The following is a 57,671-nucleotide window of genomic DNA, read 5'->3' on the forward strand; positions in this document are numbered from 1 at the left end:
CTGATTCTGCACAATCCCTGAGACTATACTATTGCCTAAGGCGTTTCCAAAGCTATCGGTCGATAGCTTCTCTCGTACAGCATTACCGGATATCAATCCGAAAACTTAGCGGCGAACCTTAAAAATAAAGCACAAATGGCAATATCTTGACTCATCTCATTTTCATTGAAATTAATCAATAACCACTGTTCAAATTTAACTAATCTAAGGTTCACTAGCACTTCTTTTAACCATTCAAAAATGCCGAATGACGCCAAGTTAGCTTTAGCTGTTCCATTGATCAAAACTTGGTTATCTGTCGTTAATTTCAGGTCTCCTATAGGCAGACCTTCCCATCCATAAGAGTCGGATTTTTTGATCATATGATCTCTGTGCCAAAAATATCCGGCCACACCTACAACAGCCAACAACTCACCTTTTTCATAGATTTCATACATGGAAGTATTTTCATTGCTGCAAAGGACTTTAAACTCAAGATTCAAGTCACTTTCAAGTAAATACTCAATCTTAAAATTCTTATAACTTTGAGAGTTTAATTTTACTTTTATGAATGCCATTTACTTACTCCTGAATTCCAAAGACACAGTTGGAGTCCATCCAAAAGTAAATCTTTCAACTGCATCAGGCAACTCAAACTTGATATTAAGAGAGGCTCTATTCTCAAGAGTCGTAAGGTTTCGCCTTAAGCCGAAGGTTGCTTCTGAATCGATAAAACCTACCCGTCTAGAAAGACCGGAAGTATCTAATTTAAAGCTGTCAAACTCCTGAACAAAATCAAGTCTAGGATTAAAACCATCAGTACCAAAAGTATCTACAACAAATCGAGTAGCGACATTAGTTTTAAGAGGTTGCAACAAGTTTGAATTACTAGCAATCTTGTTTTCGAACAACCGTCCTTTATGCGATACGCCTGCGATATCTGTTCCAGCAAACGCTTTCACCTCAAAATTTTCGCTGTTTTTAAACCCGACTGCCAACCTCACGTCTGCTCCATTAGCAACCATTTTACCGGCTTCAATACCTACTTCTACTCCATTTCCAACAGCTTCGTAGGTTTCAAGGACAAATTCGGAAAAATCAACGCCGTTGTCAAAAGCAAAACGTTCAAAAGAATTCAAATCGCCATAAAACTGGTCAAACTTAGCTTGTCGATTTTGTCTGAACTCTGTATACCCTGCTGTTTTTGCCGTAAAGCTTGCATTGACATCCACGCCAGAGGCACCTATCGCCGCAAAAGTATTGTCTGCTGCTATCGCACCACGTTCATACCGAGCCGCACGTGCTGCATTGAGTTGACTTCTGCTTATGGCCGCTGTTTGACGGTTTTCATACGCTGTACTTACTAAGTTACTGACGCCTTGATACACCGTATTGGCATGGGCGAGCGAACTCGAAATACGTGCCGTATCACGGTTGATACTGGCCAGAGCTGATGCTTCATAACTGGCATCTTGCTGGGCTCGTCTTGTGGCCACAAGGCCTGTCAGATTTTCTGCCGCTTGATCAGCCGCTATATCTGTCGCTTTCTGTACAGCGTCATTAACTACCTTATTCGTGCTGCTGTTTAAATTTTTATTCAGCTTGGCCGTATTATCAGCCAGTAATGCAGCACCGAACGTTTCTAGATTTGCTTGCTCTTCAACTGATACCGTTGGACGCTGACTTAAATGCCCAACAATACTATTCCCTAAAGCGTTCCCAAACGCATCAGCGGATGTGTTAGTCCCGACATGCATCCTACACGTAGGTGGCATAATCCCCTTTAGTGGCGCTGGATGTAGAGCAATACGTTGATGCATTCCCCTACTCTACGCGTAAATTCCCCTAGATGCATCTTTTTACGCACACACTCAATGATGATTTTATTTCTTAGCCGCTATTCTCGGTGGTGGGTGCTGAACAACTGTCCGCGTGTTCGTATTGATGTTCAACGTCGGATGCCACTGAGTGCAATACGACCAGTACAAGCACGGCCTCCCTACGAAGCTGTTTGAGAGCTCGCAGTCGTTTTTTAAGTCGCTTGCTCGTTTTCTTTGCCATGATGATATGTCCTCTTTGTTTGTTCGAGGGGAGTGTAGTAATTCTATTGTGACGAAGCGGAACGAGCGCGTGTTTTTTTCGGTCATTTTTTTAGCCGCCTTTCTCGATGGTGGACGCTGCAACTGAGTTAGGCTCACAGATGCAGCGCCCGCGGCTAAGCAGCAGGGGCGAGCCCTACTCCTCGACCTCGCCATAGTGCGCGCGGTAGACATGGTGCGCATCGCAATCAGCGACTAAGCCCATCATGTCCAGTAGTTGACGCTCCCACGAACCCGGCCTTCTTGAGCCATCGGCGATGCTGGCGAGTATGTACCCGACCAAGTCTTCCATTGATGTCATAGGATTAGGAGCACCATGGCGTTTGTGTAACGCAACGATATACTCGAACTCCGCAACTAATGCAGGGGTAAGAATGATGCTATGTGGTTGTTCCATAATATAAAACCTCGTTGTATACAGCCTCGACGTGAGTGCTGTTTGCGCTCACTTGGTAGCACGGCGCGCAGCACGCGCAAGGGTCACCGCTTTTGTGATGCACTTGCCCTTGCGCGTGTGAGCACCGTGCTATCATGGGAGAGCAGACAGTACTTCCGTTTCCTCTGAAGCGGATACATCCTTGCACCCTGTGCTGATGCCGGACGCTGAGCCGCTGTTATGTACCTCCTTACAGCAAGCACGCGCCCCCGTATTGGGGCGCCCGGGCAGGATAGCCCGGCGGGGCAGTGGCCGTGACGTTGGGGGGCTGAAGTGGCATGCAGGGCGGCGTGTCAACGCCGACCGTAATAAAACGTAAGCCCACCATAAGGCTCGCCACTGGGCAAGGTGCGCGCAGGGCGCTGGGCAATAAATGCGGAGGGGGCATGGACGCCCCCGACAACCTTATTGCACTACTACGGAGAGATGACGTTTGATAAACAGATGAGGGCTAGCCTGGCGCCTTGGCGTGCGGCGAGGCACGAGCATGCACGACATGTGACAGGCGGGTGTAAACCTTGTAATACCGTGGTTGATGTTGGTAATGGTGTTAGATTATAGCTGGATATCTACAAGGTAACCGCTCAGCACCTACCAGATGATATCTACATTATAGTGCGTAAATTGACTATCCCGACTTATCAGGGGCATACCCTCAATCACACTTTGGCTCAATAAAAGCCTATCAAAGGGGTCGCCATGATGACGAGGTAAGGTATGCGTAAGGTGTTCGACGGTAATATCCATGATACGCAGACCATTTTCTTGCTGTTGTCGCTTGAGCATAACATCCCAAGGTATAGGTAAAGTCAGCTTTCCTAATGATGCTTTGATACTCATCTCCCAAGCACTTGCCATGCTCAGATAGAGCTCATTATCGAGCGATTCACAGATAGCTAACGCTCGAGAAGAGAGCTGCTCAGGTGTCGTATTGAGCCAGATAAAAACGTGGGTATCTAAGAGGATATTCACGTTTTATCTTCACCTAACCAGTAACTTTCAGGAAGCGGCTCATTAAAGTCTTCGCTCATATAAAATGCCTCTCCTGCATACTGCCCGAAGCGGCGTTTTCGTGATGTTTGGTTGGGCGCATCAACCACTAATCGCATACTGGGTTTACCCGGGCGAAGTAGCTCTATTTCTTCACCTTTATCAATCAGCTCCGCAAGCTCTTGGAGATGACCCTCTGCTTCGTGTAATGGAATGCTGCGCATCGCCTCTACCTCTGTGGTTACATTCATTCGTATTATGCTACATCTTGTGTATGTTTTCATACACACTTGAGATACCGTTGTATCAGTGAAGTTCATTCTTGTCAGCATGGTCATCCTCTTCATCCACCTCATCATTGCCAAGCAATGCTTGCAAGCGGCGACCTTGCTGCTCATTCATCTGCGCTGGGTGCGCCTGTGCATGGACTTTTTTGAGCGTTTTTATCGCCACTTTGGTGTAAATTTGCGTCGTCTCAAGCTTCTCATGCCCGAGCATGGCTTGGATATAGCGCACATCCGCGCCGTTCTCTAACATCAAGGTGGCCATGGTGTGGCGAAACAAGTGGCAGCTGCCGCTTTTTTTGATGCCGGCTTTTATAATATATCTTCGTACGGTACTGGAGAGCCACGCCGGATTAATCGGCTCACCGTACTGACTTAAGAACAAGTGATGGCTATCGGCACGCCGAGCATATTCAGGGCGAATGTCGTTGGTGTAGCGTAATATCCAGTAAAGCGCCCGCTCACCAATCGGGATAATGCGGTCTTTTCTGCCCTTGCCTTGACGTACTTGCACCACCCTACGCGCCCTATCAATATCATACAGCTGCAGATACACCACTTCCATACGACGGATACCCGTTGAATAGAGCAATTCTAAGATTGCTCTGTCTCGTATACCAAGCGGCTTACTGGTATTGGGCTGTTGTAATATCTGCTCAGCTTCTTTTTCGCTTAACACCGCTTTCGGTAAGGTATGGATTTGTTTCGGTAAATCGATGTCTGCCGCAGGATTGTAGAGGATATAGTTTTCTTTACTCAGCCATTTAAACCATTGGATGAGGGGCGCCACTTTAAACCGCAAGCTATACACACTTAAAGGCATGCCATCGGGTTTGCGGTAGAGATACAATGAGCGCTGGTAGCGCTCGATAATCGCTTTCGTAATTTCCGTGGGTCGGCGTAACATCCGCGTATCACACCACGCAATAAAGTCGCGTATCGCTCGCTCATTGTTCAAGATAGTGCTGTCGGTATAGTGCTTAATTTCCAGCACCTCGATAAAGCGCTGCATGAACACGAACAAGCCTTGGGGGTCAGTGGGGTCGCCCACACTTTTTAAGCAGCGCTGGCGTTTGAGTTTGGCCATGGCTTAGTTTCCTAGCGAAGGCGCAGCAGCAGCTAAGGAAGCAGCACTACTGTTATGGTGTGATGCATGAGTGGCGATGTCGGTATCGGTGATAGGCGTTTTTTCGTTTTCTGCATTATATACTGTAGAATCGACTGCTCTCCCCTGTGGCGCTTGGGATGGCGCTATTTGAGCACTACCCAACTTAGCCCCCACTTGGGGGCAACCTGCGGCCAACTTACTTGAGGACTGCCCCAACGTTTGTGCATCGTAGTGTTGACTTGATGAGAGCACAGCGTCATCAATCAGTCCCATCAGGTGCTTACCTTCCTCTTCTGGCTGACCGTCATACAAGAGCTCATAGTGGATAATCGCCCCACGACCACCGCTATGCGCCAACAGATATTCCATCTCAACCAAGCGCACACAATGCACTTTCAGCTGATTATCACTCCACCCCGTGTACTGACGGATGTCTTTGCGCGTAAAGCGGTAGGCTGGCTGTGTGACCGATGGCGCAGTGCAGGCATCGGTGACCATGGCATGGATGTGCGCCAGCAGCTTGCGCGTTTGTGGTGGCAATTCGTCAAGACTACGGCCAAGTACTTCATGGGCCAAACGATTCGCCATCGCAATATCCTCAGGCACGACCTCGATGTATTCGAGTAAGTCCGTACCACTGGCCGTGCTGTGCTCCACGCGTTTAATGGTGCGCTGATGCTGATGCACCAAGGCAATGGTGCGAATAAGGGTTAAGTACTTCATGTGGTCACGCCGGGTGCGGGTTTTATCCGACAGGAAGGTCAACTGCTCGGCATAAGGGTTGGCCACTAAGAGCGGCCGGATAAGGCGCTGGGCGTTTTGATGCAGCTGTATCACATCTGTTTTGCTTTTCTGCTGCAACAAGCCTTCGAGCGTTTGACTTTGACGCTGCTTGGCATGGATAGACTCGGTTTGCGCTCTGGATTCATTCACCGATAAGACTAAACAACGATTGAGTAATTCTTCATCAATATCAATGGCCGTGGTGGTCATCATCAGCATCACCGGGCCTTCCACTTTGTATTCCTGGGTCTCTAAGTTCCCCGTCGTCGGGTTCTTCCCCGTGGAAGCAATGGAGACTTCCCCTTCCGACTGCAAGAGCTTTAAGGCATAACTGGCATGCTCCGCCCCTTCCTCTTCCGCAATCGCTAAGATTTTGTGTTTAAGGTTGGTTTCCCCCATGTAGAACAAGGACTGGCCGGTCATGGCGGAGTATTTGACCTGCTGCTCGTCTGGGAAGAGCTGTAAGATGGCGTCCATCAGGGAGGATTTACCCGCCGCGCTAGCACTTTGTATCATCACCGCCAAGGGTTTATCCAGCTTACGCGAGCTGGCCGCCAAGTAGCCCACCAATTTATTGGTGCGCTCCCCCACCACACCGCAGCTGTCTAAATCCGTCAGAATGCGATTGAGTAAGTCAGGGGCTTTAAGTAATGCCAAGGCTGCCTCACGCTCAGCTTCACTCATCGGCGCTTGCTCGGTGCTCAACTGCTTTTCTTTAAGTAAAGCATCTTGCTTGATTTCAAGCGCCAATAACAAGGCGCCAAGGTGCTGCTTGATTAATCCTTCACTCACGCGTAATTCACTACACGCCTGTTTGGCAAAGGCCTGACGGGCACGGCTGGCATATAAATCGAGGTTATCCACATGGAAGCCCGTGTCGTTTTTCACCAAGAGATTGATTTTTAACTGCTCAGGGTGCGTGTTATTGGCAAGCCCCCGAATACGCCAGGTCAAGTTATCCAAGGCAAGCAGCAAGTCATGCCCTTGCTCAATAAACTGCAACCCTTCCGCATGGGGCGGTACTACTTTGGCTGTTGTAGTATCAGCTTGCTCTACTTGAGAAGCAACTAAGGAAGACGCCTCAGCGCCTTCTGCCAGCACTTCACCTGAGTCCATATCAACAAGGCTATCACCAACCGCTTCAATGCTAGCAAGCTCACGCGGTGTATTGGGCGCATGCGTAGTAATATCAGGCCGTACGCCGTTTTTTCCTTGACCATTGCCCAACCATGCCGCTTGGCGTATCACCAAGCCCAGACTCTTTTGCGCAGGCTGCACGGCCAAGGCATATTCATTGGCATCCATCCCTTTGGGGAATTCAATGCGGAAGCAATCAAGCCCTAACGCGGTGAGTTGTTTAGTGAGCTTCTCAGCCGCACCATTGCCTGCACTGTCATTATCATAGGCGATTAAGATGCGTTTAACCTGACCACTTGCAAACAACGCTTTATGCTCATCCGTACACCCATTCGTCCCATAACTGGCCGTCACATTTCTAAAGCCATTTACCCAGAAGGTCATGGCATCTATCAAGCTTTCACACAAGATAATTTCTTCGCAGGCGACTAAGGCAGCAGCATTCCACACACCTTTGTGTGGTCCGGGCAAGTAAGTATGTTGTGGCGTGCCTTTGCGCAAGCGATTGCCTAAGAGCTTACGCCCATAGATTTCTTGTGCGTTACCGTGCCCATCCATCACCGGCACCACAAGCGAGCCCGTAAAGTGCTCATGGCCAGATGAGCGGATAAGCCCAATCGATTGTAAACGCGCGCGTATCGCTTTGCCTTCAGCGCGGTTTTTATTCGGTAAACGATAGCCCAGCGTGCGATTGGCATAGCCCAATTTAAAGGTTTTGATAAGCTCGGGGTTATCCAACCCTCGCTGTTTTAGGTAATCCAGTGCCTCCGGACTCTCCAGCAAACACCGATGGTAGTAATCCACCACGCGATTAATCAGCACGACATCATCATGCGTTTCAACGTCATCAGCGGCTAAGAAGGAAGCGACTTTCGGGGTAGTACTGCGTTTCACCGGCTTTGCAGGCGTATTATGCTGACCGTCAGAAACAGCAGCTAAGGAAGGATTATCTTGCTGTAAAATCTCCACCGCGTGCCTAAACGAGACACCTTGGGTTTTCATCACCCAATCAATCACACTCCCGGCTTCACCGCAGCCAAAGCAGTGGAACAGGTTTTCTGTTGGGGTGATGACGCAACTGGCGGTATCGTCATCGTGGAAGGGGCATTGAATAACGTAGTCTTTTGCGCCGTGTTTTTTAACCGTACACCCTTGGCTTTCGATTAAGCGCAGTAAATCCACCTCGCGTTTTATTTTTTCAATCAATGCATCACTTATGCGTGCCATACTAAAAATCCGTCAAGTAGCTTGAACTGTTTATTTTAGAACATTATACTGTACCAATGTCAACAGTTAAAGTTACCTAGGGGGTACACTATGAGCAACACAGTGATTTGGTTGCTTCCCATGGAATTTGTAAAACGACTGACCGCCCTGCGTAAACAGCGGGGCTTAACACAACAAGCATTAGCAGATGATATTGAATTACATGTGAATCAGATAAAACGCTATGAAGCCGGTACAGCACAGCCTACCCTAGAGACACTGGTGAGGTTATCTAAGGCCTTGCATACCACCTTGGATGATTTGGTCTTTGGTGAAGATAGTCGTACTCCATCAGATGAGCTCAAGCTACAATTTGAAGCCCTAAGCCAATTCAATGAGGATGAGCGTAAAGTGGCTAAGGAAGTGCTGGAGAGTTTAATACTTAAGCACAATGCTAAACGGGCATTTGCCGATCAAATTAGGACTGGCTAAGCAATGAAGCCAGTAATTAGCCACCCTTGGGATTTATCTCAGAATGAGGCGTTACTCTTACAACAGAAGCTTGCAACTAAAGTCGTTAGAGAAGACAAATTTGGTGATATCCAACTCATTGCAGGCGTTGATGTTGCGTATGAGAAGGAAGGCGATAAGCTAGTCGCAGCAGTTGTTATACTTGATGCTGATACACTCAATATCGTTGAAACAGCTACAGCAACTGATGTGGCTCAATTCCCTTATATCCCCGGCTTATTTTCATTTAGAGAGCTACCGCCATTAATATTAGCGATGAGTAAACTCGAGCATCAACCTGATTTGATTGTGTGTGATGGCCAAGGGATTGCGCATCCTAGGCGTCTTGGCTTAGCCAGTCACTTAGGCGTCATTTTTGATATGCCAACCATCGGTTGTGGTAAAACCAAATTAATTGGACAACATGATACGCCAGACATAAAAAGAGGCGCCGTGACGCCTCTTATAGATAAAGATGAAGTAATTGGTAGTGTATTACGTACCCAACAGGGCATAAACCCCATCTATGTCTCTATTGGTAACCAAATATCCTTATCCACTGCTAATGAATGGGTTTTAAAATTAAGCCCCAAGTATCGCCTACCTGAAACAACTAGGAGTGCAGATCAAGCCGTGAGAGTAAAGCTAAGCAAGATAACAAGCTAACTCTTTTTAACCTTCGCCATCCGTTCCATATATGTTTTTAAAGCAGGACTAACTTCTGTCACTTCATCAACCACAAGTTCACTATCTGTATCATCACTCCATTCTTTATACTCTAACCTAACACCAGATTCATAAATGGATATTGATCGTAAGTTTCCGCTCTCGTACCAACTAGTAACCTTAGTAGCTCCCAGCCCCCTTGAAACATCGCTTTCTTTACGAAGCCGACCATTAGAGTACCATTCACGCTGAAGCCCTTCAGGCAGACCATCCTTATAAATTGTTTCTTGTTCAAGCTGCCCATCCGGATAAACTTCATAAGAGATCCCTGTAAAAGGGACTTCCCCCAATAAGCGAACATCTCCACTGTATTCAAGTTCCCTCTCGGGGATTCTCATAGGCTTTTCAGAGGTTGCTTCCGTCATTCTTTTTACTCCTTTCTATCTCACGTATTGCACACCATTCAACAAGAAATCACACTGAACACATGCAGGCTTAAACTCCCCTCTCAATGAAGCTTTTTTCACTTCTTGTGTGAATACAGCTATGTCATTAAAACTAGCACCAGGCCTAGCATTTAATATTTCATTCACTGCAAAAACCTCAGAATGGGATGCTATACCCTTAGTTCTTTCAAACGCTAACACGTCATCTGGAGCATTGGCTAAACGCTGAGCAAGTGCATCATTTAAATCAAGAGGAATATTTCCATTAGGATCATTAGTAAAAACTTTACTGATTTTTCCAGTTCTAAGATCTTGAGCAACAGACAAAGCTGGCCCTATATTTGAGATACTTTGTCCCTCGGATCTAAGCAAGTCAAATTCTGCTCGAGTAAGAGATTTCAAATTTTCAGCTTGCGCTGCTGTAACAACGACAGGCTGAGATGCTACCCGACTAGCAACTATAGCTTTAACACCTCTGGAACCGGCCAAAATTGCCGTTTCACCACCTACGAAGTAAGAGAAGATCTCACCTTGCTGCCTACCAGCGGCTCGTTGGACAGTTGTCGCTTCACCTAGGAATGAGTGATATTCTTGGGTGAACGGATTCACTAGGCCATTACCCGAGAAGTAACTAATACCTTGCACTACCGGGTTCAGCGAGCCAAGCCCTACACCTAAAAATTGTCCGCCCTGATACAAGCTATCACCGAACCCTTCTAGTGTCCCTAAAAGGTTATCACCTAGTGTACCAAACTCTGCATCGCTGCTTAAACCAAACCTTGAACGCAATGCATCACGTTGACCTTGTCTAAACTCAGCAAACCCCGCTGTTTTCGCCGTAAAGCTTGCATTGACGTCTACGCCAGAGGTACCAATCGCCGCAAATGCATTATCTGCTGCTATCGCACCGCGTTCATATCGAGCCGCACGTGCTGCATTGAGTTGACTTCTGCTTATGGCCGCTGCTTGACGGTTTTCATATGCTGTATTTACCAAATTACTGACGCTTTGATAAACCGTATTAGCATGGGCAAGTGAACTCGAAATACGTGCCGTATCACGATTGATGCTCGCAAGCACTGAAGCATCATAGTCAGCATCTTGCTGGGCTTGTCTTGTTGCCACTACAGCAGACAAGTTTGCTGCGCCTTCAGTCGCTACTGTTTGTGCAACTTTATCTTGAATGTCATTAATGCCGCCATTCAAGTTACTGTTCAGCTTAGCGTTGGCGTCTTTTAATAGTGCCGCCCCAAAGGCATCTAATTGCGCTTGTTGTTGCTGGCGGTTGTTTGACGAAGTGATGGCCGCCCCAACAATGCTGTTGCCCAAGGCATTCCCGAAGCTATCGGTCGCCACGTCCACAAAATTCCATGAGCCTTCGTTGAAGACCCCTTTCTTAACTGCGTAGTTTATGCCAGAACGAGCAATGCCGCCAACTAATTCTCCCGTGAAGCCGCTTGGATCGAGATTTTCAAAGAACTCACCACCGCCTAGATTAGCTTTGCTGCCAATAAAGCTGGTCACGCCTGCCGCAGCAACATTTGCCCATCTAAAGCCACTCGGACGCCCAATCAGTTTGTTCGCTGCCGCGGTTGTCACCACGCCTGCAGCTGCAGTCAAGGCTTTACCGCCAGCAGTTAACGCAACTGCTGAAGATTTCGTTGCAGCGGTGGTTATCCCATTTACGACTTTTCCACCGTCTGCTACCGTTTTCCCGACACCCAAATGCTGACCAATGCCTGCCGTCACAAATGCAGTAGCACCGCTGACCAATGCACTACCAAAGTCAATGCCATCTTGTACACCTAAGGCAACGCCTGTCACTTGCCCCGCTAAGTTGCCCGCAACACTGCCTGCAAACGCGGCACCGGGGGAATTTGCGAGTGCAAGCCAGCCGTTAGAAAAACTGCCAGCCCCAGCCGTATACACAGTCACAAGCACGGTCACCGCTACAATTAATATCGTCTCCAATGCATTACACCCAGCCTCTGGCGGGGGCGGGAGATACGGTACCGTCGGATTGGTATCGCCAATCACCTCTGCCACATTGTAAGGGGTAAACGTGTCGAAGCGGTTGCTGGTATTGGCCTGCTCGGGAATTTCAATCGATTGCCCAGCCGTTAAAGCCTCGCTTGAGCTTTGAGCCAAACCATTGGCGTCAGCTATCACATACCACAAGTCCGCGTTACCATAGTATTGATTGGCTAAGGTACGTAGTGTTTCTCCTTGCCTCACCGTATGACGCAAGGTACTGGCTGATTTAGTCGGGTTTACACTTTGTACATGTGCTGATTTTACGTTGATTTTTCCATCTTCTTTAAGTTCCCCCAAATACTGACTACCATTGAATAAATAATGGCTTACACTTTCTTCATCGGGTGCAAACTCAATTTTGTCTGCAATGGTCTCACGTGTTTTATCAGATAATAAATTGTCAAGTACCGAGGTAATTCCGACTTTAATACTTTCATCCGTTCCTAGAGGGAAACTAAGCGGGTTTCCGATTAAATAATCATCAATATATCGTGTCGCCTGTGCTTCAGGTAGGTTAAAGAGATCCTCTGCCGTCAACACCCTTTTTGCTTCTTCGATCAGCTCTGCCAGAGGCCGTGGTGCATGCACCCCTCTGTGAGTGTTACTTTGCGAAGCGTACTGTCGGCGCACTAGTTTACCGTCTGCTGTGTAATCAAAATAACGAGCTTGCACTTTCGCGCCTGCTATCTCTTCACCGTTTTCGTCTAGTGGCGTTTCTTCGACCGCTATGCGGTTGCCATTTGCATCATAAAATGATTCTGTTTTAGCTTGCGCAAAATGATTATTCCCACTAGCTGATACCAGCTTTTCGAGGTAACTTTCGCGCCCTTCATATTTATATGCAAAACTTTGAGTGAAACTTTCTGGTAATTCTTCTCCTGATTCAGCAGGACGTTTGAATTGATTGAAATACATATTTTCGACCCTTCCCGTTGGGTCATAACTATATGTTGTCCTACTTGCATGATTATCCAGCGTATCTACATCAGCAATCGTGATCGTATCGTACTGACTGCCGTTGATCCTGCTTCCAGCCTCTTGCGCCGATACACTAAATTCATTGATCGAATCAATCTTACCGTCATCAGTATATTCAAACTTTTGGATAGATCTTACCGAGTTAGCTAATGACAACTCGCCTTCAACTCGCCGTTTTCTGGTTTTGGGATGTGGATTACCCAGTATTTCGTAGCTGTCGTCTGCGGCAAAATAATTGACGGTCTCTTCAACTTGTTGAAGTAAGTTGTATTTATGCTCAACAGATTTGTACCATTGGTAATTGAAGGGTATTGGTCCTTGTGCTTGTCCCGTGATTAGGCTGTTGTGCTGAAACAAGTTCGCATCTGGCTCTGACAGCGAATACGCTTGTTCACTATAAGCGAGACTACCCTGTGCATTGTAGGTCATTTTATGCAGTGTTTTCCCTTCATTTGAGAAAACATATTGTGCTCTTCCAATTGCATCATATTGCACATACTGACTGTCCGCACCCAACTTAATGACGCCATTATCAAGAATACCGGCATCCATTTGTACGCGATTGGCAGCGTCGTAGGTAAAGTAATAGGTTTCTTCTGTTGCGCCATTCGATACCGTCAACTCACCTGTGGTGTCAATATTGATATCACCATCTTGTGCGAAGAAATCAATTTTTAATCGCTCAATATACCCTGCCAGTGCAGTGGCGCCTTCCTTGGTACTACTAAGTAAGCCTGTTTGAGGGTCAAAACTTAACCAAGTCAATAGCTCATCGGGAATAATGACATCAGGCTCATCGTTATCTAATGACACACTCTCAAGATCCGTTGTTTGCAGCACGTTATTGGTTGCGCTAATGCCCGTTGACGGAGCAGGCAAGGCTGCGCTGGTGCCATTGTCAACCAACGCATTCGCAATAGACGCTTGTGCTGTAGCAAGCGCGCTATCAATAGAAATACGCACACCAAATTTTGCGTTGCTACTTAAGCCCTTAAAGTATTTAGATGCTTCGACCCTGATTGCCTGATCAGAAACCAATTCAATCGTTCCCACCGAGAGAGCTTGCGGCCCATCGACCACCAAGGTAAATTCACCCTGTGTTTTGTTGCCCTGAACATCCGCCACAATGCGCACCTTTGTGCCTGTGGTGATGTTGTCTTGGCTTAAGGCTCCAAGCAACACCCCGTCTTGTATACTCAACCACGGTAACGCCTCAATACCCAAATAAGTGCCGTCTTCTTGCTCGACCGTGACGGTATAATCAGCGTCGGTTGTAATGCCGAAGGCATGGGCGATGTCCACCGATAAGGTGTCTTGATAATGTAAGTGTTGTGAGGCCAGCGGCACAACACGCTCTTGCACTGGTGTCACATCGCGAACCGATACTTGAATACGTTGTGTCATACCTGCATGCACGCCATCATGGGCAAGCAAGGTGATGACCGTATCTGGGGTAAAGTCTGTCGGCACAAACCCATACACCGTTTGGGTCTCGGCGTCGTATTGTAGCCAATCAGGTAAGGCCGCAGCATTGACGGTCAACTGCGCCTCATTGGCCTCAGTAAAGGCTACCGATTCACGGATGTATGTCCCCGCCTTGGCCGTGATACTACTCACACCGGTATACGAGAGAGCAGCACTTTGTGGGCGTAATTCGCCTATACGGATGTTTCTGAATTGGCTATGGTTGGTGTTGCCCGTGCCCCCATTCGTGTCATCATCATTTATGAACGTCAGGTAGTTCATATTGCCCGTAATGTAGTCACCCACTTTTATTGTGTAGGTTTGCCATTCATCCACACTTGTATACTCATCAACATACGCAACAGTGTTGAGGGCGTTATTTTCATTACCCCAAACTTGAAAGAATTTGCCAGGTAAACCATCTAATTTGTTGTCTGTATCAAAGCCAATCGCATGACGCTCGCCTTTTTTGTTGGCTTTAAACTCAAAGGTTAGATACGTGTTGTCGGTGATAGTGTAATCAAACGCCGTTTTCTGCCAGGTATTACCGATAATTTCAATGCCTTGATTATTGTCGGTCAAGGTATACATACCGTCGCTGTGCTGCCCCGTGTATTCCGAGAAACTATTGGCGGATAAATCAACCGCAGGGAGTGGCGCTGCGAAATCTGTCAATTCTGTCGGCGTAAAAGCGCCATCCGCAAAAACAACGCGCATACGATGGTTTACACTATGGTACCAGTTATTCAATTTGACAGACTCACCGTTGATACGGTTCGTAATGAGCAAATGCGTGCTAATGCGAGTGATATACACATCATGCTTAGATATGTCCTCCATTACCAAGGTGTTATTCCCGCGGCTATCGATGATTTCATCATTGCCATCACCCAAGCGATACAGGAAGGTGTCATTGTACTCACCCCCAATTATCTTATCATTGCCTTTACCCGCCAAATGAGTAGCACTTAAACGCAGCTCACCCGCCCCCCATTTATTGTCACCGTCATCGCCATGTTGAATAAGGTGTTGGGTAAAGTCAGCAATAGACCATTGGGTGCCGTCATGAAAGTGTATCTCGCCAATTTTAATATCATTTCGCCAATATTTGGTTCGGATACTGCCTTCTGCGTGATTGAAACTGAACGTTAGGTACCCACCCGACATGGTCACTTGTAGATTTTCAGGCGCAATCCCTTCGCCAAAACGAATAATATTGCTCCCATGCGCTCCTTTGTCGTTGATAGTGTCATTGCCGTCACCTAAATTATATATATAGGTGTCACGACCGCGACCGACATGGAAACTATCGTTCCCTTTTCCTCCCTCAAACGTTAAATCAAGCTCGGAGTAGTCATAGTAAAAGCCGTTACCATTGTCATTACCGGCAAAAGCAACCCGATCCACGATGTCTTGGGCATCCCACATTACACCACTGGCAAAACGGAAGGTGTCGACCACAATGCGGCCTTTTAAGAAACCATCTTTAATCGTGATGATATCTTCGCCGTCCAAACTGACCACAACATCACGCCCCCAACGCATCCTTACACTGATATCATCAGGGTGAATGCCTTCGCCAAACTGCAGAGCATTGGCCTGTTGATAGCTGTCAATAATGGTGTCTTTACCGTCTCCTAGATTATAAATATAGGTGTCATGACCGTCTCCGCCTTTTAGCGTGTCATTGCCTTGACGACCGATTAAGGTATCGTTGCCGTCTACGCCATTGAGAACGTTGTTTGTCTCAGTGCCAATCAAGAAATCATTATCAGCTGTGCCGTCTGTTTGTACGTCATATAGTTGGATATTGCGGAAATGGGAATTAACGGCGTCACTCTCGTCCAGATTACCGAAGACCAAATAATTACCATCACCGGTGAAGTAATCCCCCACCTTAATGGTAAAGGTCTGCCAATCGCCATTGCCTGTGTACACATGGTCGTGAATATAATATTGGTCATCTGATGGGTCTCCAGCTTCCCCCATTAACGAGAACAAAGCGCCCGCACCATTCGACACTAACGCATTTGAATCCAAACCAATGACATGGCGTTTACCTAACTCACTGACTTTAAACTCAAAGCTCAAGTACGTATCTTCAGTGACGGTGTAACCCACCCCCGTCCTGCGCCAAATATCCCCTGTTAAGTCGAGCTGCTTACCATCATCACTGACACTTACATTGCCTGGCATATTGCCGCGGCTGTACCAGTCAAATGTCTGTAAGCTCAAGTCGATAGGTCTACCTGTGCGCAAGAATTTATGAAACTCATCCCCCGTAAACTCGCCATCACTAAAATGCAGGTTATGCCTATATGCGCGACCTTCATCATTGTTCACCCAGTCAAACCAATTTTTCAGTGTCACTGTTTCACCCGTTCGACGCAGGGTAAGGATGAAGTGCTGGCCATCTTTGTGCGCCGTCACATCATGCTTAGATATCCCCTCAAACACCAACGTGTCATTACCATAACGGTCAATGATGACATCATTGCCGTCGCCTAAGGCGTAGTAGTAAGTATCATCCCTTTTACCGCCTCTCAGGGTATCATCGCCGCCATTACCGCGATGGCTAAAGCCGGCACCTATCCAGCCAAGGTTATAATCGTCTGTGTCATCACTGCCTATAATTTCCGTGCGCTGGCCGACTTCTTCGTACTCCCATACCTGACCGTCGGCAAATTCCACACGACGAATCTTCATGTTGCTCGAATTTGCCCAGCTGCCTAAGGTGAGGCTACCATCAAGCCCATCAAAACTGACAACGAAATCCCCGTCTATGACTTGCATGCGCACTTGCTCAGGGGTAATCCCTTCACCAAAGCGCAAGGTATTGCCGACACTGCCGCCCGCATCAGTGATAGTGTCATGACCATCGCCGATGTTATACACATAAGTATCGGCGCCATCGCCCCCTATGAGGGCATCATCGCCACCACGACCAATCAGGGTATTGTTGCCATCTCCCCCAGTAAGGGTGTCATCCCCCGCAGTCCCAATTAGCAAGTCACTCTCGGCGGTGCCGTCTGTTTTAAGATCGAATAACTGGATATTCCTAAAGTGCGAGTTCGTCGTTTCATCGCCGACATTCCCCAAGACTAGGTTATGCGCATGACCGGTAAAATAATCCCCCACTCTTATCGTAAACGTCTGCCAGTCACCGTTGCCCGTGTAGCGGTCAGCATACTTAAACCCTTCGTCAGCAGAACGACTCATATTTGAGCCAGCAATATGAAATAACGCCCCTTTCTGTGAGCCAAAAAAATTGTTCGGGTCGAGCCCTATCACATGGTCTTCGCCCAGAGCATCCGTTTTAAATTCAAAGCTTAAATATGTATTGGCCATGACTGTATGCGCCACGGCTGTTTTCAACCACTTATCATTTTGAATGCCCAGCGTTAAACCATCATCACTGACTGTATAACTGCCCGGCAAATCTGCTGTACTGAATTTACTTAATGGTGACGCATTAAAATCGATAGGCTTGTCTTGACGGTAGAAAGCCTCTAAATCATAGGCATCAAGCGTCACATCATCAAACACCACTGACATTTTGAACGCATCTGAATGGTACCAGTTATACACATTAACCAGCTCTTGAGTATCTAGCACGGTGATAATTAAGTTATTGTAACTGCGCCTAATTTTCACCTCACTGGCTTTAATACCTTCCATCCGCAAGGTGTTATTACCATAGCGGTCACGGACAATGTCATAGCCCCCGCCGACACGGTACACATAGGTGTCATCACCGAGATACCCTCTAAGGAAGTTGTTGTCAGCATTGCTGACCAACAAGTCATGCCCCCGTGAGCCAAAACTGTCGTTTTCGTATAAGCGGATATCGCTGAATTCGATATTGCCAATCACCCCTGCATCATCGTCATTGAATAGCGTGAGGTAATTCATCGACCCACTGGCAAACTTGCCGACTTCAATGTGCATTTCTTGCCATTCACCTGCACCGGTGTAACGGTAGTCTTGTTTAAAGCTTCCATTCGGTTGTTCGCCATACAATTGGAAGTTTGCTTTTTGGCCATTGTAGAAAGAATTATCTGTATCCAAACCAATGCCTTGGATTTCACCTTCGCCATCGCTTTTTACCCTAAACGACAAGACGGTTTTATCAGTGACCTGATACGCCTCCGGTAAGGCCAAGCGCTTCCATGTATTGCCTGTGAAGGCAATCCCCTTACCGTCTTCGGTAATACTATAACCATCCAGGTCATGGTCTTGGTCAACCCCGTAAGACGACAACCGTGCATCCTCTATCTTAACGTGAATACCATCTACCACACGCTCATCAACTTGCTCTGGCGTTAAGGTAATATCCGTAAACGCGATAGTAATCAGGCGTCGAGCCGCGTTATTAAACCAATCATGCACACGCACTAAGGTTTGCCCTGTTGAGGTATCCTGCACTAACAGGCTATTGCCTGATACCACAAACTCGATTTCGTCGCTGGCGATATCTTCAAACTTCAACAGGCTGGTACTATTCGAGTCTCGGATTTCATCTATGCCATCACCTCGACGATAAATATACGTATCCTCGCCTTTACCACCATAGAGCTTGTGGTTACCTTCGCCACTGATGAAGATATCGTCACCGTCTGTGCCCGTTAAGGTGCCACCTTCACTATCGCCGCGGATGGCAATCGCTTCTTGAACTATCTGGTTAATTTCACCGTCATCTAACACCCGACTCCACAGCATCACCTCATCGACGGTGCCTGCAAAGAAGGCATCACCTGAGGTGGTACCGTCGTGCATCTTGGTTGCACTATTAATCCCCCCTATGGCAATACCGTCATTGTGGGTGTAAAGCTGCATGCCTTGGCTATTGGCTGTATCAAATTCATTGCCATTTAGATACGCGCGAAACGCCCCTTGCGTGAGTGCCTCAGGGGTATCATTGGCATCCAACACCACGGCGACGTGATACCATTTGTTGGCTTCAAGTCCCTCTATCGATTTAAAGGTACCCAACCATTTATTCGTATCACTGCCATCAATGGTATCATCCCAACCGCCTGCGTAGAGTGTATTGTTGTCTAGGTAAACATTTAAGCCTCGGCTACCACCGCCCTGCTCATATATGACCTGACGACCACCATCGGTACCGTCCATCTTAAACCACAAGGAAATCGTCTTAGACGTGTACATGCCTTGGGAATTAATCCCATCTCGGTTACCCAAGACCACATGGTCATCTACACCATCTAAGCGCAGTGCGCCATCATAAATGCCGCCTGTAGCGTTAATACTTGCCCCGCCTTCAGCTCGGCTAGTAGTTGCGCCTGTGCTATCGCTGATATCAGTGTCAAAGTTGAAGTGTGCGATACGGTTGGTAGTGTTGAGGTTAGTAGTTGCACTATTTACCGCAGATTCTGAAGTGCTCAACAAGGCAGTTGGTGCAGGTTCCACTAACGACTGTGTCGGCGCAACAAGTGCAGAAGAGTCTGCATTTACATCGTCGATGGTTGTTGTATTTGGTATTACAGCATTGTCACTTGCCTGTGGCAGCTGACCGATTGTTGTTGATAATGGCGAAGTGAGCAGTGATGCAGCAGATGTCTGTGTGCTTCTGGGTTGGTTAGTAATATCATCGTGCGTATCTAATACTTTAATATAGAAGTTCTGTGAGGCACTTTCGCCTGTTGTCTTGTTTCTTACAAGTACTGTCGCAGGATATGTATCTCCTCCTTTTTTTGAACCTGCCTCATTAGTAATCAAGCCACTACTTGATATATGAAACCGTCCCAATTCAGGGGGTTTAGATGAAAGTTCATATTCAATTTCGTGATTAGATGGAACGTTATTTAAACGCACCTGATAAGAAAGTCTGTTATCCGTGGTTTCACCGTGGGTTAGCGTTCCAATCGTTCGTATACTCATTGGTCCTCGATTACTTACAACGAAATCAACGGCTACGTCTACTCCGTTTCGTTCACCAACAATAGTAAAACCAAAGTCACCGCTAAAAAATGCGCCGCCGTGAGCACTGGGTAAACTCAACTCAGCTTTGGCAAACACACCATTTTCATCTTTAACATACTCTACTGATAGTGGTGAGCCAACTTGAGTATACCCGTCAATACTTTGGTTAATTGTCCTAAACGTTGCGTTACCAATGTTGTCAAAATAATCTGACAACAATAAAGTGCCTTGGTCTGTTCCAGGTGACCAATCAATACTCACCGATGATACCTTGCGGCTAATATCAGAGGAGTGTACACCCGGAAAGACAAAGGTAAACGCCACAGGCTCTGATGTTAAGCCATTTCCATTTGCGTCTGTGGCTGTCACGTAGGCGGTGACTGTGTGCGGAAAAGTGTCAGTAGGTCGATAACGTAGCCTGTTTCGGTTTGGTTCAACAAACGAAATTGTACCTTTATTCCCTGCATTATCACTGGTAATGGTATATTTCAACTGTGAGACGTTAGCGTCGTCTTCAAAGTAATCGAATAGGGGGAAATTTCGCTGAGCCTCCCCAGGTTGCATAGTCAGAATGCGGTCTTTACCTGGTTTCGCTTTTGGCGCAGTGTTGGTGTCTTCTATATGTAGCTTAAAACTACCCGTGCCAATTTTGTTATTGGCTTTCACACTAACAGTAATATCGTATTCTCTATTCGAGGTATACGGCACAACATCGCCTGTTAACTGCAAGTGCCCCCCAACGACTTTAAAGCCCGGTGGCAATGCTCCTACACTATCAAATGTTATGTCATGTCCTTGTGCATCCGAAAATAATGTAAGCAAATTGACTGGGGGGTAATCTTGACCTTCCTTTGCATCTGGCAGTTTTGTTACGCTTGGTGTTGGCGGAGTATCGACCGCCGAGACGCTTTTATTCAACCCAAGGACAAATATTGTGTCTTCATTCACATTGTCGTTGATGGTAAGTACAAGTTGTATTGGCAAGTTACTACCAAGCGCATTGTGCGAGCGCACAATTATTCGAGTTTGAGAGCCATTGCCATCATCAAATGATTCGGTATCAATTGCAAAAAGTGATGTAGTGTCAGCTATCAGATTTCCGTTTTTATCTACATACTCGGCTGTCACTGTTATCTGCTCACTTGGTAAAGCGACACCCGCATAGATATCAAAGTCTTTCACTATGACCTGTGTATTGAGCTTATCCGAAGGCGACAGGTAAATATCCCGTCTCCGCTCATCCGCTTCTTGCACAATGGGACGATGGTTTTCGTTGTACACTTCAAACTCAATGTCTCTGTGCGTTGTGCCATAACTGTTAGTCGCTGAGACACGAATGCTTTTTGTCCCTTGAGACTCGTAGTCTAACTTTCCCCCAGTGCTTTCTAAAATGTATTGCCCCGATTGTTCCGTATTTAAATTGAAATCAGCGAGGGGGCTTATTTGTATGTCATCCACATGACGCGTGAATAACGAGCGTAAATCGAAACTGAATTCTTCTCCTTCTCTTGTATTGGGAATGGTAATAGTTGATGCCTTTGGCGGTGCCTCAATAACAAGCTTGATGTCTTTCTGTGCCGATGCGCCAGAGGGATCTTCTACTATTGCTGTCAACTCATACGTACCGGCAATCAAGTCCTCACCCGGTCTTTTCTTGATCCTATTTTTATTTGTGTCACTCGCATTGGAACCGAACCAATACAAAAATGCAGGAAGCCCTTGAACATCAACCAAAGATAAGGGATCACTGTCAGGATCAGTAAAGTACTGTACTGCCGAAATTGAAATATCATCATCGATGTCGAATGTTCTAGTCACTGGTCGCGGATCATTAGGTACTGGTGCAGAGTTTGCACCAGACACAGCTATCTCGATGATAATATCTTTTTCAGCAAGTAAACCTGACGTGTCTCGCACCACTGCGGTAAGGTGATAACTGCCAGCAACTAAGTCTTCGTTTGGTCGCTGCTTTATTCTATTCTTATTCGTGTCATTTGCACTCGAATCGAACCAATATAAAAAGTCAGGAATATTTCTAACGCTGACTAACGAGAGTGCGTCTCCGTCTGGATCTGTAAAGTATTGCTCAACCCAAATCGAAATAGAATCATCGATATTGTAGCTTCTGATTACAGGATCTGGGTCAATTGGCCTAGGCGCTGAGTTGTCCTGCTCAGCAGAGACAACAACAATTATTTCTATTTCTTCTTCTAAGCCAAACGTGTCTTGTACAATGGCGGTTAAATGGTATTCGCCAGCAACAAGCTCTTCATTTGGCCGTTTCTTGATACGATTTCTATTTGTACTGTTGGCCTCAGGACCAAACCAATATAAAAAGTCAGGAATGTTTTCGACTCCCACCAAAGAAAGTGGATCTCCGTCTGGATCTATAAAGTATTGCTCAACCCAAATCGAAATAGAATCATCGATATTGTAGCTTCTGGTTACAGGGCCAGCTTCAATCAATTCCGGTGGACGATTCTCCGTAGTATTGCCCGGAGTACGCACGACCAAATCAAATTGATTACTTCGATCACCGTCGCTTGCGTCGATAATAAAAGAGATATCATCCAAAAAGTCACTTGGAACAACTTCACCCAATTTAGTTTTAATCACAATTGTGCCGATATCAATTTTTGACTTATCGAATATTAACCAATCCGGTAATGCACTTCCGTCCTTCAACTTGATATCAAATGTAAGCGGTTCGCTCTCGGGATCTTCTATGTAATCATTTAAATTAATCGCCAGCATGTAACCTTGACCAGGTATTAGCGTAGTTATCTCTTCAAACCCTTCTGGCTCAATAAACCGTGGTTTTAAATCTTGCTTCACCGGCAAGAAGAACGGCAGTAAGGTAAAGAGCTCTGGCTTATCTTTCTGCTTTGCCCTTATGGCGTAGTGGTGCTCACCGCTTTGCGCACTATTCGTTGTCAACCCTAAAGTGCCGTTGGCTTGTGTCAATTGTAGCCAATGGCCTCCTAGGCTTGTCAGATCACTATCGACGACGACATACTCTTCATTGTCTTTATCACCTTGACGTAGTAGCAGTTCAAACTCAAGCTCGCCAATTGCTTCATCAATAAAGATATCCGCAATATTGCCAATGTTATAGTCATACTCGGCACCAATCGTCGCTGGCGGATAAGATAAACCTTGGAATTCAGGGTTAACACTGGGCGCACGATCAACACCAATATTTCCAGAATAACCGTTAGCCACGTTGATACTGCGGCGATTGCCCATAGCATCATAGGTATACGATAAAACAGAGCGGATTTTTTCTTCGTCTGGATTGTCGGGGTTAATGTCGGTCACCATGACTTGTGTGACTCGTCCATGGGCGTCATAGCCGGTATCGGTGCGCTCTACCACGGTTTGTTTTAAACTGTTGACGGTGGTGCGAGTTTCACTGACCAACTGCCCCCCAATATCATACACAAACTCGCTGTGGCTGCCGGTAGACGAATCAGCTATTGATTTGAGCAGACCGTTCTCGTAATAGGTATAACTCAGGATTTGGTCAACGGCGCCTAGTACACGGAAGTTGATGACACGATTATCGAGGCGATTGTTACCATCGTAGTGATAAATATATTCGTTATCACTTAAATCACTCTTGCTTATCTGTTGCCCAAAGTAATTAAATCGTTGACTGTTCTTATCTAATTGGCTGTCTTCACTGTAACCCACTCTCAATCTATCGTAACTTTCTGTGGTTTGACGCCCTAAGCGGTCATACTCATAGCTCATAGACACCTTGTCTGGGCTGTATGTTCGCAGGACATTCCCCCGAATGTCATTTTCATAACGGTAGGTGTGGCCAAGCGCATTAGTAAACGATGTTTTATGCCCTAACTCATTATAGATAAACGTGTTTAAGACTTGATAATCGAGGGGGGAAGTGTCATCAGGACGGCGGATATCGCCGGTTTCTAGTACGCGCCCTAACTTATCCACCTTCGAGGTGGTGATATACCCAAGCGCGTCCATGGTGGCGACTTGCTCACCAAACACGTTATACCCCAAATGAGTAGAATGCCCTAACTCATCTTGGGCTTGAATAAGTTGACCACGGGCGTCGTAGCGATTCACCCGTGTATGACCACGGGTATCTTGACGGGCTATCAGTTGCCCGTGGCTATCGTAGTAGTTATTGAAGACGGGCGATTTCACCTTGACTTGGTTGGCTTCGTCATACACCGCAACCGCATGACGCGTTTCCGTCGCGATTTGATTGTGTTGATTGTAGGTATATGTTGTCGTATACCCATTCGCATTGGTCACCTGGGTAATGTTACCCCAACGGTCATATTGCTGCCTCACGACTGGGGTGTCGCGATACACCAAGCCATCACCCGCACGTTTGACCTGATAGGCCTGACCAAACTGCTGATACACGCGCCCCAAACTATCTAGACGATTGACGGTCTCGCCGCTGCTTTGATGCTTTACACGCACCACTTGACCGCGCAAGTCATAGGCGTAATCTTTTCTGGCGCCATCCCCTTGATTGGTGTTGAGCAAGCGCCCTGCGTCATCGTACTCAAAGTACACTTGTAAGGCGGCATTGCTTGCGCCGTTGAATTGCGGGTCGCCCTGCTTTTCTATCTCGCCATAACTGTTGTACTCGGCCTTGACTTTACGTTGGACGTCATCCCCTGTTGGTGTACGGTGAAGTAATGTGGTTTCAGTGACCTGCCCCAGATTATCGTAGTGGTACTTAGTGATGGCGTAATCTGTGCGTTCATCAATGGTTGCGTAGTGCCAATTGGCAAATTGGAAATCAACGTCGGTATCAGTATTTGAATGCTTTGGATCCGTGCGGAAGATACCATCAAAAACCACTTCCCCTAATACATCTGTCGCCACTACATTAATATTGACTGACTCGCTTTTGCCAACTAGTGAGGCCGGTATAACACCTTTCAGCTCACCTGTATCTGAGTCAAACGTGATATAAGCCCCTAAATATAACGTTTTCCCGTTTACGCCATCTGAAGGACCAAAGCGCGTGTAGCTGATGGTATAGTTGTAATGCTCTCCTGGTCGAGTATAGCCTTTGACTTCCTGCAGCACATTGCCGCGATAGTCATAACTGAAGGTGGTGTCATTGCCCTCGGCATCGCGCTGGCTCACCACTTGGTTTCTGGCGTTGTATGTCTGCGTGCTGACCCTGACACCTTCCGCACTTTCAGATAGCAAGGCCGATGAGGTGTCAAGCGATGTCGTGGTGTCTATTGCCCCTTGAGCCGTGACAAGGGTATTTCCATGAATGTCGTAGTGGTATTCGGTCAACAGTGCCTTGGTGCTTTGTGAAACGCTTGTGCGCAGTCCCTCGACGTCAGTCACCACCGCACTTGGTGGCGCTTTGCTGCGATGCAAACGCCCCAAGGCATCATACACATTCACACTCACCCGCCCAGCATCATCGATGCGCACCACATTACCCACATGGTCGTAGTCGGTGGTGGTCGTGCGCGTGGTGTCGAACGTCGTAGTATCCACATTTAAGTCGCCACCCGTGTTGTCAACGGTGTGCAGCCTTAGGTTTTTCTGCACGTCACGGATTTTACGCCCTAGGGTATCGTATTCATACGTCCACACGCGGTCATGCGTTTTCCACGCCTCCATGCTGGGGAAGGCATCGCTGTCGATGACATACCCGGTGAGCGCAGGGTCGGCGACACGCCCGGCAAATTCCATTTTTGCACTGACCTGCCCAAAGGCATTATAGGCATATTGAGTCAGGTAGTTTTCCGCGTCCACCCTATAAATTTGGTTGCCAAGCTGGTCATAGAAGTAGCGTGTTTCGGCGTAATCGGTGCGATTGATTTTTTCCCGCTCTAACACAAGCTCGCCAAAGCGGTTGTATTCGTAGGTGGTTTCAGGGCGCGCTTGATAGTTCGACACACTGCCCGCCTCGCTCACTTCACTAAAGTGCACAGATGGCTGCTCAACACGAATGACTTGCCCAAGGGTATTGTAGTGAGTATCGACGGTTCGCGAACCCCCTAACGTTGCAATGACGCCATCGGTGAAACTGTCGATGGTAATTTCGGTGAAGCTATTGCGCATCGTCATGCTCAGGGCTTTTTCATAGCGGGTTAAGGCCACTTGATTACCCTGCGCGTCATATTGATACGCGGTCACATAGCCTTGTGCATCCACATCATAGGCCACACGCCCAGCCGCGTCATACACCTTGTAGGTGTTGATGGTTTCAATCCGTGTCTGCGCTGTCCCCTCGACGGTATACCTCGCCTTGATTTGATTCACATAGCCTTGCCCGAGGGCATTGTATTGGGTAGTGGAGGTCACCTCAGGGGCGCTGCTGTCGCCCACTGTTGGCTCAGTCACCGTGGTTTGGCGCCCAAGCGCATCGTAAGTAAACCTTGTGATCTGCTGATGGGCAATATTGGCAGCGTCTAATGCGGCTACATTCTCTTCAGTCAAGCTCGCGGCGTTCGCGCTGATAAGCGAAGCAGGAGATGCCCCTGCGCCCACCCGTATCACACCGACAGTGCGGGTCTTTACATTGCCCAAATCATCGTAGGTTATCGCCGTGACTTGGCGCGCCTCAGGATAATTTGTCGCTGTGCCATTACCGGCAGGCACTTGCACATCATCAAGCACCGGTGAATACTCCCGCGCCAAACGCCCAGCCGCATCATAAGTGTAATGCCAAACATCACCGTTCGCATTGGTGTAGCTTGTTTTTTGCCCCGCGCGATTATACGTCCAGTGCTCCTCAATACGGCTGGTCACCCCTTGGCTATCGATGACCTGACGTATTTGCGTCTTGACTCGCCCAGCGGCATCATACAAAGTCTCTGCTACGCGATCAGCCGAGGATACCGCTATTTCCCCTATCAACCATGCCATGCTCTTTGAGGGTAAATAAGCGCGTAAGCTATCGTCACTTAGCGTCTTCGCATACGCAATGCTCTGCTCCACCCGACCGGCCAAGTTATAGCGGGTTTCGCTTATCGCCCCTTCCGCGTCCATCACAAAGCGGATCCGCCCCGCACTGTCATAGAAGAAGCGTGTGATGCGGTCATCTGTATTGAGGCGCGTCGACAGCGGCGCACCATCTGCGCGCAAGGCGTAGTGTGTATGAATATCAGTAATATCATACGCGTCATTGTAGGCCATGGTGCTGGCCATCGCGCGGGTTTCGATGAGTTGCCCAGCAGCATCATAGCGACTCTGTTTGACCTGCGCCTGACCATCATCTAGTCGCTGCAGGCTAAACACCACACGGCCGTTTTTGTCATATACCGAGGCGGTGCGGATGTCTTTGTTCGGGTTCGCCGCCGGCAATAAGGCCACCACGTCCGCCGCCGCAATTTCACCCTTAGCAATGCGCGCCGAATCGTCTTCGCTCAGCGACACCGCATTAGCAAATTTTGTTTGCTCCACCACAAAGCCGCGCGCATCATAGGTGTTTTGTGTGACGGCGCCCACTGCATCAATACGCAGCAATAAACGCCCCGCATTGTCATACACGTACTGTTGACGCGCCGCAATTTCGGCGCCTTCAGCCTCAAGGCGCGAGGCAATGGCCGCTGGGCGAATAACATCATCATGGTCAAAGCCATTCAACGCAATGGCCTTGTTATACACCGTTTCACTGGTGGTATTGCCATTGATGTCATAAGTAAAGGCGGTCACCACGTTTTCATTGTTGACACGGTATCGCAACTGCCCTGCCGCGTCATAGATGAAACGAGTCTCATGTGCTTCAGGGTTAATACTGGTAATGACTCTGCCAATATTGTCATAAAAATACTGGGTGACGCCGTCAATGCCGCTAACACTTTCACTCGCTAAGCGATTATTTACCCCATAAGTGTAGGTCGTTGTCACCGCCGCATCGCTGCCATAACCCTCGGTGCGCGTGAGCGTATTGCCCTCTTCATCATAGGCCAAATGCACATGACTGCTAATATCAGTGAGGGTGTCACCGACCAACCGCCCAGTTTGTGTGTCGGTCAACTCCCCAAAGGCGTTATACGTCAACAAGGTACCGGTACCATCGCCAGCATCCACCCACTGGGTGCGCGCCGCGCCATCGTATTGATAGGTTTGGCTATGCGCGGCAGTACTGCCCGCCCCGCCCGTCACGCCTTGCTGCACTTCAATGGTTCGCCCCAGCACATCGTAGGTGGTGATGGTAGACACCAAGCCATTTTGCGATGGATAACTCACGGTGACTTCACTGCCAGCAGCGTGCTTGTCGTTATAGTGGTAGCGCGTAACGTTACCCAGCGCATCTTCTTGGCTTAAGATCCGCCCAAAGGCATCATATGTACTATGTACCTCCGCGTTGCTTGTGGGGGCTTGTCCGCGAGTGGCGTCAAGGTCGTGTATGGTCGATACACGCAAGCCCCGTTTGTCATGCACCTGTTGGTCAGTGCGCATCACGCCTTCTGATAAGCGAGTGTGGGAGTAGGTCAACTGGCCAAAATTATCATACACATGCGTGATGTGCTGACCATGGCTCGTCGCGTTTGCGCCTTTACTGCGCTGCGATAGCTGCAGATTGCCGCGCTGGGTATAAGCATACTCAGCCTGAACGTCATCCTCACTGCCCAGGGTATCCAAGGTTGCCTGAAGCGCCGCGGGAGTATCCCCACCCCGTAGCGTCGACATGGCATTTAAAGCCAGACGCGTCGTGTAGGTGACGGCCAAGCGCAGCTCACCAAAGTTCGTGTAATGATGGCGCACCACCTCACCGTCACCGCTAATGGTCGCTATCAATTGGTCTCTGTCATCGTAATAGTAGTAAGTGCTAAGGCCCTCGGCGTCCGTGCTTGATACCAAGCGCCCCTTGGCGTCGATAACCTGCTTACTCCCCGTGTTGGCGGTAGCTAATGCAGAGGAGATGGCCGCCTCCAATGCAGCGCTTTCCATATCCGCGTGTATCGCATCGGCGCTCTCTGCCGCCACGCGCCCACCAATCATCCCAGTCTGTCGGTCAAGTAAATCCTTCTTATACCAGGTGGCGCGCTGCTCATCTGCCACGCCATTATCTTCTATAGTGCCAATCAGGTAGCCTTGGGCATTGTATATATAGCGCGTGGTGAGTCCCTGCGGCAACTCGCTTTGTGTCTCAAGCTGCCCACGGGCATTGTACGTGTAGCGGGTGATGCGGTCTTCCGCATCTGGGGTCAAGGTAATCGGCTCGCCGCGGTAATGCTTTAGTGGCGCTGCATACACATGCTGGGTGTCCAGCTGCCCATCGTCATCGTAGGCAAAGCGCGTGACTTGCCCCTCAGGCGACACGGTGGTGACCACTTGACCCAAGCCATTGTAGGCGGTGTATTGCACCCGGTCAGCCCCTTGAATCAGCTGCGCATTATCATTGCTTGCTGGCCTCAGCGCAGACCACGCCCCAGTCAGTTGCAAGGCGATATCAATGTCAGTCTCAAGATAGGCGGCCGATTGCGTGGCATAGGCAATCACTTGGGTCGCTTGCCCCCGCTTGTCATACACATATTCGGTGGCATAGCCCTCGGCATCAAGGGTCGCCAACACTAGCCCATCGTCGCTATAAAACGTGCGCTGTACGCGCGTCGCCTCATTCGCCACCAGGGCTGGCACAGTATCGCTATTTACATCAAGGGCGACATCATAAGCAATTACATGCGTTTGACGCCCAGCACTGTCATAGCGGTACTCAGTCACACCGCCTTCGCCATCGATGCGCAAGCTCTGACGCCCCGCGTTGTCATAGACATAGCGTACCTGCCTGTCGTCGGCAGTGTCTCTCCCCTCAGCACCTATCATATCCGTAATGGCTACCAACGCGCTGATGTCTCCATCCACCGTCAGCGCATACACGTCACCATCAAGCCACTCGCCGGTGACGACCGTGTCGTTGGCGTAGGTCGTCGTTAACACCAACTGACTGGCATCGGAATAGGCATAGGCCGTCACAACCCCAGCGCGGTCAACGGTGTAGGCTTGTCGCCCAGCCGCATCATATAAAGTATAGCTGATGGCGCCATTGCTGTGCTGGCGTGCAATCTGACGCCCTTGCGCGTCATAATAGAAGCGTTGCACGCCAAATTTTGTGTCGTTGCCGACCTCGCCACTGCTGGTCGCGGTCAAGCGCCCCGCCGCATCAAAGCTATTGACGGTCACTAAACCGTTGTGCTGAGTGCTAGTTACGCGAGACTGACTGTCTTGATAGTCGTGCGTGACAAGTGCTGTACGCCCTGCCAGCGCCGGTGTCTCATCGGCCTCTGTGGATGTCACTAGCACCGTGTCATATTCCGCCAATACGCGGTTTAAACCGTCATACGCATAGGCCTTCTGACGCAGTGCAGGAGAGGTTTCCCCCAACAAGCGCCCCATCATGTCATATTGAAAATACGTGGTCTGGGCAGTCGTTGCCTCACCTTGCCCTGCCGCGGTCACTGCGCGATAGGCCACTTGACTGGCCAATTGCCCGCGAAAATCATAGTGATAATCCACCGCACTGACATCAAAGGCCGCCAAACTCGCCAGCCCGCTTTTCCACATCGTCATGTCATTTAAGGAAGGCTCACTGCCACTTACCAAAGCACCCGTGTACGCATCGCGCATATAGCGATACTCATGCACTAGCTGATTGAGTGAATTGTATACATACTCCGTGACGCGCCCTTCTGGCGACAGGGTAAAGCGCAGGTTATCCTCTGCGTCATACACGTAGAAGGTCGATAGCGCCTTATCTGCGCTCCCCGTGCCTGACAAGAGCACGGTCTCTTCAAGCACTTGATTATTGTCATTGAATCGCCGCGTCAGCGTATCACCGGCGGCATTAACTTGTGAGCTCTGATTGCCATCAGCGTCATACCCAAAAGTGACGAGCTGTTCACTGCCCCGGCTCACCGTATGCACATAGCCTTCGTTCGTGTAGGTATACGCCGTCGTCACCTCTTGCGCATCAACCACCGCCGTCATGCTGCGCAAACGTTTTAACCCGTCGGTGACAAAGGTCGTCTCACGCCCCGCGACTGTCACGGTCGTATCCAACCCGCCCATGCCATTAGTGCGGTAGGTGTACGCAGTGGTCGCGCCTTCACCATCGGTAATATGCTTCACTTTACCAGCGTGCTCGTGTCCACTCTCGTAATAGACAAACGTCAGTGCACTGCCATCGCTTTGGCTAATACTTCCAATCAGTTGTGAATGGGTATCCACATAGGTGTAGGTTGTGGTAAATACCGCATCATCGGAAATATCGTTATCTTCTGGGCTAAGGTCGACCGTGACATGCGATAAACGCCCTTGCCCGTCATACCCATAGTATTGACGACGCAGGGTGTGTACGGTGTCTTCGCTATCTTTGGCGGCATAGGAAATAGCGGTAATACGCGGATTGCCACTATCGTTGTCGTCGTATTCAAGGGTCGCGACTTCTTCGCTGAGCATGCCATCACTGTCCTCGACGTCCGATACAATGCGCGCTAATAAACCCCCTTCGTATTCGTAGCGGTGACCATGTCCATGACGGTCAAGGGCCGCCATTTGACGCCCGTTATTGTCGTAATGCACACGGACTAGGCTGCTGCCTTCTTCATATACCCAGGCATTGTTTTCATACACCAAGGTATCATCAGCCCCTGCACCCTCTCGGCTGGTGTAGATCACCTTACCGCCAGTATTACTTTGGCGGGTAAAGGTTTGGCTCGCCCCGTCGGCCGTAATACGTGTCACCGAAGCACTGCCACCACTGCCATTCACTCGGCTTAAAAAACCCAAGTGCCATTGGTCGTCACCGTTTGCATCATCAATCGCGCCAAGGCTGTTATATGTGCGCAGCCCCGCGACATCCACACCCACATTGGCAATGCCGTCATCTTGCCCTTGAATAAGTAAACTCCCTGTCGCCGAATTCACATATACTCGTTCTTTTCCCTGACCCAGCGACGCTTGACCATACGCACCATCACGACCAATTAATGACAGAGACGAATTAAATAAACCTGTGGTATCACTAGCAACAACGGCAACCATTACACATTCCTTTTTATAACTATAATCGTACACCTCTTACCGAGGTATTTACCTAGCTATTCCACGAAATGAGGTTTTTTTTTAGTTATTTTTTTAATTTAATGAAAATAAATTTTAAGTTTCTGATATTTATATATATTTATTTGGTTAGATGAGATACTGAAAAAGCACTTTGTACAGGCTATAGATACAAATAGATGGGATATTGTCTATTATGCTAACTTACTTTATCGCCTGTTTAAGATCATAAATTTTTTCCATGGGTACCCATTTCTCGGATGGTTTAGCGCAAGCTAAGGGTTTCTGAAACTTCCACATAAGCGCTTCCCATTCTTCGCTTTTTTGTCGACCTTCTGCTGTTTTAGGCAGTGCAGTAGGATTAAAGTCAAGGGTGGTTTCCATGATCATAAACAAGCGATCCGCTACGTGATAGATTTCCATATCTAAAATACCCACTTCTTCCATATTCGCGGTTATCTGAGGCCAAGCATTTTCAGGTCGGTGGTAGGCAATGTACTCATTAATTAAGTCGGGATCGTCTTGTAGATCCAAAGCTAAACAATATCGTTTACGCTGGCTGTGGTTATTGCTCATGCTTTCCTCAGAGAATTAGGTGGTAGTCGTAAAGGCTGTTTTAACGAAGTGTTTATCGACTCATAGCGGCTTCTTGTGTGAGGTATTTAGATTCAAAAGCTTCAGGAAGAAGTGGCTTACTAAAATAATAACCTTGCAATAATATTTCACCTTGTAACATCAACCACTCAACTTGAGCCTGCGTCTCCACACCTTCGGCAACCGTCACTAGGCCGAGGTTACGAGACAATTGAATTATCGATCTCACCAACTTTTCATCCTGAGGATCGTGAGTGATATCATTAACAAAGGAACGATCAATTTTAAGCTTGTTTACATCGAGATCTTTAAGGTGACTAAGTGAGCTGTAGCCTGTACCAAAATCGTCCAAGGAGAAACTGATACCCATCTTTTTCAATATATCAATTTTGTGAATGGTATCGTCTTTGTTGTCCAAAGCAACGCTTTCTGTAATCTCAAACTCCAGATACGTTCCGTCGATGTTGTGCTTTTTCAGTATTCTCGACACACAATCAATAAAGTCATGCCTTGCTAACTGCTTTGCACTGATATTTACCGCTATTTTGAAGTCATCAAACATCATCTTGCGTTGGATAAGATCTGCAATATATTCACAGATGGCATTTAAGATACGCTCGCCAACATCGACAATAAGGGCACTTTCTTCAAGAAAGGGAATAAATTCACCGGGGCTGACAATTTCGCCATCTTTGCGCCAACGCATCAGCGCCTCCGCCCCTACTAGACGATGAGTATCAGAATCAACCAGTGGCTGAAGCACAAAGAAGAACTCATCTCTGAACATCGCTTTCATGATGTCTCGTTCAAGTCTTAGCAGCTCTGCAGCCTGCGTTGCCATTTCGTTTTTAAATAAGGTCACACGGTTTCGACCTGTCCGCTTAGACTCGTACATAGCCGTATCTGCATATTGCAGTATTTCGTCAGCGGAAGACTGCCCTTTTTTGAAAACGATTACGCCAATCGATGCGGTCAAAGCATAGCTGTGCAAGCCGATTTCAATTTCCTTATTTATGCATGCCCTAAGACGCTCACCGAGCACTTCTGCACCATTGGTAGCAGTCTGCAAATTGTCAGATACGTTTTCTTCAATACATAGAAATTCATCCGCACCAAGACGGGCAATTAAGTCAGAAAATGAGAATTCTTTTTGCAAACGCCTAGCCAGTTTCACAATCAATTGATCACCCACGCTGTGGCTCAATGTATCGTTAATTCTCTTAAATTGATCTAAGTCAGCGATAGCAGCAATACCGTACATGCCCTCTTGTTCTTCATTGTGAACACTCAGGACTTCATATACTTTATTGCGATTGGGTAAGGAAGTAAGTGGGTCAAAATAAGCCAGCGACTCAATTCTTTCCTCGGCGTTTACTCGCTTGGTGACGTCTGTTGCGGTAACCAAAATACTGTGTTTTTCTGGCGTTTTAAATTTAACCAAGGTCATTTCAACATAACAATCTGAAGCGCTCGCATCCTTTATCTTGATAGTTTTGCTAATCTGATTTTTTTTGCCATTAAAAAACGAATTGATGGCACGCATAAATTCAGGGTCAATGGGCTTTATCACTTCATTAGCAGAGCGACCTTTTAACTCGTATATTGAGTAGCCATAAAATGCAGCCGTTGCTTTATTAGCAAACACAAACTCAAGCTTTTTATCCAAAGAAAAAATCAAGGCAGGTGCCGTATCTAATATTAACCGAAATCGTTGTGATCGCTCAGTAAGTAATACTTGACTGGTTGATATCCTCGACAACATGTCGTTTGCGGCATTTACAATTAGACTAAATTCGTCCTTGTCATGCCCGTTTAAGTGACTGATTTGTTGGGTAGCAATAGACTTAGTATTAACACGCTGAAAACGCCGAGACAGCCGAATAAGTGGTGACGCCAACATAAAGTGATACACGACACTCAAGGCGATGGTTAAAAAGATATAACCTGCCGATGCAATAATAAATGCACGCACTGCTCTGTCGTATACGCCAGACAAAGCCACATGGTTGTCAATGACGTATATAAGTTCACCGTATATGTGTGATCGCCCCGTTGACAAAGGCTGGCCAGAGAGAATAATACTAGACTTTGTAAAATTGTCGGAGAATAAAGAAAGTACGGGGTTATATGAGCTTTGGTTGGGAAAATCTTCCTCAACCATGTTTTGTTCGTGCCGAGAAAACTCAGCCATTACATTACCGTGATCATCTATGATTGACACATAGCTAAAATAGTCGAACAGCACTAAGCCATTAATAACATTATTTGCCAGCTGGTCATCCAGCAAAAACACGGCATTTGACGCACTGGTCTGCGCTGACTCAAGAATGGAGTCGATACTCCCTCTCACTTCTTGCTGCCGTTGCTTAAAATCAAACAAAGTTTGTAAGAAAGCCATCACTAAACCAAGAAAAACTAGAAGGGCTAAACTTCTAACCCCCAATTTAAATGATAACTTTTGACTGAGCTTCATATATCACGCGTAAAGACATTGGAATTCTCATCATATGGATGTTTATTCGATTTTGCAATTTTTTACTAGCACCTTCAGCTACATAAGGTATTATTATTTGCGGTAAGCGCGTTGGGCGTGTTTTCTGCACGCAAAATTCATAGCTAAAAACACAACGCTTCATAGCTTGCGCAACGAAAAGATCAAAATATAAAACAAGCATGGAATAATAGAGGATGTAGAATGGCTACAGGTGATAAAGACAAAGACTTTGCGCCCATTAATGTTGATGTCGATGATAGAATTACAGTCGCAAGTGCCAGAAAGTCTAGCTCTGCTCCCGTAGTGCAAGTCAAAAGTAATAACTTTTTGGTGGGTGGCTTGATGCTATTAACCGTGGCCGCTCTGGGTGCCAGTACATATTTGTATTTAGAGTTAGACAAAGCCAATAAAACCATCGCTGATAGCGCGGCGCGTATCTTGTCGGTAGAAAACCAATTGTCCGCAACAGGCGAAGAAATTGGCAATTCGACTGTAGCATTACAAGTAAAAGTGGGGGAGCTGACAGAAAAATCCAATGAACTCTGGGATCAAATGGATAAGCTCTGGGCAAGTGCGTGGCGACGAAATCAGCAAGAAATTAAATCCTTACAATCTTCGGTAAAAACTTTCCAAACCGACGTCAATAAAGTTGTCGGCGACATCAACAAACGCGTTGACGGTGCAGAATCAGATAACCAACAGCTTGTCAGTCGTATAAACAGCATTAACAGTAATATTTCAGAGCAAGCAAATAATATTCTTGCACTCACCGTAGAGCAAGAAAATCTGAATAAACAAGATGGTGACAAAGCCAGTAAATTACGTGAATTAAACGAAAAAACGATATTGCTGGAGCGCAGAAATACCAACTTGTTGCAGAAAATAAATGAGTTAGAAAAACTAGTTGATGAACTAGTAAAAAAGACCGTTTGACGCGTTCTGCTAGAGCCTGTTGCACTTAGGTGACGCTATTCCTTAACACAAAGCAACAGCCTCTAACTACTTGTTTTTATTGGCCTCAGTTTTGTCCTTGTTTGTCACACGCCCACCTGTGACTTTGTCGGCTCTACCCTCTTCTTTGGCGCGTTGGGCGCGCATTTTTCTGACTTCCTTTGGATCGGCAATCAGGGGGCGATAAATTTCTATACGGTCACCTTCACTAAGTATGGTATCGAGTTTGCAAACTCTACTCCAAATACCTACCTTATTGATATCGAGCTCAATGTCGCTGTGTATATTTAAAATACCAGACTGTTCGATGCCTTGCTGCACTGTACTGTCTTTAGGCACCAATACCTCTAGTAACGACTGTTTCTCGGGTATGGCATAACAGACTTCAATCGCTATTTTATCTGCCACTATCCGTATACCTGTTTTGCTCTTTGTGTAAAGGCTTGTACCATATTGCTTGTGAGTGATGTAAATATTTTTCCAAACGCCATTTCAATAAACTTGTTAGTAAAAGTAAACTCAAGACGAAGTTCAACTTTGCAGGCTGTGTCACTTAGTGCTGTGAATCTCCATCCACCTTGAAGTGATTTAAATGGGCCATCAGCTAGTTCCATTCTGATTTCTTTATCTTTAATTAGCTTATTGTGAGTGACCAGCTCTTTTTCTATCCCTGCTTTACTCAATACCATGCGCGCCGTCATTTGCTCGTCATCAAAAGATAACACGGTACTTCGTTTGCATCCTGGTAAAAATTGATCATATGCCGATACATCATTTACTAAATCAAACATTTGTTGTGCACTATATGCTACGAGCGCACTCTTATTTACTTCTGGCATAAAGTCTGATGAATGCCTATGTGATTTTTATTACAGGAGGAGAATTCTAGTCATTCGAGCGCTTAAAAACAAACTTGTTTTATCTTGCGAGCTACAATTCGCTAAGTATAATGGCGCCATGAAAAAGAATAAGAATGCAAATTCAAACACCATTGCGCAAAATAAACGCGCCAGACACGAGTACCACCTGCTTGACAAATTTGAAGCGGGCTTGCAGTTACAAGGCTGGGAAGTAAAAAGTATCCGAGCAGGTAAAGTGAACCTTACCGATGCCTATGTTTTTCTTAAAGATGGCGAAGCATTTGTCACCAATATTAACATAACGCCGCTTAGTCAAGCCTCAACACACGTAATTTGTGCCCCGACCCGCCAAAGAAAGTTACTGCTCAACAGACGCGAAATTGACAAACTCACTGGTGGACTCGATCGACAAGGTTTAACCATAATTGCGACAGCTATGTATTGGAAAAAGAGCTGGGTTAAGGTAGAATTGTTTTTAGCGAAAGGTAAACAAGCTCATGATAAGCGTGACGCCCTTAAAGATAAAGACTGGGCAAGGCAAAAAGAGCGTATCATGAAACACAGTTAGCACTGAGAGTAAACAATTTTAAGGCGGTGGATAACGGACGCACCGCCTTAATCTTGTTCCTAAAGACTAATTTAAATAAAATTTTTTCTTATATACTCACCTATAATTGTTCTAACTGACTTACCGAAAAGATAACAAAACAAACTCGGGGCTGCTCTGGATTCGACAGGATTCAATGATGCCGGAGGTGCATGCAGAGGTGCGGTTTGCCTCTTTAAAAAGCCGCAAAAAAATAGTCGCAAACGACGAAAACTACGCACTAGCAGCTTAATAACCTGCATAGAGCCTTCTCGCCCTAGCTTCCGCCTGTAAGACGGGGAGTTCGAGGAGTCAAACCCAAACAGGATCGCACGGATACTCCCACCTGAGAGTTGAACTGCTAAATTTAATTCAGGTTAGTTTTATTATGGCGTGTCTGTCCGCAGTAATAGAGCGAATGTAAAGACAAGACTAAGCATGTAGTACCAAACGCTGACGCTTTCTGGACGCGGGTTCAATTCCCGCCAGCTCCACCATCTTGTAAAAAAACCTAACGAGCCCTCACCAGCCATTAGGGCTTTTTATTAACCTGCGACTTTACTATCAGCAAATTATAGCTGATGCTGGACGCTGAAGATCTAGACATAGTTTAGACGCTATTGGCTCGATATTTTCATTTTTCATCATAACGCTCCTTTTCTACAGCATACTTTCCATTGCCCAATAAGACTTGAACTACTGCCATTAAAACAAGCACCAATGGGTATTCCCATCCGCCACCTTCATTGACAAACAACCAGCCAGCATCCCTATGAGCCCATGTTGCCCCAATCAAAATTGGTATCAATAGTCCTGCCGCTACCTGGCTTCTATAACCGAGAATTAAGGCAATGCCGCATACTGCTTCAGAAAAAAAACAACATATGCCAATAATTTCGGCAATCCTAAGGTAAGAAAAAACTCCGCGGTACCAGGGAGTGTAAAAATTAAAAGTTTCAAATACAGGCTATGAGCAATCATGACAAGCCCAAGGGTTATTCGATGTAGGAAAGCAGCTAGTTCGTAATTTTGTGGAATTTTCATGTTGTTTCCAAAAACCTTGTTCAAGATGCGTTGATCATATAACTTGCATTATCGCAGTCAAAGTGTAGATTGATGCATTTTAAAGTTGCAATTTTGCATATGGACTGGAATTCGCTAAAAATACTTACAGTAGTAGATAAAGCTGGTTCAATGAGTGGTGCCTCGAGGGTATTAGGGGTGAATTACACGACTATATTCAGAAGACTAGAGTCTCTAGAGAAAGAACTTGGCGGTAAGTTATTCGTTCGCGGATCAAAAGGGTACGTTGCTACCCCATTGGCGAAAGAAGTGCTCTTATTTGCCAACTCAATGCTCAAGAGCTCTGAAGAAATTGAAAGGCACATAGTTGGCAGAGAGTTTCTACCTAGCGGAGCCGTAAAAATAACGGCACCGTTTAACATTGCTAACCGCTATTTACCAGCTGCACTTACCAATATTTCAAAAAAGTACCCAGATATACACTTTGAAATACTCTCAAGTAACGACGCATTTAATTTGAATACTCGAGTAGCTGACATTGCTATAAGGGCAACAAACAGTCCGCCAGAACATTTAGTTGGACGCAAGGCAGCTTCTATACCGTGGGCACTTTTTGCTTCTGAATGTTTTATTGGCAATTGCTCCACGCTCCCTACCTTTGAAACACTTGCAAACTACCCGTTGATTGGCGCAACAGGCAGTATGCTAGACTTGTCAGCATTCACTTGGCTTGAAGCAACCCTTAACGATGCTATCGTCGTAAGGTGCGACGAATTAACAGCCATGTCTAATTACGCAGAAGCTGGCTTTGGTATCGCTCTACTGCCTCGCGACCAGAAGAGAAAGGGATTGATTGAAATAGCGGAACTATCGAAAGATACCAAGAGTGATTTATGGATCCTCTACCATCCCGACCTTAAAAAAACCGAACGAGTTCGTATCGTTGCAGAGTATTTATTTAACTATTTCAACAATATAAGCTTTGAAAGCTAACAAAATTTAAAAGCATCTGCGTACGCATAAATCTATGCTAGTTTGGTAAAGCTCTCACACAACAAATTCAGTCAATATTCGGCTTTCTGGTACCACTCCCACGCCTATTCACCCTCTACTACCACAATCAACGCACTTAGGTGCGGAAAACCCTGCCACAAAAATACCTTGCTAGACTGCAGTGAAAACACCTTGTCATCAAGCTTTGGGAAAAAGTACATTTGATGAATGGGTGAGTCAACTAGGTGATTGTGATGATGATCGTAGTATTTGTTCTTTGGCGACATCATGTACACCAATGCGCAATGAGCCGCGCTGGGGAGCTTGCCATCAAAATACATAAAACTGGCATCTTACGTAATGTGTTTCGGTGCGCCTTCACTCGCTGCGCGAATTATCTCCTGCTTGCTTTTGGCAAAAGCGACAAAATGAAATGTGCCGAGTATGAACGCTACGATTAGAGGTAAAATTTTCATGATGCAATCCTCCTTAACTTGAATAATGTGAGGGTGATAGGCCAAATTGACGTTCGAATGCACGCCTAAAGCTCTCGTAATTGGTAAACCCGACTCGCCTAGCAATGGCGTTTAAAGAATGGCTACCCTCGCTCAACATATCCTTTGCTCGATGCAATTTGACTTTGGCAATAAAAGCAGCTGGACTTATTTTGAGGTGTTTGTTGAACATTCGGGTAAGTTGTCTGCTACTCATACATGCTTGCGTAGCAAGATCTTCAACACTTATCTTTTGCTCTATATTGTTTAGCACCCAATCCAACAGAGGGGTAAGACGAATGTTTTGTGCGGATTGAAGCTGCAATAGATCAGAAAATTGCTGTTGATTGCCTTTTCGCTGCAGGTACACCACTAATTCTTTTGAAACGGCAGAAGCCACTGTATTGCCATAGTCTTGTTTGATCAACTCTAGAGCCAAGTCAACGCCCGACAATATCCCCGCAGACGACCAAACATTGCTGTCGTTAATAAACAGGGGCTCGGTTTCTACACTTATGTGCTTGTGTTGTGATGCCAAAGAGTGGCAATGACGCCAATGCGTGGTCAGTCGCCGTTGTTCGTTACAAAAAACTTGCGCCAAGATGAAAGCACCCGTGCAAATACTGATAATTTTTTCTGCCTTGTCGCATACTTGCGTCAAGATCAGTGTCTGTTCGGTCGTCAATTTTAAGGTACGCGTACCACTTCCTCCGCAGACTACAAAATAATCAAGCTCCGACAGCTCAGATATTGAAATATCTGCCATAACACGATGCCCTGCACTACTTTTGATTTCGCCAGCAGTAAAACTAGCAATCACACAAGTATACGCATCGTGTAAGAAAGTATTAGTTTCTACAAAGGTATCCAACGGACCAAACAAATCCAAGGGCTGAAAGCCATCGGCAATAAAAAACACAATACGTTTAGTCATAATTAACCCCGTTTACTATTCAGTGCTATTAGAGTATTACAAGAACAATTCTGTCTGATAAGACAAATAATCATCAATTTAAGACGTATTGTTTACTAATAGCGGTTTTCACTCTCATGTTGAGCTGCATTTAAATAATCTAAGATTGAATGTGATGGTTTTGTGATTCACTCTTCTGATAATTCTGCTAGCCTTATTTCAATTGACTATTTCGAGAAAAACAGTAAGTACATAACACATGACATCTACCGCATATTACACATTGACCGAACAAAACATTGTTGAATATCTCAGTACTGTCCCTGCAATGGGGATGCTCTTTGATGACTTTTCTGCACTTGAGGTAAAAGAAGTCTGCGACGGCAACATGAACTACGCGTTTATTGTGAGGAGCAAGAATAAAGACAAGTCTTCTGTCTTTGTAAAACAAACCCCGCCATACATAAAAGTTCTCGGAAAAGATTGGCCTTTGAGCAGAGAGAGAATGGATGTTGAAAAACAAGCCTTGACTTACCAAGCCCAAGTTTGTCCAACTATGTCACCTAAGCTTTATTACAGTTGCAGCGCGATGTCCGTGATCATCATGCAAAATCTCTCGCAACATCTACTTTTACGCAATGCTTTAATAGCCAGACAATCACTGCCCAAGCTCGCTAGCCATATGTCGTCTTATTTAGCTAACACCTTGTTTTATTCCAGTGCATTTGCTGAAGGTAACAAATATCAACCCACTAAACTAAGCAATCAAGCGATGTGCCAGATCACACAGGCATTTGTTTTTACCTACCCATTTGAGGGACATGAAACCAACAACTACAACCCATCACTCTGTCAAAACGTCATCGATAGTATTCAAAAAGATCCGACTGTACGAATGCATATTGGGCAGATGAAATGGGCGTTTGCCAGTAAAAATGAAGCCCTCATTCATGGCGACCTGCACACAGGTTCGATTATGGTTAACGAAAACGACACGTATATAATTGATCCCGAGTTTGCTTTTATGGGCCCTATCGGCTTTGACATTGGTGCATTTATCGCGAATTTGTATGTAAACTATTTTGCCCAAAAACATACCGCAAACCCTTCATCCGAAAGCTATGCTACATCTTTACTCTCCCTTATCGAAACCGTTTGGCTTGAGTTTGAAACAAAGTTCCTATCGCTGTGGCAAAAACATGACAACCATCCGGATAACACCGCTTTTATAGGTGATCATTTGGGTGTAGAGCTTGCCCACTCGGATTTTCGAGAATGGTTTATGCAAACCATTTTGTCTGACACAATGGGATTTGCAGCAGTTAAAATGATGAGGCGTATTCTGGGTGTTGCAAAAGTAGCTGATGTCATGCAATTCGAGAACAACGAACAACGCGCTAAGTTAGAAGCACAGATACTGCGCTTTGCCCGTGAGATGCTGCTAACAAGAAATACACACCGTGACTTTTCCAGCTTAAACGCAACACATATTTTGAACAACGATAAGTGACATGTAAATCAGCATACAAGGGGCATGTAAAATGCCCCTTAATCTTGTTCAAAACAGAATCGTTAATACTCAATGGCTTCAGAGGGTGAGTTTAGGTGATTGCGTAGTGCATCTGACTCAGTGGGAGGGTAATAGGTTTGTAATACCGTCGCCTGAGGTGGAGCATCTATCGTAATTGAGGCACCATTTGGTAACACATATTGTAACCTTAACCACCAAAACGCATAAGCAATGGCCTCCCCTGTGGGGTTTGTTTGCGCGTATTGATAGCTTTTCTGAGTTTGAGTGTTGACGGAAATAGTCACTGTGCTCGACTCTTGAGTACTTAAACTGAAGGAACCACTTAGCGTTGCGGATATCGCGTCTACAGAAGCCCCCATACTTTGTGAAATCCCCAAAGAAGTACCAAATGTTTTCGTCTGTGAACTTGAATTGGTCAAACCCACTGTAAGATCTTGGTCAAATGATGCTGACGCATTGGGTTGTAAGCTTCCATTAAACTGCGAATACCACTGATAATTTGCGGTCACAACTGTACTGTTTTCGATCGTGGCAGAAACAATATTGTAAGACCCTTCCTCCGCGACGATTTCTATGAGGTTCGTATCGGAAATTACGGGGTTTAAAGATGTGGCCTGAATGTTAACAGTCGCATCTGTCCATATTGAACCAACGGCGAGCACACCCACTGGAATTTTATTAACCAGTACAACGAGTTGCCCAACACTACTGCCAACTGGAAGTGAATAACAATTACAATGCAACGTTAGACTGATCGTAACAGGGTAAAGCTTGCTAATGGTAAGCGCGCAAATAGCGGGGTTGCTTTTGGTACCCGTCAATGCCCAAGCATCGCCCTGCAAATTTGGAAAGAACGCATTTGCAGAACCTGCGTCATACTCCAGCACTTTAGAGCATACAGGCGCTGCGCTCTGAAAACTTACCATCTGCGCGGGCACTACTGGCACAGAAGCGGCGGCATGCCAATTGGATGTTGTTTTCCATCCACTTAAACTCTTTAATTTTGGTGGTCCCTTTGTCAATAATAGTCCGCCTACATTGAAGGGATGTTTTTTACTGTCGCTGTTGTTCATGGTGTCGCCTCCGCAAATAGTTTTGCGTAGCACAGTTGCTACACCTTCCTACTGTAGATCCTCAACTTGCACGACGCTAGACGGCAATTCGGCTGTATGACTATATACTAAAGTATTATCATATTTACGCTTGTGACTGTGACGCCATCAACCAAGCTTTGGGAGAACACCCTATTTTTTTTCTAAATACCCGTGCCAATGCTGATCCATTTTCATAGCCAACTTGATGCGCCACTAAATCCATGTTCTGTTGTTTAGCTATCAGGTTTTGCGCGATAGTTATCCGCCACTCAGTCAGGTAGTCGAGTGGTGTTTGACCCACTACTTGCTTAAATAAATCAGAAAATTTCGAGCGTGACATTGCACAGCATTCGGCCATTTTTACAAGTGACCATTTATCTTGAGGCTGCGCATGGATTGCGACTAAGACTTTCGCAAGTTGCGGATTGGCAAGTCCTGCCATCATACCCTCTTTAAATACTCCTTCCTCCAATAATTTTCGCAACACATTGACAATAAAAATATCGCAAAGCCGATTCAATACCAAGGTCTTACCGCTTCTCTCCGCAAAGGCCTCATCAAAGACCCATCGAGCAGACTGTCCTAACAAGCCAGTAGACTCGATTGGATATTCCAATATTGACGGTAAGGCGTTAATAATTGGGCTGCGTTGTCCGCCAAAATAGTCAATACGAGCGCAAACAAGATCGGCCCCAAGGCCATTATCTGCGATCAAACTATGGCTGTGAGCCCGAGGGAAATAAATTAACGAAGGTTCACTTAATGTTTTTTCGTAGCCCTTTCCGTCTTTAACAACCAAGCTCCCTTGTTTTAACAAATGAAGATGACCAGAACAGCTATCCTCATCGTCAAAACCGTGTAAACCACACAAGTTTCCACTGAAAAAGACATCTGCATTCAGTGAAAAGTGCTGCAATAAGTTTGATAGCAAATCCAAGTAATTCTCCAGTGAATAATACCAAAACTAATCTTTATGGCAGATCGGTATGAAAACAAACACGATTAGACGCATTTTAGTTCTGCCTTGCCATTATATTACTTAACAACAAAACAGAGGCAAGCAAAGGCACCATAACAATTTGGCCATCCTCTACTAGCAAAAAAACACACTATGGAGACTAAAATGAAATCGTCACTACTCGCTACCCTTTTTATCCTAACATTTGGGCTACTCACGTTTAATGTTTCTGCAAAAGAAAACACGGTATCTCAGGCCGTAGCCGTCGATTTACTGATTGGTTCTGACGACATTACAGGTCTGCGATTAGCCTACCGCCCCTATGTTTACGAATGGAACAATGTACCTTACTTTGACAAACTTGATTTGTATTGGGAGGTCAGTGTTAACTTTTGGGAGTTTGGTGAATCAAATCAACACGAGACAAACTATGTTATTGCGCTTTCTCCAGTCATAGGTAAAACCTTTTACCATGTAAAAGGCAAATACCCTTTGCGTTGGGAGTTTGGCATCGGTGTATCACTCGTCGAAGATACACAATTTGCTGGCAAGGACATCGGTTCGCACTATCAATTTGAAGATCGCCTTGGGCTCGCTTTGGATTTTGGCAAGCAAAACAAACAATCTGTGGCGGTAAGGTACATGCATTACAGTAATGGCGGTTTAAATAGTAAAAACCCTGGCGTCGATTTTCTAAATTTATCATACGCATATTCTTTTTAGCCAAAGAAAAATGTATTCTCCCTCTAGGGGTACCTATAAAACGGTATCCCTTTTTTCAAGCAGAAGCTACGCTTATAAACACACTACGGAAGCAAAACAATGAGTTCTCAAATAAAACAGGTCGACATCGCAATTATTGGTACTGGCACATCTGGAATGGGTGCTTATAGAGAAGCCCGAAAAGTCACGGATAGTATCGCGTTAATAGAGGGTGGAGAATACGGGACAACATGTGCGCGTGTGGGGTGTATGCCGTCAAAATTATTAATTGCACCGGCTGAAGCCCGACACCGAGCGGAAGTATATGAACAATTTGGACTGCAAGGTGCAATACCGGAAGTCGACGGTTCAAAAGTGATGCAACGGGTGCGCGACGAGCGTGATAGATTTGTCAGTTTTGTGAACGAAGACGTAGCTGAATTTGACGCCAAGCACAAGATAAAAGCTTACGCTAAGTTTGTCGACGATCACACTTTAGCGTTGTCAAACGGCGATACAATCAAAGCGGATAGAATTATTATTGCTACCGGTTCAAGGCACAATATCCCTGCTTTTTTTAATGGTGCTGAAGATAGATTGATTACAAACGATGACGTCTTCGAATGGAACGAGTTACCTAAGGCTGTAGCTGTGTTTGGCGCGGGTGTGATTGGGCTTGAACTTGGACAAGCACTGCACCGTTTGGGTGTAAACGTCCATTTGTTTGGTGCAGGTGATTCGGTAGGTCCTTTATCAGACCCAGAAGTAAAAAATTATGCGCTAAAAACGTTTAAGCAAGAATTCTCATTTCATAGTAGTGGCGAAGTGAAAGAGATAAAACGCGTAAATGAAGGCGTGCAAATTACCTTTAAATCAACACCAGATGCCGACATAACGATTGAAACCTTTGATTACCTATTGGCCGCTACGGGGCGTCGGGCCAATGTCGACAATATTGGTTTAGAAAATACTAATTTAGCACTCGACAAGCGTGGAGTACCTTTATATAACCCGCTTTCTATGCAATGTGGAGACAGCCATATTTTTATTGCCGGTGATGCAAACGCCGACATTCCACTCCTTCACGAAGCTTCTGACGAAGGCCGTTTAGCCGGTGAAAATGCAGGACGCTACCCTTCCGTTTATCGACGAGCTAGGAAAGTGCCGCTTGGTGTGGTCTTTTCAGATCCGCAAATTGCCACAGTCGGAAAATCCTACCGTGAGCTAGATGAGAGTGGTGTAGACTTCGCGATTGGTTCAGTAAGTTTTGAAAATCAAGGGCGCTCAAGAGTAATGCTAGTGAATAAGGGATTAATGCGACTATACGGCGACAAAGACACGGGGATATTACTCGGCGGAGAAATGATTGGCCCAGGACAAGAGCATCTCGCACATCTATTAGCGTGGACAATTCAGATGCGTATGACAGTTGAAGACATTTTGCAGTTACCCTTCTATCATCCGGTGATTGAAGAGGGATTACGCACGGCGCTGCGGGGTTTACTGCAGGCGATGGGTATGGGGCCACAACCGCCATTAAATTGTATTGATTGTGGACCGGGTGCATAGACGATGATTGATTTATATTTATGGCGCACGCCGAATGGCTATAAACCCTTGATTTTTGCTGAAGAAGCCGCTATCGAATACAGGCTTCACCCTGTAAATATAAGCAAAGGTCAACAGTTTGAGCCTGCTTTTTTGGAGATTTCGCCAAACAACAAAATTCCCGCTTTAGTTGACGGTTCGTTGAGTATTTTTGAGTCTGGCGCTATTTTGTTATATCTAGCGCAAAAATATCAACGTTTTATGCCTAGCGAAACATCTGCGTATTACGAAGTCATGCAATGGTTAATGTGGCAAATAGGTGGCTTGGGGCCGATGATGGGGCAAGCGGGGCATTTTAAAAATGCGGCACCAAGTGATGTTCCATATGCAAAAGAACGTTACTTTAACGAATCTCATCGCTTGCTTTCTGTATTAGAAAAACAATTAACTCAACGCGAATTTATTGCTGAGGAATACAGTATTGCAGATATCGCTATTTTCCCTTGGGTGTATGCTGCAAATGGCAGCTATTTAGATATTGACTTAGGCCGCTACCCCAATACAAAGGCTTGGATGGATGCGATAGCGGCTCGTCCAGCGGTCATCAAAAGCTATGAAATAGGTGCGGGTTTGTAGTTTTTACGAACCCCGTCAACGCCGTTTCTTTTTAAATCCAAAAAAGCCAAACTCAATGATTTGCTCCGCCACTAATTTAGGCACCGAGTTTTCCCACTCTCCTCTGCCTGACTTGAGTTGCTTGAGGACTTCTCGTGAGTATATTTTAAATAACTCAGTATCACTCGTATCCAATCCGGTTAGAAAGTCATTTTCTAACAAGTGGCGATACAAAAACCGTAAATGTTCTTGCGCCTTAAAGCTGTTGTAATCACGCAACTCACCTTCAACATTGAGTTCAGGATAGATAAACATGCGCGTGTTGTCTGGGAATAGTTTACCAAAGCCTTCTAAAATACCACCTTCTACACCTTGATAAGAATTTTCATCAAAGATTTGTTTGAGGTTGACCATCCCCACGACAATACCTATTTCCATTTTTGTGTACTGTCGGAAATATGCGCGCAATGAGAAGTAACGGGTGTAGTCCGAAATCATTACATTGTAACCGAGTGAATTCAGCAATTGGACGCGCTGTACCAAGTCCTCTTCAGGTACGTGGTTGTCATTCCCTCTGGTATCGTTCAACGAAATCTCTGCGATAACAACCGTGTTATCTTCCTCCACGCCCTCTGTCTCCAGAAATGCAACCCGCCCCTGCTCAATCATATCGATGTTGAGATTAGTCACAGGTCGAAATGAACCTCTGATGGTCAGTACGTTTTTTTTGTAAAGCATTTCTGCTGGCACACAAATACTGCCATCGGGTCTAAACATAATAGCGCGAGTTTTCCAACTTCTGATCAAGTGAAGGTTAATCGCGCGATTATCGATATCTTCAAAATAAGGCCCCAGGAACTCGATAGAATCAATTTCGATTCGGCCTGGCTTGATACTGTCAGTCAGCGAATCGATAAACATTTTAGGGTTTTCGAAATAGTAATAAGCGGCGTAGATCAAATTTACGCCTAACACACCTAGTGCTTGTTGCTGTGCTTCTGCATTGTCGTCGTGCATACGCACATGTACCTTAATATTCGAAGGCTCTGCCCCAGGGTACATTTGTATACGCACACCACACCATGCATGGCATTCGTTTTGACGATTGAAGCTTTTTGCTGCCACCGTTGCGGCATAGGCAAAATAACGAGATGACTTTGATCGCCCTTCACTTACTCGTTGAAGCACTAGATCAAACTCTTGCTCCATCATCGCTTTAACACGTGCTTTACTCACGTAACGACCGTCATTTTGAACACCGTAAATCGCATCTGAAAACTTCATATCGTAAGCAGACATGGTTTTGGCGATTGTCCCCGCCGCTGCTCCCGCTAAAAAGAACTGCCGAGCCACTTCCTGACCTGCACCAATTTCAACTATGGTGCCGTACTTCTTGTCATCTAAATTTAACCGCAAGGCTTTTTGAGGGGTAGAACGAGAACTTATGTTTTTGTGTTCCATGAGTGATCCTGAACGAGTATGTCTAAAGTCGACACCACGTGTATCGGCTTAAGTTATGCTTCAAAGATATATCGATTATCGGCCGATTTGAAAAAACTTTCAATACAAGCAGCATATATATTTAGCTTATGCTAAATATTTAACTAGTTGATAAGCTTATGTAAATCGCTACTTTGAGGCGAATGCCTTATCAATCAAAGCCAGCCAATACTCTTTTTCATCTTCGGGTAAAAAGCTAGCGAAAAAGCTGTTCTTTACCAACTTCACCAGCTGTTTGTCACTCATGTCTAGCGCCCTGTCCAATGACTCAAAGTTACCATTGATGTAGGCGCCAAAATATGAGGGATCGTCGGCATTCACTGTCACCAACAAGCCGTCATCCAACAGTTTTAGGATATTGTGCTGCGACATTTCATCGACCACATTAAGCTTTAAGTTGCTTTGCGGGCATACTGTAAGGGGGATCTGGTTTTCAACTAATTTACGCATCAATACTGGGTCTTCAGCACTTCTTACACCATGATCGATTCGTTCTACTTGCAATAAATTAAGAGCTTGCCATACATATTCGGGCGGCCCCTCTTCTCCAGCATGTGCCACGCACTTAAACCCTAATGACTTTGCACGGGCAAATACGTTTTCAAACTTACTGGGCGGATTACCTAGCTCAGAACTGTCGAGACCAACGGCGATAAAGTCATCGTAGTATTCTTTTGCTTCCTCTAGGGTTTGCAAAGCATCTTCTTCCGGTAAGTGCCGTAAAAAAGACAAAATTAAATAACATGAGATGCCGAGTTCTTTTTTTGCTTGCTTAATTGCTCGCTTAAATCCGGGCATAAAAACTTCGAAGCCCACGCCGCGATGGGTATGGGTTTGTGGATCGACCATCATTTCTGTATGCACAACATTGTCTTCTTTGCATTTTAACAAGTATGCCCACATCAGCTGGTAAAAATCATCTTCATCCCGCAATACGTCCGCACCTTGATAATACAAATCTAAAAAACTCTGTAAGTCTTCGAACTGATAAGCTGCGCGGATGGCTTCGACACTTTCGTAAGGCAAGACTATGTCGTGTTTATTTGCCAGTTGCCACATTAGCTCAGGCTCAAGCGTGCCTTCAATGTGCAGATGCAATTCTGCTTTGGGTAAGTATCTGATTAGGTCATTGCTTGCCATGTTGTTACTCCTTTTGCACTGCAACTCAATTTAATGCACCAAGTTATGGCTTTACATTGTTTTTTGCACTTTTAGGAAGCAGAACTAAGCGTGATGTCGCCTACCCCTTTATCCTCTTATAAATTACATGACGGCGAGAGGAGCAAAGCTACGTTGCCAGCTCTAGCATGCGCCAGTAATTCCAGCTACACTGGATTAGTTGAACATCAGTGTAGCAGAATTTAGACCAATAAACTGACTAACTGGTCAAGTTATTGCTTATCCACACTACAATGCTAGCACGGTGTATATACCTCGTGAAAATCAGACTCAATAATAACAAGCTTGTAAAAAGCTGCGGAGGCTTATGTCAATCTCTCTAATCGAGCGCGTGTTTAAATTGCCCGAACACGGTACAAACCTTAAAACAGAAGTCATTGCGGGCTTAACAACCTTTGCAGCAATGTCATATATATTAATTGTTAACCCGAGTATTCTCGGTCTAAGCGGAATGCCAACCGCAGGATTGATTACGGTCACGGCACTTGCCGCTTGTTTAGGTACGCTCCTAATGGCAGCCTTCACCAATTACCCAATTGCCTTAGCTCCCGGAATGGGCCTCAATGCCTTTTTTGCATTTACCATCTGTATCACCCGAGAAATTCCATGGGAGGCCGCACTGGGTATAGTATTTTGGAATGGTATTTTGTTTTTATTGCTCTCCGTGACCGGCGTAAGGACGAAGATTGCCGAAGCCATACCTGCCGCACTAAAAATTGGAGTGCAATGTGGTATTGGTCTTTTTATAGCCTTTATAGGGCTCAAAAATGCCGGTTTGATTGTCGATCATCCCGCTACTTTTGTTACCCTAGGTAACATGTCAGATCCAGCGGTATTACTCGCCTTAGCGGGTATTATTTTTACCATTGTATTGATCATTAAGCGTGTCGCAGGGGCGATTTTAATATCAATTGTAAGTTTGACGATGATTGGCTTAATCACGCCATCTGGAGATGCTTACCTGACATCCACACCCGAGGCCATTGTTGGCTTACCAGAGTCGGCAAGTGAAACATTTTTTGCAATGGATATTTGGTACCCCATAGAACATTTTTCGCAAACGTGGGATCTGATTTTTGCGCTGATGTTTGTCAACATGTTTGATACCATCGGCACACTAATTGGCGTTTCTCGTCGCGCAAAACTATTAGATAAAAACGGTAAACTCCCCAAAATTGGTGGTGCTATGAGTGCAGACGCGGCCGCCAGTGTCGTCGGCGCTGGTTTAGGTACGTCGCCAGTGACGAGTTACGTAGAATCAGCAGCAGGCGTCTCAGCCGGCGGAAGAACAGGCCTCACCGCGGTTGTCGTGGCGATTTGTTTTTTACTGGCCTTATTTTTAACGCCTCTAATGAAGGTCATCCCCCTAATGGCCACCACACCCGCTTTGGTGATGGTCGGGATTTTCATGATGGACTCCATACGCCAGATTGATTTTGATGACATTGCTAGCCTAGCAACTGCAACCATTGCCCTACTCGCGATGCCCCTAACCTTTAGTATTAGCGAAGGCATTGCACTCGGATTTATCACTTATGTGGGGATTAAAGTCGGTACAGGCAAATTTAAAGAGGTCACTCTCATCACCTACATAATGGCCGCCGTTTTTATTATGCGATACTTGTTTGATTTGAAATAAATTAGTTGCGCAACACCACTCTTTTCATACATGAGTGGTGTGGTTTAACGACCACACCCAATTGGTAGGAACAATAGTGATTGAAAACATAGTGATCGCCGCGGGCATAATTTTAATACTCTTCTTTTATGAATCTATTAAATTTAAGGGAAAACAAAGTATTGCTGAAAGGCTTAAGTTGATCAGTTTGCAAGTGGCTTGCACCATAGTTATAACACTAGTTACTGTTATATTTTTATCCGAAGTCTTAAAGGCAACAAGTGATCAAGTTGAGCTATTGGGTGCACTTACCGGCGCGGTCGCATATTTGCTATGTGCGTATATATTCAGAAGACGCTAGTGAAAATGGATTTCAAAATTGCTAGAGCGGTTGAAATTTTCATGATAATGCCGCTAACGTGAATACAAAAATAAATTTTTAATTATTCGGCGGTAAGTGATGATCGACTCGTCTACCAAAAGGAATGGGAATTTCTTTTAATGTTTCAGGTCTAGGCATTTCAGCAGCCCATTCCCAATATCTTGCTTTTAATTGTGCCGCGACCTCAGGATAGTCGTCGATGTAGTTGACACTTTCCGGTTCAACTAAAGTCATATCAAATAAATATTCTCTTTTAATACCAGCTTGCATATATTTCCAGTTTCCTTGACGAACGGCTCGTTGATAATAGAAACGCCAGAATAGTGGGCGTTGCATAAAAGCTTGTGTAACGTCTTCACCAGTCACAAGAGGTACTAGATCCATTCCATCAAGGTCTTCCAAAGATTCAACGCCTCCTGCCTTAAGCAATGTATAAGCCGCATCTAACGAGGACACAGGTGTGTGGATAACTTGGCCACCTCTAATTTTGTCGGGCCAGTGCATAATATAAGGTACACGTAGCGCCCCTTCAGTAAGCATACCTTTTTCGCCTGTGAAGGGAGTGTTTACGGAGCCATTCCAAGTACCGCCTTTTGTAATGGGCGTATCCTCAGGAATTGTGCCAATAGGAGCACCATTGTCACTGATAAAAAATATTAAAGTATTGTCCAATATGTTATAGTTTTCTAGTTTATCTAATACTCGACCCACCCCATCGTCAAGGGCTGCCATCATAGCCAATGCGTAACGTCTACGCTCAGGCATGTCACCTGGGAATTGGTCAAGATATTTTTGAGTAGCTTCAAGTGGGACGTGTGGCGCATAGTGAGATATGTATAGAAAAAATGGATTTCTCCAGTGCTTGTCAATTAACGTTAAAGAAGCGTCACTAACTAAATCTACTCTGAATTCTCTATTGCGGTACGTTTCGACTGGAATTGAATTTCCATTTTCGTTAAATGTTCTTAAAAAAGAGCCTGTGTAACCTGCGAATACGTCATCAAATCCACGCTTGTGAGGAAAATAACGTTGCCTCACCTCTTGTGGTACCCTCCCTACTCTAAATGGCGTAATACTCGGATAGAAAGTTTGTCCCCATTCCACAGAGTTACCCATTATTTCCAAGTGCCACTTCCCAGCCATACCTGTTTTGTAGCCCTGAGCTTTGAGTCGATCAGCAAGTGTATGTACCTCGAGCGTCAAAGGTATATGTCGATTTTCATCTAAACGAAATCTGTTTTGGTAGATGCCAGTTAGCATCGCCGCGCGTGAAGGTGAGCATTGAGGTGCGGTTACATAGCCATTGGTAAATCGAGCACCGTTAATCGCCAAGCGGTCAATATTAGGGGTTTTTATATCTTCTTGCGATTGTTGAACTCCCAGATCTGCATAACCCTGATCATCGGTGAAAAAAACAATAATATTCGGCCGAACCACTTCCTCAGCTTTGGGTAAAATAGAAGGCAAGCTAAATCGTCCAGAGTGCACCAAACGCTGTTTATTTTGTCCGTATCTCGCTACTGCATTTACTAGTAGTTTTTTGCCGCCGTATTGTCTGATAATTTCATTGGGTATTTGGGTTCTAAATCGATGCTTTCCGCGAACAGTGTTACAGCGTTCCTCTATCACACCACCGTTTATCGTGCTTGTTGTTACATCAGACATTACAGGCTCCACAGAGCCGTTATCACTCAGAACTGAAAACTCTAAACTAACTGGATCAACCACATCTGTTTGACAAGCCCATCCCATGACAAAGTAAGCACCATTGACCTCTACAATACCATCTGTAACTCCGCGCAATCGAGTTTTTGGGAAGTCTGGAAAGAAACTATCTACATTACCTAAACGCCTTTTTACACCATCTTGTTCGTGCACAATGAATGCTTGTTTGCCAGCATATTGAAACAAAGTATCTTGATCCACTGTCATAAAGAATCCGTGGTTTCCGGTGCTATCACACAAATTTTTTACAGAATCGAATGTGCGCTCATTCGCATGTATTGCCTGGACAAAAGTAGCTGTTTCTATGGCATCACCTGCGTACAAAGAAACTTTTATTGGATCTTTGTTAGACTTCAAGCATGCCCAACCCGAAAATGATAGCGATTGATGATTTCCTTTTGCAGCTTGAGCATGACCACGTAGCTGCTGTGCTTGAGTTTGAAGTGATAACAGCAAACACAAACTTAATGTGAGTAATGAATACTTCATGTGTTTTTTAAATTTTCCATCAAATGTTGGTATTTTGGGGTCAGAGACTTATTCCAGCTAAGAAAAAAGTAAACGCACTTAACTTCAGTTCGGTATATGAGTAAGCAGTAGCATTATTCTGAACCTTAGAGATATCAAGGGCTGGTTTGTCTTTTTGAGCGTAAACTTTCTCAAAATTATTGTATTCAGCCCATGAATTTTTTGTCACTGTATCTCAATATATTTCTAATAGACATTTTCAGAGTAAATATCACGCCACATCACAGTCGTTTCAAAAGTGAAGCCTCTCGCGAACATGTTCCTAACAATCATAACGTGGCTTGTGCGAATAGGACAACTTTAATATTTAACGATAAGGAAAGTGTTTTAACCAGTGTTTAGCGATATTCTCACGTGTGCAGCACCACACATCATCGAATTCACTGACGTAATCTAAGAATCGTCGAAGTGCCATAATCCTACCCGGACGGCCAATGATTCGGCAATGCAAACCGATAGACAACATCTTAGGTGAACTGCCACCTTCGATTCTAAGCATGTCAAAGGCATCTTTTAAATATTGAAAAAACTGTTCGCCGCTGTTAAAACCTTGAGGTGTAGCAAAGCGCATATCATTGGTATCGAGGGTGTACGGCACCATCAGAAGCGGTTTTTGGTAATGCGTATCGTAGTATGGAAGATCGTCTGCGTAGGAGTCAGCACAATATAAAATATCATCTCGTTCGGCAATGAGCTGTAAGGTATTTGGACTTGTTCTTCCCGTATACCAGCCGACAGGTTTTTCGCCGGTCAGGGTTTTGTGTAAGGTAATGGCTTCATCAATTTGTTGCCGCTCGGTTTCGATATCCATGCCTTGATAGTGGATCCAACGCATCGCATGACTGGCAATTTCCCAATTGGCTGCTTGCATGGCAGCTACTGCTTCGGGGTGTCTAGCCATCGCCATTGTCACACCAAATACCGTTACTGGAATATTGTATGAAGTGAACAAGCGGTGCAAACGCCAAAAACCTGCCCGACTTCCATACTCATATATAGATTCCATACTCAAATGGCGGTCTTGATATGCTTGCGCGCCTACAATTTCCGATAAGAAAATTTCAGACTGTTTGTCACCGTGAAGAACGCAGTTTTCTCCCCCTTCTTCGTAATTGATAACAAACTGAACGGCAACTTTTGCATTGTTAGGCCACTTTGGATGAGGTGGATGTTGACCATACCCAATCAGGTCTCGTGGGTAGTCAAGTGTATCGCTTTGTTGTTTACTCACTTATTTTACCCTTGTTACTTCAATAGTTGATATTCTTTGGGCACTTGCAGCCCACACCCTTGTAAAATCATATTCACTAAGTTTAATGTGGCTATTTTGTAATCGGCTTTTTTCATTGTGCTACCGCGCAGATTACTAATTTGGGTTGAAAAATCTGCGTAGTGCTGAGTACTCGCCCAAATGTGATACAAGAGATAGTGCGCGTCAATGGGGGGCATTTTTCCTTGTGCAACCCAAGCATCAATCACTGCCGTTCGACCATTCATCCACTCCCGATGCTCCTCTAAAAAGGAGCCTTGAAAGTTGGTCGCGCCATTGATGATCTCCATTGCAAACACCTTTGAGGCATACGGGCGCGTTCTCGACACTTCCATCTTTTCAGAAATATACTCTGCTAAGGTCTCGGCTGGATCATCATTTGCTGTGGCTTTGTCAAAACTTAAGTTCCAGATAGCCATGATTTGTTGAAGCACGGCCAAATATAATCCTTGTTTTGACTTAAAATAATAAAGTACATTGGTTTTTGGTAAACCCGCGGCATCCGCTATTTGCTGAACAGATGTACCTTTAAATCCATGTTTTGCAAACGCCCTTTCTGCCGCTTTTACAATCGTTGCTTTATTCTTGGCACCTATTCTGCCATCTAAAGCAGCTTTTATTGTCATTCTATATTTTTTCCTTTTAGAAACACCGACGTGTAATAACTGGGTGCAAGTATAAACTTTCTTGCCCTTGTTTGATGCAGCATAAGACAATCATTGCGAAAATTCAAAACCCAACACCTATTTCAATAAACTCTATAAGCCTTTACTTGTCAGGGGCGACTTGAGAGTGATGAATATTTTACAAACTTTACTAAGCTTAGGTATACAAATTGCTACAAACCACTATAATATTTTTTGACCATTTGGTCTGTTTTTACAATCAAAACACATATATAGTATAGCGTAAACCTTACCATGAAATTTAAGAGACTGCTCGGTGATTGAATTTTTATTAAACAATGAGCACGTGTCCATCGAGCACGCGCGCGCAGATTTAACCGTTTTAAACTACTTGCGAGAACATCGCAAGATGCACGGTACAAAAGAAGGGTGTGCATCGGGAGATTGCGGCGCATGTACTGTCGTCGTTGCCGAGCCCAAGCCGGATAATACATTGACTTATTATTCACTCAATAGTTGCGTTACTTTTTTATCTGCTATCCATGGTAAACAGTTAATAACCGTTGAACATCTCGGCACCACCAAAAATATGCACCCCGTGCAACAGGCCATGGTTGATAAGCACGGTTCTCAATGCGGCTTTTGTACACCCGGTTTCATTATGTCGATGTTTGCGTTATATCACCAAACCGAAACCAATAGGACGCTTGAGCGTCATGAAATAAACACTGCATTATCTGGCAACCTCTGCAGGTGTACTGGGTATAAACCGATTATCAATGCGGCAATGGAAGCTTGTGGTCAAATTCCCAATGACCAATTTACTGCGCAAACATCAGCCACTGTGAAGCGTTTGCAAGCAATACGCGCCAAATCCTCAGGGGGTACTGAAAAGCTCTTACTGCCGAATACACGACAAGCCTTGCAACAAGCAATACAGGCAAATCCTCAAGCAAAATTGGTGGCTGGTAGCACGGATTTAGCCCTCGAACACACGCAACAACTCAAGCCTCTTGATACCTTGATAAGCCTATCTCACTTACCAAGTTTATCTCGCATTGAGGTGACGGATGACAAGTTAATTATCGGCTCAGCATGTTCTCTAAGTCGAGTGCAAGGTTCGCTAATTGAGTATTTCCCTTCGCTTAACGAAATTATCGAACGCTTTGCGTCACTGCCAATCCGAAATCAAGCAACCTTAGGAGGCAATATTGCCAACGCCTCGCCAATCGGTGATATGCCACCGGTATTACTTGCACTCAATGCTACGGTAGTAGTCGACAACGGAAAGGCGTATCGAGCGATAGCGATTGATGAATTTTTTACCGGCTACAGACAAACTAAGCTAGCACCGGACGAATGGATAGACTCCATTCAAATCCCCTTACCCACGCTAT

The 57,671-nt window shown here is 45.6% G+C and carries 37 protein-coding genes, 1 other RNA gene and 1 pseudogene (1 of these 39 running past the window's edge); 13 read left to right on the plus strand and 26 right to left on the minus strand.

Annotated features, from left to right (window positions below):
* Positions 1–92: 92 nt before the first annotated feature.
* From ACFOHL_RS00105 to ACFOHL_RS00145, 9 genes and pseudogenes are all read right to left on the minus strand, one after another.
* On the minus strand, positions 93–557 hold the full coding sequence (locus ACFOHL_RS00105; protein WP_376918163.1) for a hypothetical protein: 465 nt from the start codon (positions 555–557) through the stop codon (positions 93–95).
* Positions 558–1,799, minus strand: coding sequence for a hypothetical protein (locus ACFOHL_RS00110; RefSeq protein ID WP_376918164.1), 1,242 nt, complete (start codon positions 1,797–1,799; stop codon positions 558–560).
* Between the two features lie 70 nt (positions 1,800–1,869).
* Positions 1,870–2,040 (minus strand): hypothetical protein, encoded by a 171-nt coding sequence (locus ACFOHL_RS00115; protein ID WP_376918165.1) that lies wholly within the window; start codon positions 2,038–2,040, stop codon positions 1,870–1,872.
* 174 nt (positions 2,041–2,214) lie between these two features.
* A complete protein-coding gene (locus ACFOHL_RS00120) occupies positions 2,215–2,475 on the minus strand; it encodes a hypothetical protein (protein ID WP_376918166.1) in 261 nt (86 codons plus the stop codon).
* A gap of 630 nt (positions 2,476–3,105) precedes the next feature.
* Positions 3,106–3,486, minus strand: a complete 381-nt coding sequence (locus ACFOHL_RS00125; protein WP_376918167.1) for a type II toxin-antitoxin system VapC family toxin — start codon at positions 3,484–3,486, stop codon at positions 3,106–3,108.
* Complete coding sequence (locus ACFOHL_RS00130) at positions 3,483–3,755, minus strand: type II toxin-antitoxin system Phd/YefM family antitoxin (protein ID WP_376918168.1); 273 nt, start codon at positions 3,753–3,755, stop codon at positions 3,483–3,485. The genes ACFOHL_RS00125 and ACFOHL_RS00130 overlap by 4 nt, the downstream gene beginning before the upstream one ends.
* Before the next feature lie 55 nt (positions 3,756–3,810).
* The gene (gene xerC, locus ACFOHL_RS00135; RefSeq protein WP_376918169.1) at positions 3,811–4,875 is read right to left on the minus strand and encodes a site-specific tyrosine recombinase XerC; all 1,065 of its coding nucleotides are present in this window, start codon (positions 4,873–4,875) and stop codon (positions 3,811–3,813) included.
* Between the two features lie 3 nt (positions 4,876–4,878).
* The gene (locus ACFOHL_RS00140; RefSeq protein ID WP_376918554.1) at positions 4,879–7,599 is read right to left on the minus strand and encodes a toprim domain-containing protein; all 2,721 of its coding nucleotides are present in this window, start codon (positions 7,597–7,599) and stop codon (positions 4,879–4,881) included.
* Between the two features lie 228 nt (positions 7,600–7,827).
* A pseudogene (locus ACFOHL_RS00145) lies at positions 7,828–8,043 on the minus strand (CHC2 zinc finger domain-containing protein); the annotation flags it as partial.
* A 90-nt stretch (positions 8,044–8,133) separates the two neighbouring features.
* Here ACFOHL_RS00145 and ACFOHL_RS00150 point away from each other — a divergent pair.
* Both ACFOHL_RS00150 and nfi read left to right on the plus strand, forming a co-directional pair.
* A complete protein-coding gene (locus tag ACFOHL_RS00150; protein ID WP_376918170.1) occupies positions 8,134–8,514 on the plus strand; it encodes a helix-turn-helix domain-containing protein in 381 nt (126 codons plus the stop codon).
* 3 nt (positions 8,515–8,517) lie between these two features.
* On the plus strand, positions 8,518–9,198 hold the full coding sequence (gene nfi, locus ACFOHL_RS00155) for a deoxyribonuclease V (RefSeq protein WP_376918171.1): 681 nt from the start codon (positions 8,518–8,520) through the stop codon (positions 9,196–9,198).
* Here the strand turns inward: nfi and ACFOHL_RS00160 are convergent.
* From ACFOHL_RS00160 to ACFOHL_RS00175, 4 genes are all read right to left on the minus strand, one after another.
* Positions 9,195–9,623, minus strand: coding sequence for a toxin-antitoxin system YwqK family antitoxin (locus ACFOHL_RS00160; RefSeq protein ID WP_376918172.1), 429 nt, complete (start codon positions 9,621–9,623; stop codon positions 9,195–9,197). The two genes, nfi and ACFOHL_RS00160, sit on opposite strands and share 4 nt — an antisense overlap.
* A 15-nt stretch (positions 9,624–9,638) precedes the next feature.
* Complete coding sequence (locus tag ACFOHL_RS00165; RefSeq protein WP_376918173.1) at positions 9,639–32,072, minus strand: calcium-binding protein; 22,434 nt, start codon at positions 32,070–32,072, stop codon at positions 9,639–9,641.
* 222 nt (positions 32,073–32,294) lie between these two features.
* Positions 32,295–32,666, minus strand: coding sequence for an L-rhamnose mutarotase (locus ACFOHL_RS00170; protein ID WP_376918174.1), 372 nt, complete (start codon positions 32,664–32,666; stop codon positions 32,295–32,297).
* A gap of 52 nt (positions 32,667–32,718) precedes the next feature.
* Entirely contained in the window at positions 32,719–35,157 is a 2,439-nt protein-coding gene (locus tag ACFOHL_RS00175) for a sensor domain-containing protein (RefSeq protein WP_376918175.1), read from the minus strand.
* 222 nt (positions 35,158–35,379) lie between these two features.
* On the opposite strand from ACFOHL_RS00175, the gene ACFOHL_RS00180 reads away from it, so the two are divergent.
* The gene (locus ACFOHL_RS00180; protein WP_376918176.1) at positions 35,380–36,111 is read left to right on the plus strand and encodes a hypothetical protein; all 732 of its coding nucleotides are present in this window, start codon (positions 35,380–35,382) and stop codon (positions 36,109–36,111) included.
* A 66-nt stretch (positions 36,112–36,177) separates the two neighbouring features.
* Here ACFOHL_RS00180 and ACFOHL_RS00185 read toward each other — a convergent pair whose 3' ends face one another.
* Together ACFOHL_RS00185 and ACFOHL_RS00190 are read right to left on the minus strand one after the other, a co-directional pair.
* Positions 36,178–36,537 (minus strand): RnfH family protein, encoded by a 360-nt coding sequence (locus ACFOHL_RS00185; protein ID WP_376918177.1) that lies wholly within the window; start codon positions 36,535–36,537, stop codon positions 36,178–36,180.
* Positions 36,537–36,968, minus strand: coding sequence for a type II toxin-antitoxin system RatA family toxin (locus ACFOHL_RS00190; RefSeq protein WP_376918178.1), 432 nt, complete (start codon positions 36,966–36,968; stop codon positions 36,537–36,539). Before ACFOHL_RS00190 ends, ACFOHL_RS00185 begins: the two co-directional genes overlap by 1 nt.
* Before the next feature lie 118 nt (positions 36,969–37,086).
* Between ACFOHL_RS00190 and smpB the strand changes: the two genes are divergently transcribed.
* Entirely contained in the window at positions 37,087–37,557 is a 471-nt protein-coding gene (gene smpB / locus ACFOHL_RS00195; protein WP_376918179.1) for an SsrA-binding protein SmpB, read from the plus strand.
* Positions 37,558–37,704: 147 nt separating this feature from the next.
* Positions 37,705–38,072: a transfer-messenger RNA gene (gene ssrA / locus ACFOHL_RS00200) on the plus strand.
* Positions 38,073–38,209: 137 nt separating this feature from the next.
* On the opposite strand, the gene ACFOHL_RS00205 is transcribed toward ssrA, so the two are convergent.
* A complete protein-coding gene (locus tag ACFOHL_RS00205) occupies positions 38,210–38,479 on the minus strand; it encodes a DoxX family protein (RefSeq protein ID WP_376918555.1) in 270 nt (89 codons plus the stop codon).
* 212 nt (positions 38,480–38,691) lie between these two features.
* On the opposite strand from ACFOHL_RS00205, the gene ACFOHL_RS00210 reads away from it, so the two are divergent.
* The gene (locus ACFOHL_RS00210) at positions 38,692–39,591 is read left to right on the plus strand and encodes a LysR family transcriptional regulator (protein ID WP_376918180.1); all 900 of its coding nucleotides are present in this window, start codon (positions 38,692–38,694) and stop codon (positions 39,589–39,591) included.
* Between the two features lie 104 nt (positions 39,592–39,695).
* Here the strand turns inward: ACFOHL_RS00210 and ACFOHL_RS00215 are convergent, their stop codons facing one another.
* From ACFOHL_RS00215 to ACFOHL_RS00225, 3 genes are read right to left on the minus strand one after another with little or no spacing between them, the layout of a single operon-like run.
* Positions 39,696–39,932, minus strand: coding sequence for a hypothetical protein (locus ACFOHL_RS00215; protein ID WP_376918181.1), 237 nt, complete (start codon positions 39,930–39,932; stop codon positions 39,696–39,698).
* Positions 39,933–39,944: 12 nt separating this feature from the next.
* On the minus strand, positions 39,945–40,067 hold the full coding sequence (locus ACFOHL_RS00220) for a hypothetical protein (RefSeq protein WP_376918182.1): 123 nt from the start codon (positions 40,065–40,067) through the stop codon (positions 39,945–39,947).
* Positions 40,068–40,080: 13 nt separating this feature from the next.
* Positions 40,081–41,019 (minus strand): GlxA family transcriptional regulator, encoded by a 939-nt coding sequence (locus tag ACFOHL_RS00225; protein ID WP_376918183.1) that lies wholly within the window; start codon positions 41,017–41,019, stop codon positions 40,081–40,083.
* 238 nt (positions 41,020–41,257) lie between these two features.
* Between ACFOHL_RS00225 and mtnK the strand changes: the two genes are divergently transcribed.
* On the plus strand, positions 41,258–42,508 hold the full coding sequence (gene mtnK / locus ACFOHL_RS00230; protein WP_376918184.1) for an S-methyl-5-thioribose kinase: 1,251 nt from the start codon (positions 41,258–41,260) through the stop codon (positions 42,506–42,508).
* Positions 42,509–42,570: 62 nt separating this feature from the next.
* Here mtnK and ACFOHL_RS00235 read toward each other — a convergent pair whose 3' ends face one another.
* The gene (locus ACFOHL_RS00235) at positions 42,571–43,602 is read right to left on the minus strand and encodes a hypothetical protein (RefSeq protein WP_376918185.1); all 1,032 of its coding nucleotides are present in this window, start codon (positions 43,600–43,602) and stop codon (positions 42,571–42,573) included.
* 124 nt (positions 43,603–43,726) lie between these two features.
* Positions 43,727–44,560, minus strand: coding sequence for a helix-turn-helix transcriptional regulator (locus ACFOHL_RS00240; protein WP_376918186.1), 834 nt, complete (start codon positions 44,558–44,560; stop codon positions 43,727–43,729).
* Between the two features lie 186 nt (positions 44,561–44,746).
* Here ACFOHL_RS00240 and ACFOHL_RS00245 point away from each other — a divergent pair, with 186 nt between their 5' ends.
* From ACFOHL_RS00245 to ACFOHL_RS00255, 3 genes are all read left to right on the plus strand, one after another.
* The gene (locus tag ACFOHL_RS00245) at positions 44,747–45,304 is read left to right on the plus strand and encodes an acyloxyacyl hydrolase (protein WP_376918187.1); all 558 of its coding nucleotides are present in this window, start codon (positions 44,747–44,749) and stop codon (positions 45,302–45,304) included.
* A gap of 99 nt (positions 45,305–45,403) precedes the next feature.
* Entirely contained in the window at positions 45,404–46,852 is a 1,449-nt protein-coding gene (locus tag ACFOHL_RS00250) for a dihydrolipoyl dehydrogenase (protein ID WP_376918188.1), read from the plus strand.
* A 3-nt stretch (positions 46,853–46,855) separates the two neighbouring features.
* Positions 46,856–47,467: a glutathione S-transferase family protein gene (locus ACFOHL_RS00255; protein ID WP_376918189.1), complete on the plus strand. Its 612-nt coding sequence runs from the start codon at positions 46,856–46,858 to the stop codon at positions 47,465–47,467.
* A 15-nt stretch (positions 47,468–47,482) separates the two neighbouring features.
* Here ACFOHL_RS00255 and ACFOHL_RS00260 read toward each other — a convergent pair whose 3' ends face one another.
* Both ACFOHL_RS00260 and ACFOHL_RS00265 read right to left on the minus strand, forming a co-directional pair.
* The gene (locus ACFOHL_RS00260) at positions 47,483–48,907 is read right to left on the minus strand and encodes a TonB-dependent receptor (RefSeq protein ID WP_376918190.1); all 1,425 of its coding nucleotides are present in this window, start codon (positions 48,905–48,907) and stop codon (positions 47,483–47,485) included.
* Between the two features lie 168 nt (positions 48,908–49,075).
* Positions 49,076–50,086 carry an adenosine deaminase gene (locus ACFOHL_RS00265; protein ID WP_376918191.1) on the minus strand — a complete coding sequence of 337 codons (1,011 nt, stop codon included), beginning with the start codon at positions 50,084–50,086 and terminating at the stop codon, positions 49,076–49,078.
* Positions 50,087–50,432: 346 nt separating this feature from the next.
* On the opposite strand from ACFOHL_RS00265, the gene ACFOHL_RS00270 reads away from it, so the two are divergent.
* Positions 50,433–51,764: an NCS2 family permease gene (locus tag ACFOHL_RS00270; RefSeq protein ID WP_376918192.1), complete on the plus strand. Its 1,332-nt coding sequence runs from the start codon at positions 50,433–50,435 to the stop codon at positions 51,762–51,764.
* Between the two features lie 76 nt (positions 51,765–51,840).
* Positions 51,841–52,104 carry a hypothetical protein gene (locus ACFOHL_RS00275; protein ID WP_376918193.1) on the plus strand — a complete coding sequence of 88 codons (264 nt, stop codon included), beginning with the start codon at positions 51,841–51,843 and terminating at the stop codon, positions 52,102–52,104.
* A gap of 78 nt (positions 52,105–52,182) precedes the next feature.
* Here the strand turns inward: ACFOHL_RS00275 and ACFOHL_RS00280 are convergent, their stop codons facing one another.
* The 3 genes from ACFOHL_RS00280 to ACFOHL_RS00290 all read right to left on the minus strand — a co-directional run bounded on the left by ACFOHL_RS00280 (position 52,183) and on the right by ACFOHL_RS00290 (position 56,274).
* On the minus strand, positions 52,183–54,339 hold the full coding sequence (locus ACFOHL_RS00280; protein WP_376918194.1) for a sulfatase family protein: 2,157 nt from the start codon (positions 54,337–54,339) through the stop codon (positions 52,183–52,185).
* Positions 54,340–54,685: 346 nt separating this feature from the next.
* Complete coding sequence (gene puuE / locus ACFOHL_RS00285; RefSeq protein WP_376918195.1) at positions 54,686–55,609, minus strand: allantoinase PuuE; 924 nt, start codon at positions 55,607–55,609, stop codon at positions 54,686–54,688.
* Positions 55,610–55,623: 14 nt separating this feature from the next.
* Entirely contained in the window at positions 55,624–56,274 is a 651-nt protein-coding gene (locus ACFOHL_RS00290) for a TetR family transcriptional regulator C-terminal domain-containing protein (RefSeq protein WP_376918196.1), read from the minus strand.
* A 316-nt stretch (positions 56,275–56,590) separates the two neighbouring features.
* Here ACFOHL_RS00290 and xdhA point away from each other — a divergent pair, with 316 nt between their 5' ends.
* Positions 56,591–57,671 carry the 5' portion of a xanthine dehydrogenase small subunit gene (gene xdhA / locus ACFOHL_RS00295; RefSeq protein WP_376918197.1) on the plus strand. It continues 371 nt past the right edge of the window, so only the first 1,081 of its 1,452 coding nucleotides appear in the window; the start codon lies at positions 56,591–56,593; its stop codon lies off the right edge, out of view.

The sequence above is a fragment of the Agaribacter flavus genome, assembly GCF_042646125.1.
GTDB classification, from domain to species: Bacteria; Pseudomonadota; Gammaproteobacteria; order Enterobacterales; family Alteromonadaceae; genus Glaciecola; species Glaciecola flavus.

What these genes read in the sequence shown, in the direction of transcription:
- ACFOHL_RS00150 (WP_376918170.1), top strand. Translation starts at nt 8,134, where the DNA reads ATGAGCAACACAGTGATTTGGTTGCTTCCCATGGAATTTGTAAAACGA.
- ACFOHL_RS00115 (WP_376918165.1), bottom strand. Translation starts at nt 2,040, where the DNA reads ATGGCAAAGAAAACGAGCAAGCGACTTAAAAAACGACTGCGAGCTCTC.
- ACFOHL_RS00180 (WP_376918176.1), top strand. Translation starts at nt 35,380, where the DNA reads ATGGCTACAGGTGATAAAGACAAAGACTTTGCGCCCATTAATGTTGAT.
- xerC (WP_376918169.1), bottom strand. Translation starts at nt 4,875, where the DNA reads ATGGCCAAACTCAAACGCCAGCGCTGCTTAAAAAGTGTGGGCGACCCC.
- ACFOHL_RS00235 (WP_376918185.1), bottom strand. Translation starts at nt 43,602, where the DNA reads ATGAACAACAGCGACAGTAAAAAACATCCCTTCAATGTAGGCGGACTA.
- nfi (WP_376918171.1), top strand. Translation starts at nt 8,518, where the DNA reads ATGAAGCCAGTAATTAGCCACCCTTGGGATTTATCTCAGAATGAGGCG.
- ACFOHL_RS00210 (WP_376918180.1), top strand. Translation starts at nt 38,692, where the DNA reads ATGCATTTTAAAGTTGCAATTTTGCATATGGACTGGAATTCGCTAAAA.
- ACFOHL_RS00250 (WP_376918188.1), top strand. Translation starts at nt 45,404, where the DNA reads ATGAGTTCTCAAATAAAACAGGTCGACATCGCAATTATTGGTACTGGC.
- ACFOHL_RS00130 (WP_376918168.1), bottom strand. Translation starts at nt 3,755, where the DNA reads ATGAATGTAACCACAGAGGTAGAGGCGATGCGCAGCATTCCATTACAC.
- smpB (WP_376918179.1), top strand. Translation starts at nt 37,087, where the DNA reads ATGAAAAAGAATAAGAATGCAAATTCAAACACCATTGCGCAAAATAAA.
- ACFOHL_RS00290 (WP_376918196.1), bottom strand. Translation starts at nt 56,274, where the DNA reads ATGACAATAAAAGCTGCTTTAGATGGCAGAATAGGTGCCAAGAATAAA.
- ACFOHL_RS00225 (WP_376918183.1), bottom strand. Translation starts at nt 41,019, where the DNA reads ATGACTAAACGTATTGTGTTTTTTATTGCCGATGGCTTTCAGCCCTTG.
- ACFOHL_RS00105 (WP_376918163.1), bottom strand. Translation starts at nt 557, where the DNA reads ATGGCATTCATAAAAGTAAAATTAAACTCTCAAAGTTATAAGAATTTT.
- ACFOHL_RS00255 (WP_376918189.1), top strand. Translation starts at nt 46,856, where the DNA reads ATGATTGATTTATATTTATGGCGCACGCCGAATGGCTATAAACCCTTG.
- ACFOHL_RS00260 (WP_376918190.1), bottom strand. Translation starts at nt 48,907, where the DNA reads ATGGAACACAAAAACATAAGTTCTCGTTCTACCCCTCAAAAAGCCTTG.
- ACFOHL_RS00165 (WP_376918173.1), bottom strand. Translation starts at nt 32,072, where the DNA reads ATGGTTGCCGTTGTTGCTAGTGATACCACAGGTTTATTTAATTCGTCT.
- ACFOHL_RS00215 (WP_376918181.1), bottom strand. Translation starts at nt 39,932, where the DNA reads ATGTATTTTGATGGCAAGCTCCCCAGCGCGGCTCATTGCGCATTGGTG.
- ACFOHL_RS00280 (WP_376918194.1), bottom strand. Translation starts at nt 54,339, where the DNA reads ATGAAGTATTCATTACTCACATTAAGTTTGTGTTTGCTGTTATCACTT.
- ACFOHL_RS00120 (WP_376918166.1), bottom strand. Translation starts at nt 2,475, where the DNA reads ATGGAACAACCACATAGCATCATTCTTACCCCTGCATTAGTTGCGGAG.
- ACFOHL_RS00175 (WP_376918175.1), bottom strand. Translation starts at nt 35,157, where the DNA reads ATGAAGCTCAGTCAAAAGTTATCATTTAAATTGGGGGTTAGAAGTTTA.
- ACFOHL_RS00170 (WP_376918174.1), bottom strand. Translation starts at nt 32,666, where the DNA reads ATGAGCAATAACCACAGCCAGCGTAAACGATATTGTTTAGCTTTGGAT.
- ACFOHL_RS00220 (WP_376918182.1), bottom strand. Translation starts at nt 40,067, where the DNA reads ATGAAAATTTTACCTCTAATCGTAGCGTTCATACTCGGCACATTTCAT.
- ACFOHL_RS00160 (WP_376918172.1), bottom strand. Translation starts at nt 9,623, where the DNA reads ATGACGGAAGCAACCTCTGAAAAGCCTATGAGAATCCCCGAGAGGGAA.
- ACFOHL_RS00110 (WP_376918164.1), bottom strand. Translation starts at nt 1,799, where the DNA reads ATGCATCAACGTATTGCTCTACATCCAGCGCCACTAAAGGGGATTATG.
- ACFOHL_RS00265 (WP_376918191.1), bottom strand. Translation starts at nt 50,086, where the DNA reads ATGGCAAGCAATGACCTAATCAGATACTTACCCAAAGCAGAATTGCAT.
- ACFOHL_RS00190 (WP_376918178.1), bottom strand. Translation starts at nt 36,968, where the DNA reads ATGCCAGAAGTAAATAAGAGTGCGCTCGTAGCATATAGTGCACAACAA.
- ACFOHL_RS00245 (WP_376918187.1), top strand. Translation starts at nt 44,747, where the DNA reads ATGAAATCGTCACTACTCGCTACCCTTTTTATCCTAACATTTGGGCTA.
- mtnK (WP_376918184.1), top strand. Translation starts at nt 41,258, where the DNA reads ATGACATCTACCGCATATTACACATTGACCGAACAAAACATTGTTGAA.
- ACFOHL_RS00270 (WP_376918192.1), top strand. Translation starts at nt 50,433, where the DNA reads ATGTCAATCTCTCTAATCGAGCGCGTGTTTAAATTGCCCGAACACGGT.